This window comes from Bacillus benzoevorans (assembly GCF_014207535.1).
Classification (GTDB): domain Bacteria; phylum Bacillota; class Bacilli; order Bacillales; family Cytobacillaceae; genus Bacillus_BD; species Bacillus_BD benzoevorans.
Genome location: NZ_JACHGK010000011.1, coordinates 112,085 through 162,841 on the forward strand (window position 1 = coordinate 112,085; position 50,757 = coordinate 162,841).

General features: G+C 37.7%; 75 protein-coding genes and 1 pseudogene (1 of these 76 running past the window's edge). 19 read left to right on the plus strand and 57 right to left on the minus strand.

Annotated features, from left to right (window positions below; all coding sequences use genetic code 11):
• The 20 genes from HNR53_RS15245 to HNR53_RS15340 all read right to left on the minus strand — a co-directional run.
• Window positions 1-140: the 5' portion of a hypothetical protein gene (locus HNR53_RS15245; RefSeq protein ID WP_184527513.1), read on the minus strand. The gene continues 52 nt to the left of window position 1, outside the view; only the first 140 of its 192 coding nucleotides appear in the window; it begins with the start codon at window positions 138-140; its stop codon lies beyond the left edge, outside the window.
• 114 nt (window positions 141-254) lie between these two features.
• Window positions 255-461, minus strand: coding sequence for a hypothetical protein (locus HNR53_RS15250; RefSeq protein ID WP_184527515.1), 207 nt, complete (start codon window positions 459-461; stop codon window positions 255-257).
• Between the two features lie 39 nt (window positions 462-500).
• Window positions 501-824 (minus strand): sporulation initiation factor Spo0A C-terminal domain-containing protein, encoded by a 324-nt coding sequence (locus tag HNR53_RS15255; RefSeq protein ID WP_184527517.1) that lies wholly within the window; start codon window positions 822-824, stop codon window positions 501-503.
• 3 nt (window positions 825-827) lie between these two features.
• On the minus strand, window positions 828-1,106 hold the full coding sequence (locus HNR53_RS15260) for a hypothetical protein (RefSeq protein ID WP_184527519.1): 279 nt from the start codon (window positions 1,104-1,106) through the stop codon (window positions 828-830).
• A 3-nt stretch (window positions 1,107-1,109) separates the two neighbouring features.
• Window positions 1,110-1,289 (minus strand): XtrA/YqaO family protein, encoded by a 180-nt coding sequence (locus HNR53_RS15265; protein ID WP_184527521.1) that lies wholly within the window; start codon window positions 1,287-1,289, stop codon window positions 1,110-1,112.
• Window positions 1,290-1,548: 259 nt separating this feature from the next.
• Window positions 1,549-1,815 (minus strand): hypothetical protein, encoded by a 267-nt coding sequence (locus HNR53_RS15270; RefSeq protein WP_184527523.1) that lies wholly within the window; start codon window positions 1,813-1,815, stop codon window positions 1,549-1,551.
• A gap of 80 nt (window positions 1,816-1,895) precedes the next feature.
• A complete protein-coding gene (locus HNR53_RS15275) occupies window positions 1,896-2,132 on the minus strand; it encodes a hypothetical protein (protein WP_184527525.1) in 237 nt (78 codons plus the stop codon).
• Between the two features lie 15 nt (window positions 2,133-2,147).
• The gene (locus HNR53_RS15280; RefSeq protein WP_184527527.1) at window positions 2,148-3,509 is read right to left on the minus strand and encodes a DNA cytosine methyltransferase; all 1,362 of its coding nucleotides are present in this window, start codon (window positions 3,507-3,509) and stop codon (window positions 2,148-2,150) included.
• Between the two features lie 165 nt (window positions 3,510-3,674).
• A complete protein-coding gene (locus HNR53_RS15285) occupies window positions 3,675-3,845 on the minus strand; it encodes a hypothetical protein (protein WP_184527529.1) in 171 nt (56 codons plus the stop codon).
• A 20-nt stretch (window positions 3,846-3,865) separates the two neighbouring features.
• A complete protein-coding gene (locus tag HNR53_RS15290) occupies window positions 3,866-4,579 on the minus strand; it encodes a hypothetical protein (protein ID WP_184527532.1) in 714 nt (237 codons plus the stop codon).
• Window positions 4,580-4,617: 38 nt separating this feature from the next.
• Entirely contained in the window at window positions 4,618-4,989 is a 372-nt protein-coding gene (locus tag HNR53_RS15295; protein WP_184527534.1) for a replication terminator protein, read from the minus strand.
• 3 nt (window positions 4,990-4,992) lie between these two features.
• Window positions 4,993-5,412, minus strand: coding sequence for a RusA family crossover junction endodeoxyribonuclease (locus HNR53_RS15300; RefSeq protein ID WP_184527536.1), 420 nt, complete (start codon window positions 5,410-5,412; stop codon window positions 4,993-4,995).
• A complete protein-coding gene (locus HNR53_RS15305; RefSeq protein WP_184527538.1) occupies window positions 5,405-5,668 on the minus strand; it encodes a nucleoside triphosphate pyrophosphohydrolase family protein in 264 nt (87 codons plus the stop codon). The genes HNR53_RS15300 and HNR53_RS15305 overlap by 8 nt, the downstream gene beginning before the upstream one ends.
• A 99-nt stretch (window positions 5,669-5,767) precedes the next feature.
• A complete protein-coding gene (locus tag HNR53_RS15310; protein WP_184527540.1) occupies window positions 5,768-6,124 on the minus strand; it encodes a hypothetical protein in 357 nt (118 codons plus the stop codon).
• Window positions 6,117-6,326, minus strand: coding sequence for a hypothetical protein (locus HNR53_RS15315; protein WP_184527542.1), 210 nt, complete (start codon window positions 6,324-6,326; stop codon window positions 6,117-6,119). Before HNR53_RS15315 ends, HNR53_RS15310 begins: the two co-directional genes overlap by 8 nt.
• 1 nt (window position 6,327) lies before the next feature.
• Window positions 6,328-6,984: an AP2/ERF family transcription factor gene (locus tag HNR53_RS15320; RefSeq protein ID WP_184527544.1), complete on the minus strand. Its 657-nt coding sequence runs from the start codon at window positions 6,982-6,984 to the stop codon at window positions 6,328-6,330.
• 250 nt (window positions 6,985-7,234) lie between these two features.
• Window positions 7,235-7,420: a hypothetical protein gene (locus tag HNR53_RS15325; protein ID WP_184527546.1), complete on the minus strand. Its 186-nt coding sequence runs from the start codon at window positions 7,418-7,420 to the stop codon at window positions 7,235-7,237.
• A gap of 165 nt (window positions 7,421-7,585) precedes the next feature.
• Complete coding sequence (locus tag HNR53_RS15330) at window positions 7,586-8,437, minus strand: ATP-binding protein (protein WP_184527657.1); 852 nt, start codon at window positions 8,435-8,437, stop codon at window positions 7,586-7,588.
• Window positions 8,325-9,176, minus strand: a complete 852-nt coding sequence (locus HNR53_RS15335; protein ID WP_184527548.1) for a Lin1244/Lin1753 domain-containing protein — start codon at window positions 9,174-9,176, stop codon at window positions 8,325-8,327. Before HNR53_RS15335 ends, HNR53_RS15330 begins: the two co-directional genes overlap by 113 nt.
• Before the next feature lie 36 nt (window positions 9,177-9,212).
• On the minus strand, window positions 9,213-9,356 hold the full coding sequence (locus HNR53_RS15340) for a toxin-antitoxin system HicB family antitoxin (RefSeq protein ID WP_184527550.1): 144 nt from the start codon (window positions 9,354-9,356) through the stop codon (window positions 9,213-9,215).
• Window positions 9,357-9,477: 121 nt separating this feature from the next.
• Between HNR53_RS15340 and HNR53_RS15345 the strand changes: the two genes are divergently transcribed.
• On the plus strand, window positions 9,478-9,618 hold the full coding sequence (locus tag HNR53_RS15345) for an Arc family DNA-binding protein (protein WP_184527551.1): 141 nt from the start codon (window positions 9,478-9,480) through the stop codon (window positions 9,616-9,618).
• A gap of 165 nt (window positions 9,619-9,783) precedes the next feature.
• Here HNR53_RS15345 and HNR53_RS15350 read toward each other — a convergent pair whose 3' ends face one another.
• The 13 genes from HNR53_RS15350 to HNR53_RS15410 form a co-directional block, all read right to left on the minus strand.
• The gene (locus HNR53_RS15350; protein WP_184527553.1) at window positions 9,784-10,341 is read right to left on the minus strand and encodes a hypothetical protein; all 558 of its coding nucleotides are present in this window, start codon (window positions 10,339-10,341) and stop codon (window positions 9,784-9,786) included.
• Window positions 10,332-11,159, minus strand: a complete 828-nt coding sequence (locus HNR53_RS15355; protein WP_246439595.1) for a PD-(D/E)XK nuclease-like domain-containing protein — start codon at window positions 11,157-11,159, stop codon at window positions 10,332-10,334. The genes HNR53_RS15350 and HNR53_RS15355 overlap by 10 nt, the downstream gene beginning before the upstream one ends.
• Entirely contained in the window at window positions 11,104-11,985 is an 882-nt protein-coding gene (locus HNR53_RS15360; RefSeq protein ID WP_184527555.1) for a hypothetical protein, read from the minus strand. Before HNR53_RS15360 ends, HNR53_RS15355 begins: the two co-directional genes overlap by 56 nt.
• 98 nt (window positions 11,986-12,083) lie before the next feature.
• Entirely contained in the window at window positions 12,084-12,617 is a 534-nt protein-coding gene (locus HNR53_RS15365) for a hypothetical protein (RefSeq protein ID WP_184527557.1), read from the minus strand.
• A gap of 22 nt (window positions 12,618-12,639) precedes the next feature.
• Window positions 12,640-12,855 (minus strand): YqaI family protein, encoded by a 216-nt coding sequence (locus tag HNR53_RS15370; RefSeq protein WP_184527559.1) that lies wholly within the window; start codon window positions 12,853-12,855, stop codon window positions 12,640-12,642.
• Window positions 12,856-12,905: 50 nt separating this feature from the next.
• Window positions 12,906-13,058 carry a hypothetical protein gene (locus HNR53_RS15375; RefSeq protein ID WP_184527561.1) on the minus strand — a complete coding sequence of 51 codons (153 nt, stop codon included), beginning with the start codon at window positions 13,056-13,058 and terminating at the stop codon, window positions 12,906-12,908.
• 214 nt (window positions 13,059-13,272) lie between these two features.
• Window positions 13,273-13,500: a hypothetical protein gene (locus HNR53_RS15380; protein WP_184527563.1), complete on the minus strand. Its 228-nt coding sequence runs from the start codon at window positions 13,498-13,500 to the stop codon at window positions 13,273-13,275.
• Between the two features lie 77 nt (window positions 13,501-13,577).
• Complete coding sequence (locus tag HNR53_RS15385; protein ID WP_184527565.1) at window positions 13,578-13,883, minus strand: hypothetical protein; 306 nt, start codon at window positions 13,881-13,883, stop codon at window positions 13,578-13,580.
• Window positions 13,884-13,947: 64 nt separating this feature from the next.
• Window positions 13,948-14,496, minus strand: a complete 549-nt coding sequence (locus HNR53_RS15390) for a helix-turn-helix transcriptional regulator (RefSeq protein WP_184527567.1) — start codon at window positions 14,494-14,496, stop codon at window positions 13,948-13,950.
• Between the two features lie 109 nt (window positions 14,497-14,605).
• On the minus strand, window positions 14,606-14,794 hold the full coding sequence (locus HNR53_RS15395) for a helix-turn-helix domain-containing protein (RefSeq protein ID WP_184527569.1): 189 nt from the start codon (window positions 14,792-14,794) through the stop codon (window positions 14,606-14,608).
• 4 nt (window positions 14,795-14,798) lie between these two features.
• Complete coding sequence (locus tag HNR53_RS15400) at window positions 14,799-14,954, minus strand: hypothetical protein (protein ID WP_184527571.1); 156 nt, start codon at window positions 14,952-14,954, stop codon at window positions 14,799-14,801.
• 12 nt (window positions 14,955-14,966) lie between these two features.
• A complete protein-coding gene (locus tag HNR53_RS15405; RefSeq protein WP_184527573.1) occupies window positions 14,967-15,764 on the minus strand; it encodes a phage antirepressor in 798 nt (265 codons plus the stop codon).
• An 11-nt stretch (window positions 15,765-15,775) separates the two neighbouring features.
• Window positions 15,776-16,006: a helix-turn-helix domain-containing protein gene (locus tag HNR53_RS15410; protein ID WP_184527575.1), complete on the minus strand. Its 231-nt coding sequence runs from the start codon at window positions 16,004-16,006 to the stop codon at window positions 15,776-15,778.
• 164 nt (window positions 16,007-16,170) lie between these two features.
• On the opposite strand from HNR53_RS15410, the gene HNR53_RS15415 reads away from it, so the two are divergent.
• Genes HNR53_RS15415 through HNR53_RS15445 form a run of 7 tightly spaced genes read left to right on the plus strand, consistent with a single transcriptional unit; the run spans window position 16,171 to window position 20,093 of the window.
• A complete protein-coding gene (locus HNR53_RS15415; protein WP_184527577.1) occupies window positions 16,171-16,593 on the plus strand; it encodes a helix-turn-helix domain-containing protein in 423 nt (140 codons plus the stop codon).
• Window positions 16,586-16,858, plus strand: a complete 273-nt coding sequence (locus tag HNR53_RS15420; protein ID WP_221452348.1) for a hypothetical protein — start codon at window positions 16,586-16,588, stop codon at window positions 16,856-16,858. The genes HNR53_RS15415 and HNR53_RS15420 overlap by 8 nt, the downstream gene beginning before the upstream one ends.
• A gap of 19 nt (window positions 16,859-16,877) precedes the next feature.
• On the plus strand, window positions 16,878-17,294 hold the full coding sequence (locus HNR53_RS15425; protein WP_184527580.1) for an ImmA/IrrE family metallo-endopeptidase: 417 nt from the start codon (window positions 16,878-16,880) through the stop codon (window positions 17,292-17,294).
• A 22-nt stretch (window positions 17,295-17,316) separates the two neighbouring features.
• A complete protein-coding gene (locus HNR53_RS15430; protein ID WP_184527583.1) occupies window positions 17,317-17,766 on the plus strand; it encodes a DUF4429 domain-containing protein in 450 nt (149 codons plus the stop codon).
• Window positions 17,767-17,814: 48 nt separating this feature from the next.
• A complete protein-coding gene (locus HNR53_RS15435; protein ID WP_184527585.1) occupies window positions 17,815-17,970 on the plus strand; it encodes a hypothetical protein in 156 nt (51 codons plus the stop codon).
• A gap of 25 nt (window positions 17,971-17,995) precedes the next feature.
• Window positions 17,996-18,790 carry an excalibur calcium-binding domain-containing protein gene (locus HNR53_RS15440; protein ID WP_246439596.1) on the plus strand — a complete coding sequence of 265 codons (795 nt, stop codon included), beginning with the start codon at window positions 17,996-17,998 and terminating at the stop codon, window positions 18,788-18,790.
• A complete protein-coding gene (locus HNR53_RS15445) occupies window positions 18,780-20,093 on the plus strand; it encodes a tyrosine-type recombinase/integrase (RefSeq protein WP_184527587.1) in 1,314 nt (437 codons plus the stop codon). Before HNR53_RS15440 ends, HNR53_RS15445 begins: the two co-directional genes overlap by 11 nt.
• Window positions 20,094-20,283: 190 nt before the next feature.
• On the opposite strand, the gene HNR53_RS15450 is transcribed toward HNR53_RS15445, so the two are convergent.
• Window positions 20,284-21,066: a hypothetical protein gene (locus tag HNR53_RS15450; RefSeq protein ID WP_184527589.1), complete on the minus strand. Its 783-nt coding sequence runs from the start codon at window positions 21,064-21,066 to the stop codon at window positions 20,284-20,286.
• 246 nt (window positions 21,067-21,312) lie between these two features.
• On the opposite strand from HNR53_RS15450, the gene HNR53_RS15455 reads away from it, so the two are divergent.
• The 3 genes from HNR53_RS15455 to HNR53_RS15465 all read left to right on the plus strand — a co-directional run bounded on the left by HNR53_RS15455 (window position 21,313) and on the right by HNR53_RS15465 (window position 24,072).
• Window positions 21,313-22,428: an amidohydrolase gene (locus HNR53_RS15455; protein ID WP_184527591.1), complete on the plus strand. Its 1,116-nt coding sequence runs from the start codon at window positions 21,313-21,315 to the stop codon at window positions 22,426-22,428.
• Between the two features lie 366 nt (window positions 22,429-22,794).
• Window positions 22,795-23,349: a GNAT family N-acetyltransferase gene (locus tag HNR53_RS15460; protein ID WP_184527593.1), complete on the plus strand. Its 555-nt coding sequence runs from the start codon at window positions 22,795-22,797 to the stop codon at window positions 23,347-23,349.
• 234 nt (window positions 23,350-23,583) lie between these two features.
• The gene (locus tag HNR53_RS15465; protein WP_184527595.1) at window positions 23,584-24,072 is read left to right on the plus strand and encodes an Hsp20/alpha crystallin family protein; all 489 of its coding nucleotides are present in this window, start codon (window positions 23,584-23,586) and stop codon (window positions 24,070-24,072) included.
• 67 nt (window positions 24,073-24,139) lie between these two features.
• On the opposite strand, the gene HNR53_RS15470 is transcribed toward HNR53_RS15465, so the two are convergent.
• The 4 genes from HNR53_RS15470 to HNR53_RS15485 are packed head-to-tail and all read right to left on the minus strand — an operon-like array spanning window position 24,140 to window position 27,723.
• Window positions 24,140-24,607 carry a FixH family protein gene (locus HNR53_RS15470; protein ID WP_184527597.1) on the minus strand — a complete coding sequence of 156 codons (468 nt, stop codon included), beginning with the start codon at window positions 24,605-24,607 and terminating at the stop codon, window positions 24,140-24,142.
• A gap of 56 nt (window positions 24,608-24,663) precedes the next feature.
• Entirely contained in the window at window positions 24,664-26,070 is a 1,407-nt protein-coding gene (locus tag HNR53_RS15475; protein WP_184527600.1) for a sensor histidine kinase, read from the minus strand.
• On the minus strand, window positions 26,067-26,750 hold the full coding sequence (locus tag HNR53_RS15480; protein WP_184527602.1) for a response regulator transcription factor: 684 nt from the start codon (window positions 26,748-26,750) through the stop codon (window positions 26,067-26,069). Before HNR53_RS15480 ends, HNR53_RS15475 begins: the two co-directional genes overlap by 4 nt.
• A gap of 1 nt (window position 26,751) precedes the next feature.
• Entirely contained in the window at window positions 26,752-27,723 is a 972-nt protein-coding gene (locus HNR53_RS15485; RefSeq protein WP_184527604.1) for a YncE family protein, read from the minus strand.
• A 191-nt stretch (window positions 27,724-27,914) separates the two neighbouring features.
• Here HNR53_RS15485 and HNR53_RS15490 point away from each other — a divergent pair, with 191 nt between their 5' ends.
• Window positions 27,915-28,157, plus strand: a complete 243-nt coding sequence (locus HNR53_RS15490) for a DNA alkylation repair protein (RefSeq protein ID WP_184527606.1) — start codon at window positions 27,915-27,917, stop codon at window positions 28,155-28,157.
• A gap of 96 nt (window positions 28,158-28,253) precedes the next feature.
• Here the strand turns inward: HNR53_RS15490 and HNR53_RS15495 are convergent, their stop codons facing one another.
• The 3 genes from HNR53_RS15495 to deoD form a co-directional block, all read right to left on the minus strand.
• Window positions 28,254-29,717 carry a lmo1851 family serine protease gene (locus tag HNR53_RS15495; protein WP_446681622.1) on the minus strand — a complete coding sequence of 488 codons (1,464 nt, stop codon included), beginning with the start codon at window positions 29,715-29,717 and terminating at the stop codon, window positions 28,254-28,256.
• A gap of 127 nt (window positions 29,718-29,844) precedes the next feature.
• A complete protein-coding gene (locus tag HNR53_RS15500; protein WP_184527608.1) occupies window positions 29,845-30,687 on the minus strand; it encodes a M15 family metallopeptidase in 843 nt (280 codons plus the stop codon).
• 143 nt (window positions 30,688-30,830) lie between these two features.
• On the minus strand, window positions 30,831-31,535 hold the full coding sequence (gene deoD / locus HNR53_RS15505) for a purine-nucleoside phosphorylase (protein ID WP_184527610.1): 705 nt from the start codon (window positions 31,533-31,535) through the stop codon (window positions 30,831-30,833).
• A gap of 141 nt (window positions 31,536-31,676) precedes the next feature.
• Here deoD and HNR53_RS15510 point away from each other — a divergent pair, with 141 nt between their 5' ends.
• A complete protein-coding gene (locus HNR53_RS15510; RefSeq protein ID WP_184527612.1) occupies window positions 31,677-31,823 on the plus strand; it encodes a hypothetical protein in 147 nt (48 codons plus the stop codon).
• A gap of 57 nt (window positions 31,824-31,880) precedes the next feature.
• On the opposite strand, the gene HNR53_RS15515 is transcribed toward HNR53_RS15510, so the two are convergent.
• From HNR53_RS15515 to HNR53_RS15535, 5 genes are all read right to left on the minus strand, one after another.
• A complete protein-coding gene (locus HNR53_RS15515) occupies window positions 31,881-32,189 on the minus strand; it encodes a YodL domain-containing protein (RefSeq protein ID WP_184527614.1) in 309 nt (102 codons plus the stop codon).
• Between the two features lie 221 nt (window positions 32,190-32,410).
• Entirely contained in the window at window positions 32,411-33,181 is a 771-nt protein-coding gene (locus tag HNR53_RS15520; protein ID WP_184527616.1) for a sporulation protein, read from the minus strand.
• A 13-nt stretch (window positions 33,182-33,194) separates the two neighbouring features.
• The gene (locus tag HNR53_RS15525) at window positions 33,195-33,989 is read right to left on the minus strand and encodes a serine/threonine protein kinase (protein WP_184527618.1); all 795 of its coding nucleotides are present in this window, start codon (window positions 33,987-33,989) and stop codon (window positions 33,195-33,197) included.
• Between the two features lie 41 nt (window positions 33,990-34,030).
• A complete protein-coding gene (locus HNR53_RS15530; protein ID WP_184527620.1) occupies window positions 34,031-34,216 on the minus strand; it encodes a hypothetical protein in 186 nt (61 codons plus the stop codon).
• 317 nt (window positions 34,217-34,533) lie between these two features.
• Window positions 34,534-34,707, minus strand: a complete 174-nt coding sequence (locus HNR53_RS15535; protein ID WP_184527622.1) for a YozD family protein — start codon at window positions 34,705-34,707, stop codon at window positions 34,534-34,536.
• A 156-nt stretch (window positions 34,708-34,863) separates the two neighbouring features.
• On the opposite strand from HNR53_RS15535, the gene HNR53_RS15540 reads away from it, so the two are divergent.
• On the plus strand, window positions 34,864-35,034 hold the full coding sequence (locus HNR53_RS15540; RefSeq protein WP_184527624.1) for a hypothetical protein: 171 nt from the start codon (window positions 34,864-34,866) through the stop codon (window positions 35,032-35,034).
• A gap of 6 nt (window positions 35,035-35,040) precedes the next feature.
• On the opposite strand, the gene HNR53_RS15545 is transcribed toward HNR53_RS15540, so the two are convergent.
• The 6 genes from HNR53_RS15545 to HNR53_RS15565 all read right to left on the minus strand — a co-directional run bounded on the left by HNR53_RS15545 (window position 35,041) and on the right by HNR53_RS15565 (window position 40,599).
• The gene (locus HNR53_RS15545; protein ID WP_184527626.1) at window positions 35,041-35,640 is read right to left on the minus strand and encodes a hypothetical protein; all 600 of its coding nucleotides are present in this window, start codon (window positions 35,638-35,640) and stop codon (window positions 35,041-35,043) included.
• A 125-nt stretch (window positions 35,641-35,765) separates the two neighbouring features.
• Window positions 35,766-35,894: a hypothetical protein gene (locus tag HNR53_RS23475; protein WP_281391843.1), complete on the minus strand. Its 129-nt coding sequence runs from the start codon at window positions 35,892-35,894 to the stop codon at window positions 35,766-35,768.
• Window positions 35,895-36,151: 257 nt separating this feature from the next.
• Window positions 36,152-36,694 (minus strand): ERCC4 domain-containing protein, encoded by a 543-nt coding sequence (locus HNR53_RS15550; RefSeq protein WP_184527628.1) that lies wholly within the window; start codon window positions 36,692-36,694, stop codon window positions 36,152-36,154.
• Window positions 36,695-36,711: 17 nt separating this feature from the next.
• On the minus strand, window positions 36,712-37,098 hold the full coding sequence (locus HNR53_RS15555) for a terminase small subunit (RefSeq protein ID WP_184527630.1): 387 nt from the start codon (window positions 37,096-37,098) through the stop codon (window positions 36,712-36,714).
• 539 nt (window positions 37,099-37,637) lie between these two features.
• Window positions 37,638-40,295, minus strand: a complete 2,658-nt coding sequence (locus HNR53_RS15560) for a DUF927 domain-containing protein (protein WP_184527632.1) — start codon at window positions 40,293-40,295, stop codon at window positions 37,638-37,640.
• A 46-nt stretch (window positions 40,296-40,341) separates the two neighbouring features.
• Window positions 40,342-40,599 (minus strand): helix-turn-helix domain-containing protein, encoded by a 258-nt coding sequence (locus HNR53_RS15565; protein ID WP_184527634.1) that lies wholly within the window; start codon window positions 40,597-40,599, stop codon window positions 40,342-40,344.
• 809 nt (window positions 40,600-41,408) lie between these two features.
• Between HNR53_RS15565 and HNR53_RS15570 the strand changes: the two genes are divergently transcribed.
• Together HNR53_RS15570 and HNR53_RS15575 are read left to right on the plus strand one after the other, a co-directional pair.
• Window positions 41,409-41,663, plus strand: coding sequence for a hypothetical protein (locus HNR53_RS15570; protein ID WP_184527636.1), 255 nt, complete (start codon window positions 41,409-41,411; stop codon window positions 41,661-41,663).
• Window positions 41,664-41,735: 72 nt separating this feature from the next.
• Window positions 41,736-41,939, plus strand: coding sequence for a hypothetical protein (locus HNR53_RS15575; protein WP_184527638.1), 204 nt, complete (start codon window positions 41,736-41,738; stop codon window positions 41,937-41,939).
• A gap of 118 nt (window positions 41,940-42,057) precedes the next feature.
• On the opposite strand, the gene HNR53_RS15580 is transcribed toward HNR53_RS15575, so the two are convergent.
• Both HNR53_RS15580 and HNR53_RS15585 read right to left on the minus strand, forming a co-directional pair.
• A complete protein-coding gene (locus HNR53_RS15580) occupies window positions 42,058-42,762 on the minus strand; it encodes a hypothetical protein (RefSeq protein ID WP_184527640.1) in 705 nt (234 codons plus the stop codon).
• An 800-nt stretch (window positions 42,763-43,562) separates the two neighbouring features.
• Window positions 43,563-43,667, minus strand: a pseudogene (locus tag HNR53_RS15585) (DnaA ATPase domain-containing protein); the annotation flags it as partial.
• 403 nt (window positions 43,668-44,070) lie between these two features.
• Between HNR53_RS15585 and HNR53_RS15590 the strand changes: the two are divergent.
• The 3 genes from HNR53_RS15590 (at window position 44,071) to HNR53_RS15600 (ending at window position 46,012) form a co-directional block, all read left to right on the plus strand.
• Window positions 44,071-44,643: a tyrosine-type recombinase/integrase gene (locus tag HNR53_RS15590; protein ID WP_184527642.1), complete on the plus strand. Its 573-nt coding sequence runs from the start codon at window positions 44,071-44,073 to the stop codon at window positions 44,641-44,643.
• 15 nt (window positions 44,644-44,658) lie between these two features.
• Window positions 44,659-45,036, plus strand: a complete 378-nt coding sequence (locus tag HNR53_RS15595) for a GIY-YIG nuclease family protein (RefSeq protein WP_184527644.1) — start codon at window positions 44,659-44,661, stop codon at window positions 45,034-45,036.
• Window positions 45,037-45,184: 148 nt separating this feature from the next.
• Window positions 45,185-46,012, plus strand: a complete 828-nt coding sequence (locus HNR53_RS15600; RefSeq protein WP_184527646.1) for a hypothetical protein — start codon at window positions 45,185-45,187, stop codon at window positions 46,010-46,012.
• A gap of 116 nt (window positions 46,013-46,128) precedes the next feature.
• Here HNR53_RS15600 and HNR53_RS15605 read toward each other — a convergent pair whose 3' ends face one another.
• Genes HNR53_RS15605 through HNR53_RS15615 form a run of 3 tightly spaced genes read right to left on the minus strand, consistent with a single transcriptional unit; the run spans window position 46,129 to window position 50,663 of the window.
• A complete protein-coding gene (locus tag HNR53_RS15605) occupies window positions 46,129-49,212 on the minus strand; it encodes a type I restriction endonuclease subunit R (protein WP_184527647.1) in 3,084 nt (1,027 codons plus the stop codon).
• A gap of 33 nt (window positions 49,213-49,245) precedes the next feature.
• The gene (locus tag HNR53_RS15610) at window positions 49,246-50,391 is read right to left on the minus strand and encodes a restriction endonuclease subunit S (protein WP_184527648.1); all 1,146 of its coding nucleotides are present in this window, start codon (window positions 50,389-50,391) and stop codon (window positions 49,246-49,248) included.
• Entirely contained in the window at window positions 50,388-50,663 is a 276-nt protein-coding gene (locus HNR53_RS15615) for an N-6 DNA methylase (protein WP_343065344.1), read from the minus strand. Before HNR53_RS15615 ends, HNR53_RS15610 begins: the two co-directional genes overlap by 4 nt.
• Between the last annotated feature and the right edge of the window lie 94 nt (window positions 50,664-50,757).

A 50,757-nucleotide genomic window follows, 5' to 3' on the forward strand; every position in this document is an offset into this window, starting at 1 on the left:
ATGAGACTCCTTATATCAGATTCCGTTAAAACCTCTGATTTGCGCTTTGTATGCTTCTGACGCGATTTACTTTTCTTAGGTGCTAACTCTGGATGCTGTTTGGTTAAATCCTTTAATTGGTCTCTCATTGTTGGATTCATCTCCTCAGCTCCTTATGCATATAAAAAGACGCCGAATAAGGACATATTGCTGTCCAAATTCAGCGCCAATCTGTTTACAGGTATGGCTTATTCAATTGTTATCCGAACTGTGTATTACCATTTCTTGAAAAAATCATCATCAAATTCTTTCTCGATTTTTCTTTTTGTTCGACCAAAAATCATACCGACAACACCAAACCAAATGATGTAAATTGCCACTGCAATGATCTCTGGTAAAAGTACAAGCCACCAACTCCAACTTATTACTCCAAACAATTTACAAATAACGAAAATTATCGTTAAAACTTCTAAAATACCCATTAATATCTCTCCTTTTGTTTAATTCGCATTTTCATTCACTTAAGCAATCCCCTGGCTCTTCCACCGCAAATCCTCAGCTGCCATCGCAATAAATTCACTGTTTGTCGGCCTACTTGGCGAAAATGGATTATGAAACCAAGCTGATTGAATTGCATACCGGATAGCTCGTTCCACCCTGCTCCATTCAGTTTCATATTTTTCTGCAATGGTTGGATAAAGCTCTTTTGTGATAGCATTCAAATAACCTTCATTTTCATACACCAACTTAATCGCTTCCCTTAGATACCGATATCCTCGTATGCTCGGCTTCATTTCATATTCGTGCAGCATTTGACTGATTCTTTTATCCAGTGTCATTTCCATTACTCACACCGCCCCTTCTCTAAATGCGTTATTAACCAAATTAGAAAGATGATTTATCGCAGACTCTGATTCTGCTGATTTTTGATTCAACACCTCAAAATAAGTAATAGACTCTGTTTTTATCTCTACAACATGCCCTTGGTCCCTGACAATGCCAATCCAACCCAAATTCCTAATAGCTGTTCCAACTAGAGCGACAGCTTCACCAAAGTTTTCAAACTCCTTTGTTTCGCTTACTACTCTATTTCCGACTATGTGATAACGTATAAAGAACTTTTCCACTTGTCACACCGCCCTATTTGTTTTCGTCTCAATCCGTTTCGCTTTGCCATCATGCATCACAATCACTACTTCGCCGTATGCCGGCAATTCATGTTCTATTAATCTGCCATCCTTCACGACATAAACGATATTATTTTGCATAAGATTTATTTCAGCCGTCATTTTTTCTGTATCTATAGTCATGTAGAATCACCCCGTGTATAATGGTTGTATCGAATATTTACCAATGGTCGGGATGATTCCGGCTTTTTTTCGTTACATAACAGCGCTTGTGTAACGAATTTTTATTTTCCTTTAATAAATAAGGGTTTTATTTTTTATAACTTTCATTTTCAGTAATTATGTCTTAATTAAAACCGTTTAATTTCAATACATTTAGCTATTCCTACAGTTAGTCTGTTTTGTTACGAATATCAATCGCGCTTTTTCATCGAAGAGTGTATTAGTTATTGCACTCGCAACTATCCGCAATGTCCCTCCAAAACTCAACTTCTTTTTCTAACTTTTCAATGAGTTTTTTATCTCCATTAGCTTGTGATTCTAATGCCAATATTTCAAAATGCTGTTTCTCTGCCTTTTCAGCACGTTCAATAAGCCAATCAACATCTTTATGACTTATATGCCAAGATGGGAGCATTCCTTGTACAGTTACTTTCCCAACGGAATGTAATGCTTTTATTTCTTCTAATCGTGTTAATTTTTCTGTCATAATACTTCCTCCTTTACTGCACTCTTTCAGTCCAAAGTGTGTTTACTTATCAGTCCAATATCGGACCATTATCGGTCCAATCAACCAAATCTACCGTGACTACCTCTTTTACGTCCGTTCCGGTAGTGCTGAGGATCACTTTTCCGTTTATGCTGAAGCTGCTTATTCAATCCCTTGATCTCCTTATCCCGGTTCCTTAGCGCATTCCTTAACTGTCCATTTTCCCGTGCCAGCTGTTCTTTCTCCTGGTATAATCCCGCCATCTTTTGCTCATAATGTTTTGCTGTTTCTTCCATTAGCTGTTCGATGTCGTTCATTTCAGCAGCTCCTTTTTAATTTCCAACAGCCGTTTTGTATCGGCTTTCGTTTGAACAAAATTCAGGTAAATTCGCCCTAACTAACGCATCGGCAAATGGTGGCGGCACTGCGTTCCCGCATCTGGCGACTTGCTCTGTTTTTGGATAAACCTTACCTGTGTAATCCTTGTCGATGATGTATTCCAGCGGGAACCCTTGGGCGTTGAATAATTCCCTCGGCTGCAGCATCCTCATGCCGATGTCTGTTATTCGGTAATTCTCACCTTTCACAGTCACTAGACCGAATCTGTCTTTTGTCGTGATGGTATGCAAAGGACTATGCAATGACTGTCCAACATCGGATCCGTAATATTTTGTAAGAAAGGCAGCTACTAATGAATGATGGTCCTTAACTGTAATGGTGTGCAAAGGTTCTCTTAGACTTATCCCGGCGCCTGTATAATTACCGCCATAATTCTTAGCCAGGAAGGCTGTTACAAGTCCAAATCTATTCGCTGTAGGTATTGTTGCTAATGGTTCATAAAGTCCGCTTGCTCTTGTCTCACTGCCTTGGTGAGTATAATAATGTTGAATGAAACATGCCTTGTCATTAACTATAAAAGGCTCGTTTGATTCTAAAATAAACTTTTGGATGCCCCTACCTATCCGGAGCATAGTGTTTTTAGCTAACGGCTTTTTTCTTTCGAAAATAGAAGGTGTTCCAATTGACCAATCAATAACCTCACTTGCCGTTCTCCAAGGCTTTAACTTTCCTGTTTTGACAGCTAAACTTTCCGGATCCCCATGAGTAGGCTTTGGCCAAACAATCGGCTTCCCATCACATCTAGCAATCATAAAGAATCGTTTTCTAGTTGTTGGGGCACCATAATCACATGCTCTTAATTCCCGGAAATCAACTTCATAGCCTAATGATTTCAAAGCCTTCACAAATGAATTGAATGTTTTTCCCTTTTTATCAGGATCCGGATATCCACCCTTTAAAGGTCCCCAGGTTTTAAACTCTTCCACATTCTCCAACATAATGACACGCGGCTTTACCGCGATCGCCCATTTAACAGCTATCCATGCCAGACCCCGAATCTTCTTGCTGACAGGCTTTCCGCCCTTTGCCTTGCTGAAATGTTTGCAATCGGGGCTAAACCAAGCCAGACCTACTTTTCTTCCCTTCACAGCCTTTGCTGGATCCACGTCCCATACGTTTTCGCAATAATGTTCCGTATCCGGATGATTAGCTTTATGCAAAGCAATAGCAGCTGGGTCATGGTTAATGGCGATGTCAACACTCAATCCCGTTGCCATTTCTATACCCGTACTGGCGCCACCGCCGCCGGCAAAATTATCAACAATAATTTCCCTAAATAAGTCTAACTGCCGCAATTTATCACCTCATTTTCGCTATTTTCATTCCTCCCAGTGTCTTACAATCCCATCCATACCGATTGGAACATCTTTTATGATTCCGGCAATGGAGAAGGCAGGTCATGAGCCTGTCCTCCTTCACCATCCATGCCGCCCGGTCGTCAGCGATAATCACCTGAGCATTCATGATAATGTACTCAATTTCGCTTTGATTTCTGCCAGCCATTCATGCTGCCGCAAATCGATTAGTAAGCCGGCCAACGATAGTAATTGCTCCTTATCCAGTTCGATATCTAAGGTGTCTTGTTTATTTCCTAATAACCTTGCATAATAGCGTTCTGCATAGTCGTCCATCGTTGCCGCCCTCCTTTTTATTAAGCGATAATAACCACTTTTCCGTTTTCAATTTCAGTTTTCAAAGCTTGCTCTAAATATTCTTTAATATTTTTCATGGCAGCTAGTTTCCAAGCGCCTCCATCAGCTTCAAATAATGTGCATCTTGGACCGTTTTGCATTCTGAATATAAAATCACTCTCAGGTTGTTCCACTTCAACAAATGTACGATATGGAGCTAATACAACGGGATTTGGTACTTGAACTGTCGCAACGGTTGCGACTCCGACTTTTGCTTGTACAGCCTGGGAAACACCGTCATCACCAATTTGTCTTACATTTTCCTCTTTTATGTTCCCGACTACTTTCAGCATGATATCCCGATCTTCGTTTTTAACGAATGCGGACTGGAGCTTGATATTAAACTCTTCCGCATCGTACCAGCGGTCAAAATGGAATGATGGGACCATGGCTTTCGCTTGAATGTACTCATTGCGGTTATAGTTCCCGTTAAAAGGACTGAATGCGACGACCTCTGTCGGACTGACTACATGAACCATTCTCTTCTCAAATCCATCATCATCGAAATTTGAAATAAGATACTCAGCTAATCCAGATAGGCTTCTTACTTCCAGTTGGTCTGGTGTTGCTTCTTTGATTAGGTGCAGTGGTTGAGTTGAATAATCTTGATTTCCTACAGTTTGTACTTCTGCTGTTCCTAAATTGACAATGTATTGAAGAGCTTCTTTAATCATTTTCATTCCTCCATATTTTCATTTAATATTTTGATAGATTAGTTTTTAAAGCTAATAACCTTAGAGCCAACATCGTCATGAACTTCGCCTGTTTCTACATCAAGATAAGTTTGACCTTTGATTCCTGACTTTAATTCTGCACCTGATGCTTTACCGTTGTTATCAAGATCCATTAAAATTTTTGCCTCGATTGGTTCCGCCGGCGCAAGTGTGCTTTTTGCCATGACATTGGTTAAAATGACATCCCTCTTGTTATCAGCAGATAGCGTAATGGTTAAAGTGAGCTTTCTTTTTTTCTTTGCATCCGTGTTAGGAACGGCAATGTTTTCTAAAACTTTTTGAAGTTCTTCATTTGCTCTCTCAGCAAGAGCGCCGTTTGCAAATGTGTTTAAATCGATTTTGATTGGCATTGATTAACCCTCCTGAATTTCTTTTATGGATACTTCAATCCGTGGAGTCTCGCTGTACCACTTGCTTATATGTAAATCCACGACTTGACTATCATCTTTCCAAATGACGGATTTTAGTGCATCCTTTATACCCTTAACGTAATTATCAACATCGGGCTTTGTGACCGGACGCAACTCTCCTTTTTCGGCTGCCATGGTCTTTTTCTTGCTGAAACTTTTTAAACTAGGTTTATAGATATTTACTTTCATAGCCAACGGTCCGTCTAATAGAGAAGGCGGCCGATGCTCTGAAGCTACTAATCTGACATATTTTTTGAAGTCCCTCGACTTGGCCGGGTCATACATTCTAACGTTTCCGTTTACCGTGGTTGCCCGCGGCCGCCCCTGCGCTACTGGTGTCCCGTACACTGTGAATTTAATCATTCATAACGCCACGTTCCTCAGCCACCTGCTCCGCCATCCTGACCGCCTCAGCTGCCACTTGTACAAGTTCCTCGTACAGATTTGCTTTATTTTTAGTCTGCAATGCCGTTCCCACTTCTCCGACTTCCTCCACTAGTACCGGAAAGCGTTCAAGCAAACTCAATGTATCTGGATGGATTCTGTCCTGCCGCGCCCGTTCCATTCCGACATCCACAAGAACATCATTTGTCAGATGGTTAAATTTAATCACGCCCATATCCGTACACTCTCCTGTCCAATTCGAATAAAGAATCATAGCGATATTCTGTAAATCTTGCTAAATAATAAAGTTGCTGAAGTGTTGCCTTTTTGAAATTCATCCAGACACCACCCGATGCTTAGACAATCCAAGATACTGCAACATTTTTCTAAAAGATGTGTCACTCATTCCCAGCGCTTCTCGAATATCAGATTTTCTAACATTCTGTTTCACAAGATAAGCGATTTCGGATGTTGTCATATCCTCTCCTTTTGCTAAAATGCGTTTTAATAACTCTGGTTTATTATCATCAATTAACGGTCTCAACTGCGCAAATCGTTCATATACCTGGCATCCAGTACATAATCTTGCATGCACTTCTTTTTTTAGAACTTGTCTATTTGGTATTTTTCTTTCGCATCCATCGCATTGGTTAAGCAAATGACAGATGCGTAACATGGTTTGATTAGCCACCAAAAAATCCTCCTTTTCTCGCTTCAATCCTTTTATTTCGTGATAGATGCAGAAGCGCTAAGAATATTTCATCTGGTTCTCTTTCTAAATACTCGGACATATAATAAACGCTGAAGCCTTTTTTCCACATTTCAACGATTTCTCGCAATTCATACCTATCGAAAATGAAATCTAAGCCCTCTAAAACTATGACTTTATTCACATTAATCCATACCCCAATATTTTATTTCAGCTTCTTTTCTAGCCTTCGCGGCTTCTTCAAGAGTATCGAATGTTCCAAGATGTGAGAATTTTCCTCTGTATTTAATTTGCGCTTTAAATTTCCGTTCTCTTTTTGACCAATGCACACCTCTGACTCCGGTGTTATTGTTTTTCTGGAGACGTTTATTAATCGCTTGTTGCGTAAGGTCAGCCCATCGGCAATTAGACGGCTCGTAATTACCATTTACATCAATACGATCTAGCGTATAGGATAAAGTTGGCCTTTTACCCATATCACTCAGAAAGGACTCAAAGCTATTTCTCCATCTCTTGCAAACTTTTATGCCTCTACCTCCATACCTTTCGTAGTTGTTCACACTTTCATCCTCACAACGCGTAATCATGCTTCGCCACGAACGATATTCGGGTGAATTTTTTGCTGTGTGGCCATGTTTAAAGTTAGCGTTAGATGTTTTTTCTTTTTGGAGGCATCCGCAACTTTTACTAACTCCCCTTTTCAATGAATTTCCAGCAACTACAGTTACGTTTCCACATTCACATTTGCATCGCCAATATGAATTTGTGTCTTTCATAGAATCAAACTCTAAAACTGTCAATCGGCCAAAAATTTCTCCAGCCAAATTCATTCGTTTAGCCATTTATCAATACCACCTATCACACGATTCATTCTAGGGCTTCGCAATTCTATTGTTTTAGATAGTTTGCTAACTGCCATTAGAACCACCTTTCATAAGCGTAATTTTTGTGATTTTTTGCGTTAATTCATCGGAATGTGGTTAGTTTTTGCATCCACACAAAGGACATTTCCCCTCGTAATCCTTGTTGTATTCATATCTGCACTCATTACACTTGTTGTCCATAATCGTTTTCACTCCCTCACTCTTTACGTCAAAACCATTTTTCAGAATCAGACTCCACATCACGCCGCCGGAAACTGGCAACCGCCAGCTCCTGCTTTAAATCCTCGTTTGTTAGCAAATCCAATGAAACACCAGACCGAGATTGGTTAATATTCAGGTTGTTTAATTCCTCGATGTAGATTTTTCTTATAGCTGTTTCGTATAAGATCCCCATCGTTACGCTCCTTTCAAATCATCTTCAATAAAGAATTTTTGATATAAAGCTAAAAATCTAGCATCTGCATCCTGATGCGGCCTACATATCGGACAAGGAGCGAATTTAATCGAATAACTCGTATAAATATGGATAACGTGAGTACCTTTACAAAGTTCACACATATTAAGCACCTGCCAATCTATAATTTAATAATTTCCGATCCCCTTTGATAACCACTGTATAATCACGGCTCATTTCAAAAATGCGTGTTCCTAATGCCTCATCAATGTCGCACAGTTGATCCACTGTTTTCTCGCTGCTTACCATGATGGGTTTATGATTCAAGTATCGATAATTGATTACCGCAAACATTTGCTCAATTTGGAATTGTGTTGGATTGGTTCTCCCTTTGAATAAGTCATCAATGTATAAAACGCCGATCCGTTTCATTTTTGTGAGCTTCTCTTCCAGTAAGTCGAAGTTATCTTTCAAATCATTGAAACCCTCGACAAATGGGAAATATAGGACACTAACCTGTTTTTTCATAATTAAATTGTTTGCCAATGCCGTCAGCAGATGTGTTTTGCCAGCTCCAGGCTGTCCTAATAGGCTGATGCTGTTGCACCGTTGGTCTTTTATCCGTTCGAAGTCTTTAAAGTAATCCACGGCACACTGGTAAGCGTTTCTTATCACTTCTGGCTTTCCGTCGATATTAAAGCTCGAGAATGTCACTTTTTTAAATTCATCCGTGATTTCGCTAAATTTCATTAAGTGATTAGACTGCCGTTTCTTCGCACATTCACAATCAAACATTGTTTCGTAAAATTTAGGTTGTCCGTTCGGCCAGGCGCGTTGGTTCCCTGCCTCGTCCAGGTCAGGAATGTTCTTAAGGATGAATCCTTTGTCCTTGCATAATGAGCAGTCAAACTGGTTTTCTCCTTGGAACTCTGCCGACGAAGTCACCGAGGATTGGTTCTTTATTTTCTTTTGTAGGTCCGCTAGCACCTCTGTCATACTTGTAAACCTTTGCGCCATTGTCATTCTCCTTTCTGAATTTTTCTTGCTCATAAACTCTTACTCTATCCAATGAATCTAGTTTGTTATTAGCCCATTCTTTCAGTAGGTACTCAACAAATCCGAAATACCGTTTGTTCTTATTGTCAGCTATCTTAATAGCTTCGTTTATGATTTCGCGTTGACCATTAAAGTCGTTTTCCCATGAATAGAGATTTTCTCTTTGTATCTCAGATAATCTACAAAGAGATTTTTCAAACAATATAGATGGATCTTCTTCAGTAGTAGTGGCAGTAGTTTTTTTGTCAGGATCTTCTTTTGCTTCTTCTACTTCACTTTCCTTTACTTTAATTTCTTTTCCTTTACTTTCCTTGCTTTCAATTTGCTTAGCATTTGCTTGTTTTTTGCTTGAACCACCTTTTTTCCCTGCAGCTCTACGCTTTTCTGATATTTCATCCTTCATTTTCATCCGCCTTGAAAGTGATTGAGAAAAAATATAATCTCCATCATCAATAAGCAATCCAACATCTAAACACGTTTCGATTACTTGATTAACCAATTCATCTCCGTTAGCAAAGCAAAAGCTAAGCAATTGCTTATCATCTGCTAACCATTTGTAATCATCCTGCTCTCTAAGTGTTTCGATAATTGCCCAATAAATTCCGTACCCTTCCCATCCATGTTTTGCTCTTAGTTTTAATATCTTTGGATCTTTATGCGCATTACTGTCATGGGAAAAGTAGTAAGCGTCTTTTGCCATACCACCTCCACCTCCTATATAGTTAAAAATCTATGTCTACTTACCGGCCAGTTCCTTCCGCAACATCATCACAATAAAAGCATTTTTAGAAATTCCCAATTCAGCAGCCTTCACCCCGATTTGTTCTATCACCTTTTTATCCGTACGCAAGGTAAAATTAATTTTGGTGTCGTTTGTCATAATTATGACGTCACCTCCATATCTTTATTATATAACGACGTCACATTGACGTCAAACGTATTTTCCGATTGCTTTAAATCGTCATTTGTCATTATAATGATGTCAAAAAGGAATGTTTCACATGACTGAAAAACGATATACCCTTAGAATCAATGAAGAGACTTTTGATAAAATAAAGCAGCTGGCCGAAAGTAATAAACGCTCTATTGCTAAAGAGATTGAATACATCTTGGAAAGGTATTTAGAGAAGGAAGAGAAATAATTCACTTCCTCTCACAAACCGCCATACCGTCTTTTATTTGCTTAACTTTGTATTCTGGATAGCATTTCTGCATATAATCCAATACCAGCCGTTTTAATTGCTCTGTGTTTTGTGCCTGAGAGAAGCACCACTCAGGCAGAAGGACATTTGTTTTGAATTCAAAACTCATTTATCAAACCTATTTTCTATAGGGCAAACTAGTGTAAAATGTTCGTTTAAATGTTCAATAGTCATTTGAACCGAATCGACAAACGGGAATTTATTACCAGATGTATTTATAGCCATTCTTGTTATTTCCATTAGTTCTCCATCGAGTCTTTCGACTATGTCTCCTTCTCTCCATTCGTTCACTTTTCTTCCAATCTCCGCCCATTTCACACGTTCTTTTTCATGTTCGATTTCTTCGTCTGTTGCGTGGCGAACAGGATGATGTTTGACTGAAAATCCTTTAGGTGCTGGAATGTATCGGCCAATGCTACCGTCATCAAATAAAACATAGTCATTAGCTTTAAACTCTGGCTCAATCTCATAACCGATGTATAAAGCTTTTACAAAATCATCAAATGTCAATTCGTTAATCGGTTCATATGCTGAATTGAATCCACCAACTTTACATAGTACGCAACGTTCTAGATCTCCATCCCAAACCTTTAATAAAGTTTCTATACTACGAGCTTGCCTTTCAGTAATTTTTACTTTTTCCATAACGTTCACTACTCCCATATCAACGCCCCCACTTCGATAGTATCCGTCAACCTCTTGGTTCCCCGGCAATAATCGCATTTCCCGCACCGAACAGGTTCAGCATCCCCTGACTTCACTTGGAGAATGCGCTCCATTTTCATTTTTACATACTCATATTCAAAATCGAATCGGCTTTCATCAAAGTGAATTACAGCTTTATTAGGCGGATTTTCTTTTGTGACGGCCACGATATAAGGTGTATAAGTAAATCCTAAGTTCTCCTGCAATACGCGCCTGTATACCGCCATTTGAAGCACGTAATCCCATGATTCAACGAATGACACCCATCCATCGTATTTTTCACTCCAATAGCGTTTGTGAAGGTCCTGAGTGGTTTTTAAATCGCTGAATGTTTTCCGTTCATGATTAATGCTATCGACTTTGATTTTCCAATCAGATCCCCATAGATTGGCTGTGAAAATCTGTTCTTTTTCCCCTTCCATAGCGAACATAGCGAAAGGATCTGCTTTTAAGGTTTCGATCATCCGGTCTGCTGTTTCAAAATCGGTGTATTTACTTCCGTTTTTCTTGAATATTGAACTGTTATTTTCTTCAATGAATTTATGAAACTCTTCATCATTTTCGAATGCTGCGTGAGTATATGAACCTACTAACATAGCGTTTGATGTTGGCTCGATATATTCACCTTTTAACTTTGCTGCTGTTTTAGCTTCACATTGAATCCAATTTTTGAACTGGGAGACGGACATATAAAGCATGTCCATCTCATTTGTATAATAGTTATTCGAAGTCAATAACGGATTGTTCTGCTGAAGGTTTTTCGCTTGGTTCCGCATCAGCTGTCACCTCATCTTTCTTTTCCTCCTTGAAAGACTCGGCTAGTCCACTTTGCGCCTTTTTCTTAGCTGATTTATCAAACCAATCCTCTACCTTGCTCATTCCATCCTTGAGAGAATTGAAAATTTTGATTAAGTCTAAGTAGTCATATTCGGAAAAAGCATCAGCATTGTATCCAAATCGAGTCTCAACCATTTCCTGAGTAACACGGTACTTGTTTTTAAAAGCATCTAAAGCGTGAGCAATCCGGTCTTTTAACGGCTGTTTATTATTACCGGTGATGGTCTTGTTGCATTCCTCAACAGCAGCTTCTACAATATCACCAGGGATGATACCCAATATGCAGGAACGTAGCCGGCGCGCTCCCTGATTAGCAACTAATTCATAAATGTCGCGCGGGTCATCTAATTTCTTTAACTTACCTTGTGCTTTCCTTGAATGAGGAACCGTAAACACTTTTTCTTGCCGTACATTTGTTTCGAGGTCCCAGGCATAAGCCATGGCAACCGATTCACCGTTTTTCTGTTCCAATTCTTTAACACCAAACGCAATATTTCCCCAGTTTTGCGCTAATACTTCAGCTAGTCTGATAGAAGGTCCCTCTACCTTTGTTCCACCTCTTGGATAGCTATAAATGGCTGTTTGGGCAAGTGATGGGCGTTTGCAAGCATCTAAAATACGCTGTTCAGATTGGAATACATTTCGCGGGAATTGACGGGCCATAAATATCTGCCCTTTGACTTCTTCCATTTCTCTGCTGCTGGAAGCTTGGGCAACAACACCACCTTGATGCTGATTATTAAATTGTGATGATAATTGATTCATGAATTGTTTCCTCCTTTACCGCCAGTTCAAAATATGTTAGACTGACGGTAATCAAATATTTTTCAAACCTACTGACTTCTGTTTCCGGCAGAAGTTTTTCATTTCATCTTTTTCAATAAGTCCTCAAGTCCGATTTCCTTCACGAGCTTGTCTCCGATAGAATCTTTCAAACTATCAGTAATAAACTTTTTCATTTCCTGATTCACCTTAGTTACAATCTGATTAGACATTTCTTTTGTTTGTTTAGAAATCTGTTTGTCAATAAAATATTGCATCCTTGTCTGACTGTTGCCCCAAGAGTCTCTATTTGGCTCACCTCTGTCATTCACTTTTTCTGTAAGCCATTTATCACATTTGTCTTTGATTAGGTTTTTAATGCTTACATCTTTTTTGGTTACATCTCCCCACCTATCAGTTAAAGTGACTTTTCCATTTAAAAATTCATTGTAAGTAGCATCAACTAATTCATTTACCCGTTCCTGGACTTTCTTCTCTGCTTCGTATTTAACAGAAGTGATGACATCATCAGATATTTTTTTAACAACGCTATTAATGATTTGCTTTTTAATTGCTTCATCCAATGATTCATCTTCATTTAGCCAATCAATATCAACAGTTACATTCAATTTCATGAAATATACTCTCCTTTTTTTATTACGCTGTTTTAAATTCAAACTCATAAACTTGACTAAGATAACTCTGCCAATGCTCCTGTAAAACCATTTCTCCGTTGTTTGGATCTTCGAAATAAGCATCTCCCGGCCAAATCTCATTCCCGAAAAAGTCAACGCCGATAGCTTCTTCATCATTAACTGCGTATGGATAGCCTGTCTGCTCCATTTGCGTAATTATAGGATGCTGTAAATCCATTCTGATTCCTCCTTTCAATTAATACTTTGTTTGTTCGGATAGCGTGAGAATTAGTTTTTTAATAAAACATGTTCTTTGTGGTAACGCTCGTCTATTACCACCTCGTTGACTCTTACAGCACCCCACGATTCGTCCTCAAAATAGACTTCCTTGCTTTGGTCATCTATTCTTTGAAGCCATTCAATTAGCTCTTTTACCGTCATCTTATTCACCTCTTTTCTAGTGGCTTGTTTCCACTGTGATAAGCCAAGGATAGGAGAGAGTGACCTTTGGCATTCGGGAGGAATTGGTCTCCTTGACTCATCACAGCAGGAACAAAACAATTGTTCTTCTGCTGTTTTACTGATATAATAGATATATATCCTGATTGTTTTGAGGATTAGCTGAAACTGTTGATTCCTCAAAATTCGTTAAGTATTAAGCCGTTGCTTTGTCCGGAGCTTCGGCTTTTTTGCTTTTTTCAAACATTTCTTGAGCCAGTTTAACGATTTCTTTCAATTCCATTGAATTTTCCTTTTCTAATTCTGATAGAGTCATTTCTCCTATTAACGCCCCGAAAAAACGTGAAGCAAAGTTTGTATAAAACGCATTTCCGTTTTTAATTGCCTCTTCAACAATTTTGTTCAATTCCCGATTATTCTTCATAACCCAACCACCTTCCAAGTATCATTCCGACTAACAACATGGAGATATATATGGCGCCAAACATTATAAAGCCCATATCAAAAGTACCTGTATGTGATAGCTTCCATTACGAGTTTTCTGTTTTGGTCGTCCAGGTAATCCATATTGCTTAAATCGATTTTTTCATCGTTTGTATAAAGATGAATAGCTAGGTATAACATGAATTTTTCTGACTGAGACCATTTACTAGCTGCCCTTTTTAAAGCTGCTGTTTCGATAATTCCGTTTTCTAAATCAAAATATTTTGTAGTGAATAACGTTTTAAGTTTCCAGTTGTTTGAAAACAAGTGGATAACGCCCTTCCAGTACCTGTCCTTTGCTATATTGCTTGGGATTGTCGTCACTTTAATACCCTCCTACACCAATCTATTTTGATTCCCTGCTGCTGAAGCTTCTTGATGAGTGCTTCTAATGCTGCTTTACCGGCCATGATTTTTTAAACCCCTTCTGAACCAACTTGGTAAAGTGTTGTTCCCACATATCAACCCAGCTGATTTCTAACTCTTTGCATAAAATAGCTACATAATGATTTGCCCCGGTGATAACATCGATGGTTTCTTGTATGGATTCCTCGAAATCCTTTCTTTCCCAATCCGAAATGAACCTAGGATGTTTGGTGATTTTATCCTCCACTTTTTGCAAAGACTTTTTCATTTCGTCTAGTTCTTCATTTATCTTGATGAAAACGTTAGACCGATGAAGGTCAGCTGCTTCACCATCGAGTTTTGTCGGCCCCCATCCGATATATTCAACAGCTGCCTCCATAGCGACAAAAGGATTATTATGCTGTTCCAGATAATACTTACAAATTGAAGGTTGCACCTTATAACGCCCGTTTTCCTGATGGGAAATGGATTCAGCAGAAATGTTGGTATCCAATGACATCTTTAATTGAGTTTTATTCACTTCTTTCCTTGCTTCCTTTGCGGCTAGAGCCGCTATACTAACAGCCAACATTACCAGCTCCTTTTATACAATTTTCAAAGTCACAAATACTTAAATACACAGGCACAATTGCGATAATTCTGTAAAATTAAATTAAATGAAGCGTAAATCACTTTCTTTGCTATATAGCTTCATAACTGTTTTCTTCTTGGTCTTTCATCCATTTGTCGATGGTTTCTTTCGAAAAGAAGATTCTGCGACGAATGCGAACATGTGGAATTTGTTTTTGTTTGACCATTGTATAGATCGTGTCAGTGCTAACGCCGATATAGTTAGCGATTTCCTGAGCTGTCATGGTTTTTCTTTGCATGCCTTTAGTCTCCTTTCGGTTCAGTGTTGTTTAGAATCTCAACGACTTCCATCAGCTTTCCGATGACTTCATTGTCTGAATAGCCATCTTGAAGCATCAAAGCTGATTCCAGGACTTTGAATTTGAGTTCAGCCCATAATGCTTGGTTGGTGAGGTTCATCGATTTACCTCCTTAATCTTCGTTCCGAAGCGATGTAACAATGAGTTCGTATGTTTTTGGTTCCTTTTTTCTAAGGAATTTATTAATAAAGTAAATTTGGCCCTTACCGGTTATTTTGGTTGTTCTGGTGATTCGTACTGTTCCATCTGGATTATTTACAGTTCGCTCTTTCACTTCGAAAAAGCCGCGTTCCATATATTGTTGTGTCGGTTCATTGTAACGAGCGCCTTTCTTACCGAGATAACCGTTTTCTCGCAACCATTCAAAAAGTCGATTTTGACCGATTTTTACACCGTTTTGCGTAATGAGTTTTGCTAGTTGTCCTATAAGGATACTGTCGACACTTGCTTCAACTGCGTCAGCGAATAAAACTTTTGGTTTTTGTTCAATAACTTTTTGTTCAGCTTCCACTCGCTTTTGTCGTTCTTCTTTTAGGTCGGTAGCGAGTTTGATGATGGTGTCCGGATTAAGAAGAACCTCTTCTATCTTTTCGGGCGTCATGTATGCACCGTGTTTTCGGATGGATGGGATGACTTCGTGTGTTATCCAGCGTTTGAATTCTTTTGCTTCGGGTTTGCGGCTAGATAAAACTAATGAATATAGACCATATTCATTGATAATATTCGCTTCACCTTGACGCCCTAACTTGAAGTTAGACCGTTCATCATCGTCTAAACGGCTAACCGCTTTAGATGGATTGGAAATTTCTAATACATCACATACATCTTTCACGACAAACCAAGGTTGACCATCTTTTAAAATGGTACGCACTTCATTTTGTTTGAAATTGAAAACTTGCAATTGATTCATTCACTTACCTCCTATGCAATTATAGTTTCATTCCACTCTACGTGGAATTTTTCATCAAAAAAAATCGAAGCAGATACGCCTAGAATCTTTGCTATTTCTTGCAGTTCATCTGTATTAATTGGCCGTTTCCCAAGTTCTTTCATATTATAACCAGAAATACTCATCTTTAGCTTTTTTGCCATGTAAGTTTGGGAAAGCCCTTTAGACTTCCTACAGCTCCTAATTTTTTCATGCAGTTGCAAGTTTTCACCCCCTTTTGTTTCACGTAACGTGGAACTTTATGTCTTTATTATATATCCACTAAAAGTGGAAGTCAACAACAAATTTAACTTTTCGTGGATTTTATTTAACGTAGCGTGAAATGTTGTTATTATTAAGTTAATTAACTAGTGAGGAAGAGATATTTATGAGCCTCGGAAAGAGATTGAAATTTGAAAGAGAAAAAAGAAATTGGTCTCAAAAGTTTGTTGCGGGAAAAGTCGGTATAACTAATACTGTGCTATCAAATTACGAACGTGATTACAGAGACCCCGATACTGATACTTTAAAAAAATTAGCTGATTTGTATGAAGTGGGAGCAGATTATTTATTAGGTAGCAATAAACCTTCCAACCAAACATCCAAAGACGAACGAGACATCGCCAAACGCCTCGACCAAATCCGAAACGACCTTGAGCATGCGGATGGTCTAGCGTTTGATGGGGAACCGCTATCAGATGAAGCCAAAGAATCTTTCATGGAAGCAATGGAGTTTGTTGTAAGGCAAACGAAGAAGATTAATAAGAAGTACATCCCTAAAAAATATCGAAAGGGTGAATCAGATGAGTGAACAAGATGAATTATTAAAACAAATATTATTAGAAGTTCAATCAATGAAAGTAAATATGGCAACTAAAGGTGATATCGAGGTAATTAATTATAAACTTGATAAATTAACTGAAAATGTTGAAAAGCAACATATTGCCAACATCAACTCCGATAATATCCTGCTAAATGAAATACGCTCCATCCGCGAAGGTGTCGTGTATGTTAACCGCAAGATTGCCGATACCGAATTAGAACTTAACATGATGAAGCAAAACGTAAAACAATAAATCAATTCGAGTTGATCTTATGTCTTTCATTTCAGATAAAGTAAAGCAGCTGGCACATAAATATAAAACAAATGACCCGTTTGAAATTGCGGATAGGTTAAACATCCTTGTCCACTTCCTGCCTCTACATAGCGAAATAAACGGATTTTATAAATTAGAAAAGCGTAATAAATTTATTATCATCAATCAAAATCTACCTCATGAAATAAAACGTTTCGTATGCGCGCATGAGCTTGGTCATGCCGTCCTGCATCCTAGAGCAAATACACCTTTTTTAAGAAAAAATACACTTTATTCAATCAATAGGCTGGAAGTAGAAGCCAATCGTTTTGCCGTTGAACTTCTCTTGGATGATAAAATTTTTGAAGATTATGAAACTAAGTTTGATATTTTACGAGAAAACGGGATTCCGTATGAGATGGAAAGATTTTTATAATTTTTATAGAGGAGGAATGATTATGGAAGCGTCAGGAGTAAATGGTCAATTGGAATTTACGGGGACAAAAATTATCATTAAACGAAAAGGTATGCTTGCTAAAATGACACAAGGTTTAAAAGGTGATAAAGAAATTCTAGTTAAACAAATTTCATCAATTCAATTTAAAAAAGCAAATTCATTTACAAATGGATACATACAATTTGCTTTTTCTGGCGGAAAAGAAAACCAAGGCGGCCTTTTTGATGCGACTAAAGATGAAAACACAATAATGTTTAATAAAAAGCAAATGAAAGATTTTGAGAAAATTAAATTAGCAGTTGAAGAAAAGATAATCGAATCTAATCAATCAACACCGTCACAAGTGGTAGATGTGGCGGATCAGATAAAAAAACTCTCCGAACTACGTGACAATGGCATCATCACAGATGATGAGTTCAATGCAAAGAAAAAGCAATTGTTAAATATCTAATATGAAACGGAAAGGCTTTTATAAATGCAAAAGGGGAAAGTGTAACTAATGAAAAAGTTGCTTGGAATTTTGGCCATTTTATTATTGATTGGTTTGTCATTTGCTATTATAACGACTCCTATCGCTTGGATCGGACTTGTTATCGCAGGTTTTGGCTTTTATCAATTGAATAAGCAAAAAAAAAGGAAAGGCTTCTTTTCATAGGCCTAAATGGATAATCGCCACTGGATTGATTTTAAGTGTTATTTTAGCTTTAGCTTTTATGAAACCCGACGAGGAAAAGATAAATACAAAAGTTGTCAAAAAGGAAGCTGTTGAAACAGCGGCTAACGTCAATGAAGAAAAAGAAAAGGCTGCTGACGATTCCTATGATTCTGAAGAGTATAAAAAAATAGCAGAACTAATGGATAGCAAAGCTGATTTTTTACCGCTTGTAAATGGTTATTATGGTTTACCAAAAGAAATCAGAAGTGAAATATACGACAATTATATCGTTAAAAAAGAAGTTTCTTGGTCTGGGGTAGTTGCTGACGTTGATGCTATTTCGGATAGTCTAGTTATTTATGGGAATACGGATAGTTACAATGGTGAAAATTGGGCTGTTATAAGTGATGAAAAGAAAGATATGTTACCTTATGTTTTTATTGCGGAATTGAAAAATGAAGCAGAGAAACAGGGATTAAAAAATGGAGATACAGTTACGATAACTGGCGTTGTGGGCTCACGCGGCGATAAAGACTTACAATATAATTGGAAATTATACGAATCTACTGTCGCAAGCGCAACCCCAACTGCTAATGTTGTTGATTCGGAACCTGATGTAGTTCAAGAACAAACTCCAGTTCCTAATCCTGAACCAACACCGGTTCCAGAACCTGAACCACAACAAGATACAGCCCCTACTGTTTATTTTAAGAACTGCACCGAAGCAAGAGCCGCTGGAGCTGCGCCTGTATATTCCGGACAGCCTGGTTACGGCAAACACCTTGACCGTGATGGCGACGGCATTGGTTGTGATAAATAATTTAATAAAGCCCTCTCTAGGGCTTTTCTTTTCACCTTACAGAAGAACATATATTCCTAAAGGGGCTGATAATATGGCGAGTATTCAAAAAAGAGGTAAAAACTCTTGGCTTTTAGTTGTTGAGACAGGATATGTAAAAGGTAAACGCAAGAAAAGAACAAGGACCGTGCACATCGAAGATCCCGCATTATTAAAAACTAAAAAGAGATTGCAAGAACATCTTGAATTAGAATTAGCTAAATTCAAAATTGAAGTGGAGTCCGGTGAATATATTGCGCCGGAAAAAATGCGGCTGCAGGATTTTGTTGAGGAATGGAATCAAAAATTTGCTCAAAAGAAACTTGGAATTAAAACACGAAAAGAGCAACTAGGATTGATGAAAAATCATATCTCTCCTAATATTGGGCATATGAGACTAGACAGTATTAAGCCTATTCATATTGTGAACTTCCTTCATCAGTTAGAGCAAGGCGGTTCCCGACTAGATGGGAAAACAGGCGGATTAGCTGATTCAACGATTTATCAAGTAGATAAGGCACTTAGAAGTTTGTTTTCCCGCGCTAAAGAATGGAAATTAATCAAAGATAATCCCATGAAGGAATTAAGCCGACCTAAGATCATGAGAAAGGAAATGAACTACTTAGATGAAAATGGAACTTATCTGTTATTGACTGCATTAAATGAAATCGAAATGCACTGGCGTTTGTTTTTTATAACTTCTCTCATTGGCGGGCTGCGAAGAGGTGAAATTGTTGCGCTGGAATGGAAGCATATAAATTTTGAAGAAAACTATATAGATGTTGAGCAAAGTATTCCATTATTTGAAGATGGTCAACCGGTAATCAAAGAAACAAAAACAGGCGTGACCCGTAAGGTCTCTATGCCAGAATGGTACATGAATGAATTGAGGGATTTTAAAGAGGAATGGGAAAGGGAAAAAGATGGATGCGGCGACTGTTGGGAAGGCGGGGTTCGTGAATTTGTATTTCAGAACGGGTTGGGCCTCCCCTTCTATCCAACTACAGCAACTAAAAGGTGGATTGAGTTTCGGAATGAATTTAAATTTGAAGGATTAAGATTGCACGATATGCGGCATACGATGGTTGCGTTGTTGATAGAAGAAGGTGTACACTTAAAAGCAATCCAGAAAAGAGCCGGCCACGCCAATTATAAAACCACTTCTGACACATATGGTCACGTATCAAAAAAAGTGGCAGATTCCACCGCCAAACGCTTCGAAAAATTCAATCCATCGCATTTCGTCAACAACTCGTCAACAGATAGAAAAAATCACGATTCATAACAAGTTGAGAAGCCTGTCCTATCAATACTTTGGGGCATATACAAAAACGGGGCGAAAGGTTTGTAACCTTCCAGCCCCGAAGGATTATTTAATTACTATAATAGTATCATTATCCAGATAGAGTCACAATGGTTAATTTTAAATTTTTCAAGAAAAAAATGTATCTGAAAAAAATCCAGCCTTATTCCTATTAATGATCTCGATAAATATAGATACAAATTAGCAATGCCAATAATTGAATTCGATCCTTTTCACCAGCGCATGGAGCGAATGTCAGAATCGGTGTATTCGGATTAACAAACCTCTTTCCCCACTCCAGCGGCATCAAACCGCTTTGAATCTGCCCAAAAACTGTCTTTTCAGAAGTCATAAATGTATAATCAGCCGGAATTCCTTTTTTTAGCAACTGAATCGATTGATGATCAAATAAATATTCTTTCCCTTTTCCCTTAATGAACTTGTACACAGTCGATACATGTTCTCCTTCTGGAGTGATGATTTCAATTTGATCATTCCTTTGCTGGAAAAAGACGATTGGCTTGTCCTGCTGATCATAAAGGACAAATTTTCTGCTAAATACGCGATCAAGAAAATAGGGTAAAAACCAGCGGGCAAGAAAAAAAGAACGGTCTCTTATTTCACCTGCTTTTATACCTGACGGGTCAAAAAATAACATTCTTAATGATGGGGCAGGCAAAAACGTTAATAAAAAGGTTGATTCCTCAAAAAAGTTATAAGTGAAAGGTTCTTCTGCTGTTTCTAATTGAATCGATCCAGCCCGGTTTTTATTTAATAAGAAGACCTGGTAACAGTAAAAGCTGTAAATAAGGAATGGGATAGCCAATATAAGGAGTTGAAAATATTTAGTTATGACCACTGAATAGAAGAGTAATAGAATCGGTGGAATAAGAGCAGCCAAGGCTGCATTTAAAGAAGCCGCTGCGGACTGTTCATAAAATTGCCGGATATTCATTTTCCGCTCTCCTTATAAATAATCAGCATACTTATTCTGTAAAAATTCGATACTAATATTCTATTAAGGAGAATGGGAAAATATGTTCAAAAAAGGAAAAAAGAGCGGCAGCATACACTCCAAATTTCAGAAAAACTGACAGGAATCTTTTCTTAGAATAATTTTCTTAACAAACGCTGTCTTTTGTCATACAATATTACAACAATATGGTTATTTCAGCTATCTAAATAGGCAGGTTAATCTATTATGAATAAAGTGTTATTAAAAAATGCTTTTATCCACCCGATTACACAAAGCCCATTTTTCGGGGATTTATTGGTAGGAAATGGGATTATTTTGGATATTGGGTTAAATTTAGCAGCGATGTCCGATACAAGGGTCTATGATTGCGCGGGACTCTATCTGTTTCCAGGTTTTATTGATGTCCATACTCATTTAGGTTTATATGACGAGGGGATCGGTGAGGTTGGTAATGATGCGAATGACAGTATTGAACCGCTCAACCCTCATATTCGGGCATTAGACGGCGTCTATCCTCAGGATCCGGCTTTTGCGGAAGCAGTCCGGGCCGGAATTACAACCGTTCATGTCATGCCGGGAAGTGCGAACATCATTGGCGGGACGACTTCTGTTATTAAAACAAGCGGCAGCAATATCCAGACGATGCTGGTGAAAGAAACTGCCGGTTTAAAAATTGCCCTTGGAGAAAACCCGAAACGGGTTCATAGCTACGGGAAAAAGAATTCTTTAACCCGTATGGGAATCATGGGGAGACTGCGGGAGATTTTTTATGAAGCCAAATATTGTGAAGAACCGGAAAAATTCCGTTTAGCCCCTATTATAAAGGCATTAGAAAAAGAAATACCTGTCCGTATTCATGCACACCGGGCCGATGATATTCTCTCTGCTATCCGATTTGCTGAAGAATTTGCTTTGGATTTAAGAATCGAGCATTGTACCGAGGGGCATCTGATTGCTAATGAGCTTGCTGACAGAGGCTTAAAAGTTTCCGTAGGACCCACCCTCACCCGCCGCTCGAAAGATGAACTTAAACATAAAAGCTGGCAGACTTATCAGGTTTTAAGCGGCAAAGGGATTGAAGTCTCTATCACGACCGATCATCCGTATATTCCGATCCAATATTTAAATATATGTGCGGCTATTGCTGTTCGTGAGGGCTTATCTGAACAGCTGGCGTTAGAAGGAATGACGATTCTGCCCGCACGAAATCTAGGGCTGGAACATCGGATTGGCAGTGTTGCGAAAGGGAAGGACGCCGATCTGGTGCTCTGGTCACATCACCCTTTTTATTTTATGGCAAAGCCGAAATGGACCATGATAAATGGCATATTCATTGAATAAAAACACTGATATTGACTCATAGAAAATTGTCAAAAATTAGCCGAATTTTAACGAAAAATTTACCTAAACACCTATTTTCAATTTAAAATTTTTTTAGTACTATTCAATTGTAAGGTGATTTTTTTGCTTCATATTTTATAAGGTAAAGGGGATTCGATAACTGATTTGTAAGACGCCTTTATTATGATTTCTATATTATATCTTTATGGTATAGGGAAGGCAAATGGTGCGCCACCAGTCAAACTGGTTCTAGTGGGTTCGATTCCCACCCCGAAATTTTTTAGTATTTTGATAAAAAATTTCGAGGGTGGGTCTTTTCATCTTTTGCATGGGAAAGGACTGCCCTCGGGTCGGAGGGGATTAACCGTGCTGAAAAAACGCGAACTGCATGAATGCCATGAATTATTTGACTTGATGACCCATCCTGATGTCTTCCCATTTGTGCGTCATAAAGCTGCATCCTATGAAGAATTTTTATTTATCACGAAACAAATGCTGGAAGCCGAAGAACGCGGCGAGCTGATCTCAAGGACAATCCTTGATGAATGGGGTGCTCCGATTGGCACGATAAGCTTATATGATATCCAGGAAAATGCAGGTTTTTTAGGTACATGGCTCGGAAAGCCATACCATGGAAAAGGATATAACCAAAGTGCAAAAGATGCTTTTTTTAAAGAACTATTTTACGAGTTAGGAATTGAGACCATCCTGATGCGCATCCGGCATGTGAATATCCGTTCCCAAAAAGCTGCTCAAAAGCTCCCCTACATCGTAGATGCCAGCCAATCACGGCAATCCCTTTATGAGCAATTAAACCTAGTGGAAGACCTCTTTCAATTGTTTGAAATTCCAAAAGATTTATATACGATGCATATGTTAAGAAATACTAGCGATGAAACTTCGCAAAAATTAGAAGCCTAAATTTGGTTGGGTTTCAGATTTGGCTTGCAGGTGTCTGGCTCCGATAACATGATTTTATCCAGTAGTTGTTTCATCTGAAATAATCTGGTTATTTCATGATATTGTGGTGCCCGGCACCTTTTTTTCGCACTGTTTATCTTTTGTTGAATAAATTATTATAGATAAATGACATCAAGCATCATGATCTTAACAGCCCATTCCATGGAATGGATTTTATGAAAGGATGTATATCCAATGTTTCCTTGGAATTTATTTCCCTTTAACAAAGATATGCAAAATAAAGTGCGGCAAATGAACCCGGAAGAAATTAATCAGTATGTGCAAAATATTATGGAGCAGATGGGCAGCTTGTTTCAACCCTCGGCGACTAACTATATGAATCCTCAGGATTTTATTAAATCCTTCCATGCAGGAGAACGTGGTCATTCTACTGCAGCAAAAGGATCTGACATTCAATACTCTGTCTATGAAACACATGACTTTATTTTTGTGCGAGTTCATATTGAGCAGGAAGAATGGCTGCAGCAGCTTAAGCTATATCTTACCTCCCATCTGCTTATCATTGAGAATGTTCCCGAGACTGGCGAAAAACAATCCATTCCCCTCCCTGCCCTTGTAAAGAAAAAAGGTACGTCAGCCCAATATAAGGAGCAAACACTTGAAGTCAAAATCCCGAAAAATATTGATATGCAATTTTCTGAGATTGATATTATCGAAATTTAACCGAAATAATTTATTAAGTAAGCCTTTTAGAAAAAACGGCCTCATCAAAAGGCCGTTTTGTTTTGCGTTATTGTTGTTTTGTATCATCGTTCATTTCAGTATCTGTCATCTTTGCTGCCCCGCCTTCTGCTTCAGGCTCGCTTGGCTGGCCAATAACAAATTCTTTTTTCGGCATTGCATGATAGCCTTCAGCCGTTACATGGGAGTATATATAGTAAGTCCCTTCCTCTGTAAAGCCTTTTTTCAGTTCATAAATACCATCGCCAGCATGCTTAACCGGAATCTTTTCATGTTTTTCATCATTGGCACGCCAGATCTCAAACACCACTTCATCCGGGTCCGTTACAGCTTCTTCACCATAGGTAACTTTAGCGGTAAATGTAACCGGTTCATTCACACTGCCCTGCACCGGATTTACCGTCAGATCAACATTAAGAAACAAAGGAACTCGATCCTTTTCTTTCTGACCGGAACAAGCTGTTACAACTGAAATAAGCAAAAATAATAACACTAATAAATACAGTCTTTTCTTCATCTTGAATCCCCTTTAAATTCGCAAAAATGGCTAATCCAGTTTTAAGTATATCATCCCTAAATAATATCTTCTATGACAGGCAAACGAATTTCAACGGTAGTTCCTTGTCCAAGTCTGCTTGAAATAGTTAAACTGCCATCATGAAGGATGGCAAGTTTATCAGCAATCGCTAACCCGAGACCTGTCCCTCCATCCATTCTTGTCCTGGCTTTATTGACGCGATAGAACCGTTCCTTAATATTGGCTAAATCCCCTTCTGGGATTCCTTTACCTGTATCACTTATTTTGATCACACACATTTTACCTTCATTTTGTAAAGCAATCGAGATTCCTCCTGTTTTCGTGTATCTGAGCGCATTATCGATGACATTCTGTAATATTTGTTCAATACGTCCTTCATCCCCATTGATAATGATGTCAGGATCTAAATCAAGACGGAAGGATAATCCTTTTTCGTTCAGTACAGGTTTATATTTAACGGTGGAATCCTCTATCAATTGGGCCAACGGCAGCGGCATTTTAACCAATGTATACTCTTCACGGTCTAGTCTCGATAAATCGAGTAAATCTCCAACTAGGCGTTCCATCCTGCCAGCCTCTCTGTGAATCAAGTGTAAATATTGTTTTTTATCCTGCTCTTCCTGAATCATGTTGCAAAGAAGGGCATCGCTATAACCCTTTACATAGCTGATTGGTGTTCGCAGCTCGTGAGAGACATTGGCGAGAAATTCTTTTTTTCTCTCATCTTCCTTTTGAATCGATTCCGCCATGTGGTTAAACGCAGAGGATAGTTGACCTATTTCATCTTTTGTATCGATTTGAAGCCTCACTGCATAATTTCCTTTAGCCACCTCTTCAGCAGCATCCTTCATTTTCACGATTGGACCTGTCAGTCTCTGCACGATTTTACTCCCAGCAAAGAGGGCAATAATCAGAAAAAGAAGAGCAGCCGTTAGCCAAAGATAGGCAAACTCCTTAGTAAGCTCAGTGATTTTGGCCAGCGGCATATACATATAGATAATACCTTCCAAGCGGTTCTCATCCAATAATGGAATAATAACAGAAATAAGCTTTCGATCAAATCTTTCTTCATAACCTACTTTTTGGATCGTTTTGCCAGCAAGCAGCCGCTCTCTTTCCCCAGCACCAATCAGTGCTTCTACATTCATGTCAAAAGGAAAACAGGCACTAAGTTCTTTCGGATTACTCACGACAAATATCTCTGCCTCAGACTTTGAATTAAACCATTCAATTTTATCCTTTAATTCGTCTGTCAGCGGTCCTGATTCATAGTCAAGAGATAGAAGTTTTCCCTGCTCCAGCATGACGTTTTCGACGTTTTCAACATATAACTTTTCATAGAAAAAATAGGACAATAAATACGAATACAAAATCGTAATGATGATTGCTGCCGTAATGGAAAGCCACATTTTTCGTGCAAGACTTCCTGCTCTTTTGTTCATAGGTTTGGTGCCTCAAATTTATACCCTATGCCCCAAACTGTTTGGATATAATCCGAAGCTGGACCTAATTTCATCCGCATAGTTTTAATATGAGTGTCTACCGTGCGCAAGCTCCCGATATAATCAATCCCCCAGATTCGTTCAAGCAGCTGTTCTCTGCTTAATGCCTGATTTTTGTGTGCCATCAAATAAATAAGCAATTCATACTCCTTTAAGGTTAAAGTAATTAACCCGCCATCAATGATGACTTTTCGGGCTTTTTGGTCGATCTCAATCATTCCAATTTTATACGCTTCATCTTCTGCTTGTTCCTGAGAAGTCCTGCGAAGTACGGCATGAATCCGTGCTACCATTTCGCCTGGGCTAAAGGGTTTCACAATATAATCATCCCCGCCCAATTGAAGTGCACGAACCTTATCCCATTCTTCACCCTTAGCAGAAAGGAAAATAATAGGTGTATCGGAGAATTCTCTTATTTTTGCACAAACTTGAAAGCCATCTTCATCCGGCATCATAATATCAAGCAAGATTAAATCCATTTTATCGTCCTTTAACCGTTCGTAAGCTTCCTTGCCCCCATTTGCCTGAAAACACTCATAACCGGAATTTTCTAAGTACATTTGTGTCAAAGTACGCATATCTTCTTCATCATCAATAATCATAATCTTTCTTCTCGTCATATTATCTGCTCTCCCTTACAATTAATTGAAAAGGGCCTTTTCCCACATTTACTTGATGTTTAATCTCTAAACTAGCTGGATCAACAAAATAGATATCATCACTATCATATCCTGCTACGATTAATTCATCATGAAATAATGATAATTCAAAAGGATTGGCACCAATTTGAACAGATTGTATCTGCTCTCCGCTTTCCGGTATTTTGTATAAAGTATTTGATCCATGGCTGATCGCATAAATATTTCTATCTTTTTCAATAAAATTAACAGGCATTAACGGAGCATGAATAGTACGGATCAATTCCCCGTTAAGTAGATTGTAAACATGAATATCCGGTTCTGCTTCAGTACCCATTCCATGACCGCCAATCCAAAGTTCATTCTCACTTTCCCTCAATAAAGCACCAGTCGCAAATGGATGAATCTTAATACTGTCTAAAGCAATTTTACTCTGTTTATCGATAATCGTTAATTCTTCATCATTTAAACTAATCACATAAAGCTTTTCTTTTCCTTCTAAAATGGTGAAGGGATTTTGTTTCGTGGCGATTGACTTTGTTTCCTTCCCGTCAATCGTAAAAAAACGCGCCTGATTTCGTTCTTGATCAGTAAAGACAATTTCCTTCTTATTTTTTAACACGATACCGTTGACAATTCCTTTTCCAGTATTCCAGCTATTCACCCATTCACCTCGTGAAAGCGAATACAAGTCAACCGATTCTACTCCTTTACCATAAAGAAGCAGGGTATCCCGATCCGGTAAAATTAAACCGCCTGAATAAGGCTTCTCCATTTCCCATTGCATGACATTCTTATGACGCTCTGCATCCACAAATGAAACCGTCATATCTTTAATATTAATCGATACGATGACGCTTAGTTCTTTTGATACAGGTGAATAATTCTTTTCCGAACAGGCCGTTAGAATAAAACACATTAATAGGATAGACAGGAATAATTTAATAGATTTCATACGGTGCTCCTGATAAAAGTTTTTATACTAATATTATACTAAGACATTGTGAAAAAATGGTGAAATCGTCCACATTTTATTTCTATTTAAAATGTTCACATAAATAATTTTATACATAAAGAGTGGGATAGAATGTTAATATGCTGTAAAAGATAGAGAAAACAAGGCAATGAAAGGAGTTTACTCTCTTTATGACTACACCATATCGCTGCCCAAATTGTAAAACAAATAGATCCCGCTTTAATTTAATTAAGCAAATACCGCTGGCGGTCAAAATGGATCCACAAACAGGAAATATTATGGAGGAATATGCACAAGATGAACTTAGTCCGTTTCATACACCCTATAATGGACCGGATGTAAAGGTACAATGTGCCGCCTGCGGGTTAATTGAAGATGAAAAAACATTTGTCAAATTTGGTGAAATGAAATAGACGGATTGTAATCTATTACAAAGAACAAAAGGGTGAGACCTTCCATTACGAAGTGCTCACCCTTTTGTCCATTCGCATCATGATGCGATATCGTTGTTACATTTTTCCTTTTAATATTTCAACCGCTTTTTGAATTTGGGTATCATTTTGTGTGATCAAATCACCTATACGCTGCATTAACGTAATAGTCGTTTGACCTGACACAATTCCATTTACCTCAAGATTCTCCTTCGCTTGAAATTCCTTTACCGCTTGTTCTGTTTTTTCATCAAATAAACCGTCTTCTCGTCCTGGATCATATCCTAATGCCTTCAGCATCTGCTGCGCTGTTTTGACTTGGGTAGAGGTTGTTGAAAGCTTTAGTTCTGTTTCGGTATCAATCATGCTTAAGAAAGCATACGGTGGCAGAGTAACTTCAACATCAGGAGTAATCCCTTTCTTATGAATCCAATTCCCATCAGGTGTCAGCCATTTTTCAGTTGTTAATTTAAGATTGGAACCATCTGTAAATTTCTTTGCCTGCTGCACGGTTCCTTTCCCGAATGATTTTTCTCCAACCAATGTCACATGTGCTGATTCATGTACTGCTGCTGCCAAAATTTCGGAAGCACTGGCACTGCCTTTATCGATGACTACTACTAATGGTACGTTTGGATTCTCCTTCGTGCTCGTTGAAGTGATTGATTGCCTTTTGCCATTACGGTCTTCTACTTGCAGAATAACTTCTTTATCGGGAAGGAACAAGCTTGAAATTTTAATCGCTTCATCCAACAATCCTCCTGGATTTTGCCGTAAATCCAGAATAAGACCTTTCATGCCTTGATCTTGAAGCTCATTTAATTTCGCCACAAGTTCTTTTGTTGTATTAGTTGAAAAAGAGGTAATCTGTACTTTGGCGATTCCATCCTCGAGCATTTCTCCATATACCGTTTCGATCGGAATTGTATCTCTGACAATCGATACATCCATGTTTTCTTCAACACCCGGGCGTTGAATCGATAATTTAACCGTTGTTCCTTTATCACCGCGGATCAGCAGAACAGCTTTATTAGCACTCATTCCTTGAATACTTTTCCCGTCTACTGTGAGAATTTTATCATTTGGCTTTAACCCGGCTTTTTCAGCCGGTGAATCTTTAATAGGAGAAATGACCATGATATAGCCATCCTGTTCCTGAATCTCCGCGCCAATTCCATTAAAGGAAGAAGAAATCGTATCATCAAAGCTCTTGGCTTCTTTCATATCCATATAATCCGAGTATGGATCATCTAGCGCATCTACCATGCCGTTTATCGCACCATCAATCAATTTTCCCTCGTCCACCTTTTGGAAATAAGTGCCTTTCAACGTATCATATGCGGAATAGAGCTTATCAAATTCCGTTCTTTCATTTGCCACTGTTACTGCCTTTTCATCCCCAAAAGCGAGAGCAAAGGTGGTAATACCCGCTGATAAAAATACAACAAAAAATAGAAGCATCACAAAATGAAATCTTTTCATCCGAATGAAACCGGTTTGCGTTTCCGGTATCTCTTTATTTACATTTTTGTCATTTTCCAACAAAAGTCACCACTTTCCTGTCAAAACTATAGCCATAAAAAATTGCCGTTTATTAATGTTTAAATAGCAAAATAAAAGCAAAAAAAAACATATTCACTTTAAAAGAGATGCAGCTTTATTACATTCCTTAGATTTTCTCCACAACATGAAAGTATTCTTCCAGTGTTAATCCATTTTCATAAATGCCACTAGCAGACTCCACACCTACATAGCGGAAATGCCAAGACTCGTATTGATAACCTGTAATGGCCTCTTTACCTTTAGGGTATCGCAGGATAAAGCCAAACTTATGGGCATTTTCTACTAACCATTTCCCTTCAGGTGTCTCGCCAAACTGCTCGGAAAGAGCTGAATTTGCACTTGCACTGGAAATATCCATTGACAGCCCAGTTTGGTGTTCGCTATTTCCAGGTACCGCAACCACTTGAACAGCTTGTTCTCTGCCAACATTTTGTACTTCGTTATTAAAAACCTCCACTTGTCTTTCATATGAACGATATCCAGAAACGGCATAAAGCTGTAGATTGTGATTAGCTGCTTCTGTAAACATCTTTTCCAATGCCATTGCCGCTTCTTTTCTCATATAGCTTTTTTCAATATCCTGGTCGCCAAATGAAAAAGCTACATTTGGGCGCACTAAATCCGCCGGGGCATATCCGTCAGGAAGCCCATATTCTTTATTTACAAGGACCAAGATATTTTCCGGATTTTGAATCACCTTTTTCCCATCAACCTCGGCAATTTTGTTAAAATATGCCGCTTCTAATGTTAGTTTATCCTCATTTGCCTCTCCCTTTTTTTCTTCTTGGGGTTTATGATTTTGTTCTGTTTGATTTTGTTGTTTTTCAGTTGAATTCTGATTTTCTTCCTGAACAGTTTCATTCTTTTTCTCTGATTGATCTGAATTTTCCCCAATGCCGCATCCTGATAACAGCACGATACTTCCCACAGTTAACAAAATTCTTTTCATTCTATTCACCTGACTTTTTAAAACTGTACTTTCTATTCTATCATTTTTCCAATGAAATACGATAGTGATACTTAGAAAAAGAGGGAAAGTTTAATGGCAAAAAAAGAGAGTGCTCTATTTTTACTAGAGCCCCTCTTGTCTATTTATTCTTTTATCGCAGCTTCAAGCGCGACTTCAATCATGTCGTTGAAGGTTGTTTGCCTCTCTTCTGCTGTTGTGATTTCACCTGTAATGATATGATCACTGACCGTTAATACGGATAAAGCTTGACGATTAAACTTCGCAGCTAATGTATATAGCGCAGCGGTTTCCATTTCAATCGCAAGAATTTGATAGTTTGCCCATTTTTCTAATTCAGCGTTATCATTATAAAAAAGATCGGCAGTCAGGACATTTCCCACTTTTAAATGAAGACCTTTTTCTAAACCGGAATCATATGCCTGTTTCAGGAGCCCGAAATGGGCTGTTGGGGCGTAATCGACACCGCCAAAGGTAATGCGGTTCATTTGTGAATCAGTGGAAGCACTCATGGCCAAAATAACGTCACGAACTTTTACATCTTTTTGAATCGCACCGCATGTCCCGACACGAATTAATTTCTCGACATGATAGCTTTGCATTAATTCCGTAATATAGATGGAAATAGATGGAACACCCATACCTGTTCCTTGTACAGATACTTTCTTTCCTTTGTAAGTCCCTGTAAACCCGTACATATTACGGACTTCATTATACATTTTAGCCCCTTCAAGGAATGTTTCAGCAATATATTTGGCCCGCAGCGGATCCCCTGGCAGCAATACGGTGTCAGCAATCTGTTCTTCCTTTGCTCCGATATGTATACTCATTTTATGGCCTCCCATCATCTTTTTCTCACTATACCATATTTCCCCAACCACTTTCATCTCATGAAAATAAAGAGGAAGGAGAGACTAAGTTTTACAGCGTTGCACTGTAGGACGCGAAAAAAAACATTTCAGGAGGCAAACATGGGAAAAAAACATCGAAACCGGATTAATTCTCCGAAAAAAAATAATCATCTTCCTTCGGAAGCCATCATTGCTGAACAAGAAGCACATGGAAAGGAATATACAGCTGCGGGCGGAAGGAAAAACGGTCCGGGTCATAATCAATAAAAGAATAGGCTGACCCAGCGAGATTCTTACTCATTGGGTCAGCCTATTCCTCCTCTCTTAACAAACTTTTAAACGGTTGACTTGTTCCCATCCGCCTGAGCGTAATTGATAGTAAAACTGTCCCTTGCGCCCGTCATCAATAAAGAGGATATCCCCTGTAGTAATAAAACGGCCCTTGAAATCCTTAGGCATCCGATCCAGGACATTAAAGATTGCAAACACTTCATTAAGACAGTCATCATGAGAGGTTCCTTCTACTTGGAGGCGGTACACCTCCTGATAGCCCTTCCTTTGTCTGTATGACGGAGTTTGAAAAATGGTTACATCATAATCTCTTTTTTTCGTCCGGATCAGTTCCTTTAACATAATCATCCTCCTCTGTTTTTCTGAATTTTATAATAATACTGATATAAAAAAGATTAGACAAAACGGCTGTCGAAACCTTCAAAGAATTTCATCTAGTTTTGTCGATTTCGGATAGATGTAAAATATTTTGCGTGAAAGAATGCTTTTTATGGCAAAAAAAGATGGCAGGAAACACCATCTTTTTGCACCTAAATATTTATTTAGTCAATATCAACCATTTTCTATGAATATTGTTGAATAATTGATTGTAATTTTTGTGTCAGGACTGGAATATCATCCATGGAAACAGAAATCCGAATATTTGATTCATCCATTTCTAAAGCTTCTGCTAAAAACCCGCCTAATCCCCTTGCTTTTCGATCAATTTGGAAGTGCAGGTCAGCAGTTGCTGCCGAAATAGGAAGGTATACAAGCTCCAATTCATCCAGTCTGCCCCTAAAGGCACCTGATGTCGGAACAAATTCAAATTCCTGAATAAAAGGCAGACGCTGACGCAGACGATAGGATGCTTGTTCACATTCCACCTCACGAATCCGAAAACCAAGTGCTGAAACAGCCTCTAAAACGGCTTCCATTAATTTGCTTGGTCTTACTTGCAGAAAATCCTTATCGGCAGGATCAACGGCATTTTTGATATCGAGACCTGTCGCTACCCAAACTCTTGTCTTCCCCATCGATACAGGTGTATCAATTGGAAGAATAAAGGAAAATGGAATTTCTCGTCTTTCATTTGCCGACACGGTAAAAGCTGTTGCCAGTCGAATTCTATCAATCGTGGCTGTCACATTCATTTTATGATCATCAGATTCTTTTACATACTGTGTATTTACGGTTAAATAAATATCATCAATTTTTTGTTCGGTATTTCCGCCGCGAATTTCCACAACCCCTTTTATTTCTTCTCCAGGCATTACTTGGTCCCGTTCCAGCTTTGTATCTACGGTTGCTGCTCCAATACCAACACTTGCCAGTACTTTATTAAAAAAAGACATGCTATTCTCCTCCTTATTGAGATAAAAGATTAACAATATCGTGTTCAATATCACTGCATGATCGATAGGGTTCATCAATAGCTAATAGTTTTCTAATCATGAGACGTGCATGACCAGATAACGCCAGCTCTTCTTCCCAGCTTTTTTTCGGACTATTTTCATTATCTTCATAAGTTGAGTATAATAAAAACAATAAAAAATGACCAAGCGCATAGAAATCACTTATAGGAGATGCCATCCTTTTAATGTGATCACGATCCAACTGCTGTGTGACTCCATCGTTATAAGTGCAAGCAAGTCCAAAATCTATTAATCTCAGTTTCTCGTTTTCAATCATAACATTGGGAATTCGTATATCACGGTGGATGATCCCATGCTGATGGAGCCATTTCATAATCTGGAGCAGTTCAAGACCGATTTGAAAGGTTTCTTTCTCAGAATATTTTCTTCCCTCTTGGAAAATCAACTGTTCAAATGTTTTCCCGGAGACATACTCCATCGTATAAAATGGAATTCTGCCCATATTCCCCTTCTCATAGTAGATAGGAAAATACGGATGGTTAATGGATTGCAATAGTTTCTGTTCTTCTTCAAAGGCTTTTTTTCCCGATTTTAATATTCTTTTATGAACTCTTAATGATTTTAACACGACAGGAGTTTGTTTTATCCGATCAAACACATGGTAGCTGATTCCGTAGCTTCCCCGTCCTAAACAAGTGATGATTTCATATCGTTCTTCAATCACCTTCCCAATTTTTAACGGCCTTTCCAGAAGGTTTGCAGCGATCGCTGTTGCACTTTTCAACATAATAGAACTTCCTTTACTCTCCTTTGTCCTTAGAAATCTTATTAACTGCTGAAGAAACTGCTTCCGCTAAAGAATCCGCTGCTTTTTTTCTTTTTCTTGTAATATCCGTGACCCATATGTGATTGATGATAATGTTTTTGATGCTTATAGGCATCACTTGAACTCCCGTATTTATATTTATGATTTGAGGATTGATTTAATAATGATTTAATAATTTTTTTGAACATGCTATTTCCTCCTTTTCATTATCTTCTCTATAATACGAAAATTTCCCCCTTCGGTTTCATTAATTTCATAAAAAGTTCATAAAGAAAACTCGCTGATTGGCGAGCCTGTAAGGCGAAGACAGAAGCGTAGCCGCGCAGAGCCCGATTGGCTTTTCTAAGAGCTGAAGCTCTAAGAAAAGCCTTACTGCACTTATACTTTTTTCCTAAAAATTGCAGCTACGCCGAGGTTCTTCTTCGCTGCAATTTTATAACATTCTAAAAGTTCATGAAAAAATGACGAGCCGGCTCGTCATTTTTTCAATCAGTCTAATCTATTTTTATTCCTCATTTATTTCCTCATCAATAATACTTTTTTCTAATAAATAATCAAAAGTGATATCGGCAAGGTCATCTAGTTCTCCTTCCACCGGAACATAGCCCCTTTTTAACAGTTCTCGAAAGAAAAACTCTGCAATTTCATCGGTATCAATAATGACCTCGATTTCTTTCAATTTGCCGCCCCCTTCCCCATATATAGAGAATGTATGCACAAAGGTTTTTTTATAGACCATAAATGACTTTTGATAATTTGTATAGCAAAAATAAAAGCATTTTTCAATTTGACAAGCATACATATGGGTAACAGAACAAAATCACGGGAGGGGAAAATGATGAAATTAAAGCAAATGATTGAATGGTTCATAGAAGATGTAAATGATGAAAAAGGATTTACGCTGACTTTTGTTTCTCAATTGCTGCAAAATCATTTTAGAATGATTATAATCGCGGGTATTCCCTTCCTATTCTATATATTATTTCTTGCCGGAGGACTGCAATAGAAGGGTTCAATCATATTTTTTTGTCAGCCTTTTTAGCTCACGGATGGCAGCTTTCATAACCTGTAAATATTCTTCATCACCAAACCATTTAAATAAGAAAAAATAGTCATTATAGATATCTAATAAGCGATTAATTTGTTTTTCATGCCGCAAAGGATCTTGGTTAGAAGCAGGGTCTTTTTTTCCCAGTCCCACACTCTCCTCGGCCTGCTTTTTCATCTGCTGCTGTTTATTAATGGAATAAAGGAGTCCAAGCTTTTGCATAAAGGCCTCTGCATTATCTGAATCAGCAAGTAAAATAAGGTCTTCCTCACCTGCCTCCAGCCATTCCTCATCGTCAATCCGCGATAGTTCATATAATACGTCTTCCCAGGCATCATCCTTATAGCGCCAAATTTCTGTGCGAAATCCAACAATTTTATATAAGTCCGCCCCTTTTCCTTTAACCTGTACTAGATCGCCGATAAAAAATTTATACTCAATATCAATATGTTCCTGCTCGACAATTTCGCCATCATATTCAGATAATAAGCGTAAAGTGGATTCTTTATATAATCCATCACCTTTATTTACTTCATAAACATATATCCCGTCCAGCCATTTCACGTCTGTAATCCTTCTAAATTTACTGGATATTTAAAACCCTTGCAACTAAAGTGTTTCAACCCTCATTATAAATAAAAAAACTCATATACCATGATGGCATACGAGCTTATTTTTATTGATTTGGCTTATTCAGATTTATCATTTTTATTTTTATTTTGTTCATTTTTTCTCTTAATTTTATTTGTCAATTCAATTAGTCCTCTCGCTGCTTTCTCCGCATCAAAAGTTCCTCTTTCTGCATAATTTACTTTCATGTTGAGATCACCTCATAGTAAAATATGCATAATGTATTTCTTTGGAATCTTGTCTCCAAAGAAATGAATATTAAAAAATATTTCTATCAAATTTGCAGATTCAGAATTTCCAACAAACAGCAAATAATTCACCTCATTTAGATTGGATTAACTCAGGGTGAAAATTCTATTCCTTTTTAGACTGATTTTAAGCAGTGCAACTGTTGCAAACTTCATACCTTGGCTCCTTCTGTATCAGCATCATGAACAGCAGAGAGTTAATCCCCTTTTAACACGTTTCTCACTCGATAATACAAATGATGGTAAATCCAGATAGGAACAATCTGCCGATCTATGAAAATTGTATTGAAATCGTAGCGGCTTTCAAATGTCTTTAATGTGCCAATAACAGACTGTGGCTTCATTTCTGATTTATAATTGTTTGCCAATATATCACTGTAGCCGCTGCCTTGTTCAATAATTAATACAAAATCCATTCCTTTCGAACGGATCAGTTCATTCTGAAATGCCGTTCGTTTATCCGCTTTAAAATTGCCAATAAGTTCATCGATATGTGCTTTTCTCTCAATTACTACCGGAATATGGAGATCCCTAAGTATACCCATTCCTTCATTTTTCGGAATCATAACGGCATAATCCCCCACATCCAGTTTCTTATTCATATAAGGAATCTTTCTTGAATTAAAGAACTCTATAATATGAGAGTAGTTTTGCTCCCGGGTGTCGATTAGAATAGTAAGAGTGTTGAGCAATCCCTTTAATTCCTTCTCCGTAAATTGGTAAAGAGCTAAAGCATCCACTCGATATTCACTGCCTCTCACGGTTCTACAAATACTATTTTAATTGCTTCGCTATTTGTTCCACTTAATTCCCGCCTATCAACCGGTTTAAATCCCGCTCTGTCCAGAAAGTCCTTTGCAACTGTTATGCGGTCTTTATTGCTTGCATTCGCATCGTTAAGTATCTCAAACATCACCCTCCTAGCTGTTAGGGCATCTGCAATGAATTGTTGCTGTAAGCCTTTAATCATCTCATATTTAAACTTAATCAGAGATTCTTGAACCCTAACATTTCCTAACAGCCTAGAGCCTTGAACATCGGCACCATTTTTACTATAACCTGCACGAATTGCCGCTTGTGTAGCATTAAAGTCTTTTAGATATTCAATTACAAAGGCAACCTGTTTTTCCGTTAACTCCTCCATGCCTCACCGCCCCTTTTCCTTCAGTTTGTTTAATTTTTTCAACCCCTTCACTTTATAATTTCTAATCCTCATTCAAAACGGCTCTCAATTCTTTGCGAAATGCTTCTAATTCTCCGATACCTTAATCAAGACTGTTTTATTTTCTTCACAGAAAGCTGCAATGGCTTCTTTTCGACCATTAGTTCATAACCATCATTTTTTATATTTATCTCATTCAAATTCAACAAAAAGTTACAAGTTTACAAAGGAAATTACACAAAATGTAAATCGCTGTAACCTGTAGAACATTGTTATATCAATGTTTGTACATGCTTGTGGAGTAGAATTACAAAAATAACATTTTTTATGAGAAAGTATATACATATATAAAATGCGATCTTTATTAGAAAACTTAATTGTTTATACACATAGATACTCTTGTATTCTTGTAATTTCTGTAACTAATACTCTCTACACCTTGATACATGAGGATTTGTCGTGATTACATTTTTTACCTTTTTTTGTAATTTGGTGTAATCCGTGTGATAGTCATGCAGATTTTAAGGAAATATGTCCTCTTTGAAATCAAGTCCCATATTCTTAATGAATTCTTTATTTACTACTACTACACGGAAACTGCTTCCTACATGGTTTATTACCTTGTAATCAACTATATTGCCGTCATTTTCACATTTTTGGGTATACCCTCTCCGTAACCATTCCCCACGGATCACCTTTTCATCGATGCTGAGATACTCTTTCAAAAAGGCTGGAGTTAAACATAAAGTATCGTATTTATAAATCGCTTTCATTTCATTGGGTGGATATCTATAGTAAACATCTCTTCTAGAACTATCCAAATGAATGAGTATTTCTTCAAGCAACTGCTTAGGCTTGTCAATAGTTTTATTTACTTCTGATATTTCACTGAATATTCCGTATATTATCTTCAGATCAACCTCTAAGCCTAAGATTTGATTGACGGCTATACCTGCGAAATGAATGGCAGCATGGTATAAACTTAAACGGAGCAATACTTCATCCCCCATGGCATTTTCTGCATACATTTCTTTTGTCCCATTAAATTCTTGAAGCAACTCTTCTTTGTGCCGGCTCCAACCGTTCAGAAATTCAAGGCCAACTGATCCGTAATTCTGATCAAGGGCATTGTACAGATCTGAAAAAAAGGCTGGTGTTGTTCTTCTGAAAGGCTGATCCTCGATTGAAATGATTCGTGCAGCTGCTCCATGCTTTGCCGCATATTCAGAAAGTGATGCTTCACCCGTACTGAATAGAATATTTTGCCAAGTCGTTTCTGTTTGAGAACCCCTTAGACTACCTCGGCCTTTAGCACGACCACCGCTAAATTGATACACGACCGCCTTCAACACTCGTTCATCTGCCTTCCTGGTATCGTCCATAAACAAGGGGAAGCTGTTCAAAAATCCCGCTTTTCGTTCAATGGACACTTTTGTAGCATTCCATTCATTAACCATAAACTTATTTCCCCACACACTTCTAGCTACCTGTAAAGCCGTTGTTTTCCCCTGTGACGTGCTTCCAGACAAATCAATCAAAAACGGGCTTACCTTCAAATCATGCAGAATAACAGATGCAAATGAAGCAAGAAGTAAAAACAATACTTTGGGGTGTTCCTTTATCCTATCAAAAACTTCTAATTTCCAAGAATCCAAATCTCCTTTAGCCTCAAATGCTTCTAGCAACTGCCGTTCACCAATATCATTCGGGACAACTTTGATCCCTTTTAGATCAAGAGGATGAATGAACTTTCCTTTGATATGTCCTAGCCGTTCAACCATTTTTGCTTGTTCCAACTGATTGTTCGTTAAGTAGCTATCAAAGTATTGAATGAGGTCTTTATAATTCAGATCATTAACATGGAACCCTTTGTCGGCTAGCAACAGTATTTCTCTTTTGGTTGCTACTGTACCAGCCGTTACGACTTCCCTCCTTTCCCTTCCCCGATCCATCCAGGACAATTCGTAGTAGATACTGTTTTTTTCAACATTCGACAACTCTTTTGTAATTGTTGGAACCATCCGGGATACAAGGATTACTTCCTCTACTTCGTTTCCTCGTTTCGTTTTTAATATTTTTTTAAACAAAGCATTCCTCTTTACTAAGAAAGGATGCATTATCATTGATTTCCGCATGCCTAATGCAATTGGGCTGTTGATCTTTCCATAATAAAAACAATTGCTACACCCTCCAAACTCCGAATCGATTGATTCGCAAGTTCTCGGTTTTAAATTTGCCCTGATTTCATGGAGCTTTATTTCTGTTTCACTTACCGAATAATTGGGATGGCCCATACTCCAGGAATGGCACAAATTTTCATGATCCTCACAATATGCTCCTATGGATAATGCCGCCAACCATTCAGAATAAGTTGCATTTTCCTTATTATTTAAGTAATGCTGGATAAATTGGCATCCACTGATGATCGGATAAACCTTTGCATCCGGCAAATTAACTGGGATAGCATCGAATCGATCTTGTTCAGAAAGATTATCTAATCCTCCTTGTGCAGTGTGAAATTTTTCGATTGCCACTCTTATTTCCTCTATTGAATATCTTTTAGTATTCGTCTTAATAATTTCAACCATCTTTGGTTCAGACTTTCTATTAAAGGTTCCTGGAACCCGTAACACCCTTGCTAAATCACTTGTTTTATCAATATGAAGTCCTTGCGAACTAGCTAATTTGATAAATCCATCTTGGAAATTCTGTAATAATTCGGATACCTTACTCATATCTTCTTTTGAAGTGATATTAATAGCTGCATCAAATTGCCAATAACAGTGCCATCCTCCACCGCTATGAATGACGGCACTTGGTTTCAAGGGGAATGTGTTCAGGATTTTTTCCGCCTCTTTTACTGTCGGCAAATTTTTAGCAGCATGTTCCCCGCCTTTTATGTCGATCTCTACCCAAATAAAAGGAATTGAAGCAATATCAACACTTCTTCCCCTTTGCTTACCAGGCAGTTGTTCTTTTCTTGTCCCGAGGCCAAAATAGACATCCCGGCTTTCGCTAAGATACATAGCCGTGTCCACGGCAGATTTAAGATCGGACACATCAAACCAGAATGTTTCTTTTTTCTCAGGTGTCCATAAGGTGAGCCAACCTTTAGGAATGTTATCGTACATACTACTGAGAAAACTATAGGCTAAACCTTGCCTTTTGCTAATGTCCATACTTTAGGCAGCTCCTTTTGCTTTAAAGTAAATCAAGTTGTATTTTTCAAAATCCATCATTCTGAATCACTTTTTCTTCGATGATCTTCTTCATTTTCAAACCTCTCCATGCCTCATAATTAATTCGAAACTTTTCAGGTTCATAACCCAGTTTCTGAATTGCAGCTAACAGGTTATTTGATATCGTTTTCGCACTGCCATTTTCAAGCCTCTGTACTGTAATAACGGACACATTACCAACTAAGGCCAATTCTGCAATCGTCAAGCCTCGTTCTTCACGTAGTTTAATTAATGGATTTTTCATCTTTTTGTCCCCTTTCATCAAAATACACAGCAGCAACAAAATGTTACATATCAACTTATATGAATTTCCGAAAATTTATATACTTAAATTTATATAAAAGTGTAATATTTCTAAAAAACAAGTAAATTTATACACCCACATTATCCGGTAAGGGACGGAAAGATAGGATATATGGAAAAATGGAGCGGATTATCTAAAACTAGAATTTGAGCTGATGAGGGACAATTAGTAGTTGCATTCGAAAAAGCAGGATAGGACGGAGAAAGAACTGGCTACAAGAATGGACTGTTCGCCCGCTTATTCGGTAATTGATATGGCGAGACAAAGCACATGAAATGCTTTTAATTGAAGATGATACATAAAATTGAATTTCATTTGACCAGAGGGTAATTCTCCGATACCAGGAACCGGTCTTTTTGCATTTTGTCAGGCACCAGGACAGCTAATCGTTTTCTTGCTCCTGAGAACTGCCCGCTATCTGCATTTTAAACACCTTACCTCCTTCAAGCTACCCTAACCCTACACCAACCCCTCGGAAAGAGAAAAAGGCTTCTGAATCTGCTATTATGCGGGGCTTCTAGCCGATAAAAAAGAACCGTTGCCAACTATAACATTTTTGGTGCCTGGTTTTTCTTGGCCGGAATAAGCGGTGTATCTAACTATAACAAGATTGGTTCCACCTGGATTCGCACTGGCTTCCTAGGGGTGTGAACCGGTTCGGATGGGTGCGATCCTTTGACACTTATTAAAATACCTTCGTCTTTTACTGCTGTTCGGTTAAAATTAAGAGTAAAAAGGAGACAGCCTGTATGACAAAAAAACAGTCGTTTTATCTATTTATGTTACTCGTGTTGCTGCTAGGTGGTTGTTCCGATCCTGGTGATTATTCGGATCCCGGTTATTATGATGACACCGAGGCAACCATCGAGGAAATGCAGACCGTTATTGATGAATTAGATACAAGAATATCTGATTTAGAAACTCAAAATGAAGAGTTGCAAAGTGAATTAGACGATACTAATTCTAGATTACTTGATATCGAGTGGGAGTTAGATATGCCTTAAAAGCAAATTAGAAAATAAGAATGATAATCTCGGAGATGGTTTAGGATGTATTATGGTTTCGGTGGATTCCTAATGGTAGCTAGTTTGATTATCGCTTTAAAAGGTTTTTGGATATTGTTTAAGTTTAAAAAGTATGGGCTCATTCTTGCTCACTTAGCTTTCATTATTGGATTTCCAGTTTTGTTTTTTGTGTATACTACGGAATTTTTATGGACAATGGATGAAGAGTTGCGAATCTGGTTTTTTATACCGATTGGTTTAGTCATACCTGTTTGATTAATGTGGGGATTCATCGTAAATGGAAGTGCTGAAAAAAATAGAAGAAAATATTAAGCTGTGACCTTTTATCGGACCACAGCTTTTTTGTTGGTTTATAAACGAAAATAAGAAATCACTAATGACCTATCGATTTCATTGTTTGATCAATATAGATTCGATCTGCTTCTTCCGGGGAAATGCCAAATCTAGAAGCTGCTAGTCTGGCAACTTGAGGATCATGAATTTCTGGTACATAATTTTCACCGTAATTAGTGATTTCCTCGAATTTACCTTCCATAAAATAGTAGACGGCTTCTTCATTTACTGTCGAATTGATATTGGATTGACTAGAGTTAATTTCGTTGGTTGTAGTGGTGACAGACTCTTCTTCAAGTGGATATATTTCTTCTCCATTGTGATTCAATGCTAAATCATATTCCATGTTAAGGGATTCAAAGGAATAAATATCTTCATCATTAGTAAATTCGATATTATCGAAGGCACAGATCTTCTTTTCGCCACATTCAAATTCATAGTCTGTTTCTGTATTTTCTTCAATAACATTCGCTATTTTGGATAGAACATCATATTTGTCTTTATCAGATAGATTTACAAAATCAGAATTTGCTTCAGCATTAACATCAAATCTAATAAATGAATAACCTTCACTTGCTGTAGAAGTGTAGTTATTTATGTTAATTAGATCTGTTATGTATTTTGTAATTTCTTCATCTTTGTTTAGCTGATCTCCTATTGAATCAGCTATTTCTGTTTTAACGGGACCACTACATCCAACTAATAAAATCAAAGTGATCATTAAATAAAAAATAATTTTCTGCAATTTATTTTCCTCCTTTAAATAGGGTTCTATTTACTCATATGAGAAAATTTTATCAATATATAGAAAGATTGCAATCTCTTCTTTTATCAGTGAATTTACATCATCGGTTAGTTCTTTGGCTAGAACGATTACTTATAATGTAATAAATTACGAGGTTTAGAAGAGCGAGTAATAAAAGAGATTGTATGTAAAATCAAAGATAATTTGCTTGTAGGGCGATTCTCAAACATCGAGGATCTGCTAATAAGAAATTATTTCGCCAGAAAATGAGTTTTACCGGCACCATAAAACCGGTCATAATGATGATGTGGCGAATAGGATAGGATTAAGGAGGGCCTAACGTGTCCACCAACACATCAAGCCCAGGATGATTACAACACTAGTCCAATGATAGAAATAACAACTGATAATAAGGCACATACCGCCACTACTGTGTCTTTATCCATTCAAATCACCTCCCATAATCGATATACTCTTTCAAAATGCCTGTGACTGTAACATTAGAGGACAATCTTTTTCCTTTCGTCCACAGATTATGCTGTTAACCTCAGATCCCTTGCATGATGTATAAAGATAAAGCGGGAAGAAGGCTGCTAGCAAATCAAAATCGCATGGAATACAGCGATACAACAAAAAAGGGAACAGAAAATGTCTGCTCCCATTCAAAAAGCCCATGCACTAATCATCGGTGCACAGGCTTTTTTATGTTTATAAAAATATTATAAAGGGATTTGTCCGAATAAAAAATGCTTCATAATGTTTCACAGTGTTTCACAGAAAAAAATTTTTCGATATTTACTTAGTGTTGGGATTTCCATTGGTGGTCGGTCACTGGAAATGACAGTTTGTTTGCTTTCTTCATGAAGAGTATTAAATGTATGGAAAAATTCCTCTTGAGTTGATTCACTTACTATCTTCTTTGCTATACCAAAAAGAATGAAAAAAATCTTTGTATATTTGATTCTTTACTATAAAAGTCCGTGAAATCATCCACCTTCTTATATATCCTTATCATTTTCAGAAGAATAAGAAACCCATAAAAATTGTATCCCACTATAAATACATAGCCATTTCTAATTAAAAAGCTACCGTCACTACATATTTATTGCGAAAATCTTCTCCCTTATTGTCACGAATTAAATAGATAAATTCATTTGTGATTTTTTGCGACTTTAACGAATGTAAGAAAAGATAGAAATTCATACATTCATTTCGTTGAAACTATTGTACTTGTCCCAATTTCGGTTTAAAATAGATTTATACAAAAAATCATACATTCAAATCGCTGAAATTAAAGGAGCAAACGACATGACAAATCAAATCAAAGATGTGCGACCGATCAGGGATAAGCAGCAGCTAGAGGATATGAAGTGGGCTTTGAAACGACATTGTGGCGAACGGGATTACATACTTTTCGTCCTGGGGTGCGAAACCGGACTCCGGGTTGGCGATCTTCTTAAACTGAAAACCAAGCAGATTATAGAATTGAAAACAAAAAGGGATAAGATTTTAAAAGCCAAAGAGGGCAAGACCCAAAAGATCCGGGATATTTACATTGGCACCTGTTTCGATGAGATATATCAATATGCAGACGGGTTAAAGAGTGAGTGGCTGTTCCCTTCGAGAAAAGGAGATAAGGCTATCAGCCCCACCCAGGCTTACCGGCAGCTAAATAAGGCAGCAGATATGGGCGGGGTAGAACATGTAGGAAACCATACCTTACGAAAGACATTCGGATATTGGTTCTACAAAGCGACAAAGGATGTCGCCATGTTGCAAGGGATATTAAATCACTCTCACCCGTCAATTACCCTCCGGTACATTGGGATCACGGAGGAAGAGACAAATAACGTGCTCAAGACATTTAGTGTGTTTGATTAATTAGGAGGAGTTTTCTTGATAAAAATAGGACTACCTGATCCTTCTGCAACCATTTCTGTATCAAAAATTCATAAAGTGAAAGCCGTTCCTGGCTTTTATTTTATGAGGGATATAAACGGAACGATCATTTACATTGGAGAATCTCTAAATATAAATCAAAGGCTTAATAAGCACATATTAGGTAAGAGTAGTGTCACCAGGGAATTTCATCATGAATTTCATTCAGTCGATGTTTTTTACTGCGATAAAAAGGAACGAAGAATTTATGAAATCTTTGCTATTAATTTGTATGATCCAATTGGAAATGTTGATGATAATGATTCTGCTGACAAAAAAGAGTTACAAAGTCGGAGAAATAAATGGATCGATGGTTTGAAATCAGCAAAACCATAAATTAATAACAAACGGGGTATCCGAAAAGATACTCCTTTTTGTTTATACAAGCTATCGTGTACATGTTATAATATAGTTAACTTTAGTTAATGAGGTTAACCTACTGATATTGCTGGATATTAAAGTTTACCTAAAAGGAGATATTGAAATGGCTGACAAAACATTCGGAGTAAAGGTTTCTGACGATTTATACGACAAAGTAAAGTTGATGATTGAGAACAGCGGAGATTCCGCAAAGGAATGGTTCGAGAAGGCTGTCGCTTTTTCCGAATTGCAATCCATCAAGCAAGGGGCAACGGATTACAGCCAAGACTTGAACGAACTGGAAGTACATACGGCCCGGATTTATGAGTTAGTTTCTAATATGGTTCAACGATCCATTTATATCAAGGATCATGCGGTGAAGGAAATTGCCGACAAACTGGAACAAAAGGAGTCCATCATCGGGGAATACCAGGAGAAGTCGAAAGCAGCCATCGAGGAATTGAAGCAATCCCAGGAATCCGTAAAGGTTCTGGAAGAAGAGAAAAAGGAAGCCATGAAGCAGTTAGAGGAAGCACGATCCACCTATGAAAACAATCAGCTTCTTATCAATGAGTACAGGTCAAAGAACGATACATTAACCGGTCTGGTGAACGAATACAAGGATTATGCGGATGAAAATAAGAAATTAAAAGAACAGTTTGCTCATGAACGGGAGCAGCTGCAGTCACAAGTCAAAGAGGTCATGCAGCAGAATAATGACCAAGGGGTAGAAATTAAGGCTCTGAAACAGGAAGTGCAATCGCTACTGGAACATCATGCGGTTGAGTTGGAACGGCTGAATGAGAAGAAGGATTATGAGAAGGATAAGGCTCTCCTGGAACTAGAACGGGAATATCAACAGAAATTATTAGCAGCCAACGATGACTATAACAGTCGGATCAGGGAAATGTATGACCAAATTAATGCACTCCGCAAAGAACAAGAAAATTAATGACATTTTAAAATGGCTCTAACATAATTAATGATGTTGGGAGGTAAAAAAACAGTAGCACCCGACTTAAATAGTTGAGTGCTATCATCATTCAAATATGCAGAGAACCATATACTTTATGCCAAATTTCTCGGCCAATCCTTATACTGTTCTTTTGCTTGTTCAACAATCGCATTTGTGAGGAACTTCAACTGTTCACCTGTTATTTTTTCCTTCATTAAGACCATTTTAACGGCCAGGTTCACCTTTGAAAGAACATCGGAACGGTGAGGATTAGTCCAGTCCACCTTGAACTGTTTCTTCATAGCTTCTAGTACCTTATGAACTAAGTTCGCAATAAAATCATTGGTAAATGCTTTATTGCCCATATTTTCGATAATATGATAAAATGCAACCTCTTCCTCTGAAAGACCAAGTTCATCCTGAAATCTCAATTCACCTTGCATCCCTTTTTTAACTTCAATCATCATCCGAATAAGGTCAGCAGCAGAAATCACTCTATCATGATACTCGCTTATCGCCTTTTCCAGTGCTTCTTTTAATGACTTTTGCTTTGGATTGGATTTCTTTAATTTTAATTTAATCTCATCATCAAGTAATTCCTTTAGAAGTTTTAACCGTAGATCTACGTGCTTTTTCTCGACCAAATCAGCCATAAAGGCTTCATCAAGAATTGAAATATCCGGTCTCTCAATGCCGGCAACAGCGAACAAGTCAATTGCTTCTTTAGCCTCTATACTTTCGTTTACAAGGTTTGTAACCCGTTTTTCCAAATCCTTTTCTTTTTTTCGTGCTCCAATATTACCTTCAACAATTTTTCGTACCTGAGTAGCCAAGAGTTGATAAAGAGTAATTTCATAGGAAAAAGAACGTATTTCATCAATATGTCTAACTAATTGATGGGCTTTCTTTAGTTTGAGTTGAGCGGTCAAAAATGCTTCTTGTCGCCAACCTAGAAGCCCATTTACAAGCTCTGCAATATAATCTTCACGGTCAACCTTATCGAGGGTTTTCCAACCAGTTACATCTGCTTCATTCGGAATAAATTCACGAACAGTACCGAGATGTTCATAGAAAACGGCAACGGCAGCTTCAATATCAAATGTTGGTGTTCCTCTGCCCCCGCCACTGGTATATTTCTTAGTTGCTTCTTTAAGGTTTTGAGCAATTCCAATAAAATCAACGATTACTCCACCTTCCTTACCTGGAAAAACTCGGTTTACCCTTGCGATTGCTTGCATGAGGGTATGGCCTTTCATCGGTTTATCAACATATAAGAATTTCATTGTTGGAATATCAGTTCCGGTCAACCACATATCCCGGACAATAACCATTTTGAGCGGATGTTCTGGATCCTTTAAATTTTCCTTTATCGTCTCTTGTTCTTCTTTTGTCTTGATATGGGGGTAATCGCTACCAGGTTGAATGTCCTTTCTCCATCCTTCTGGATCCTTTCTTACATCACCAGTCATGATTACTTCAACTAACGGACAATTCGGCAACTTCCTCAATTCGTCATATAAAGCTACACAAATTTCACGGCTCATACAAACAATCATTGCTTTATCTTGTGAGCTCGCTGCCTGTTCAAAATGATGTAAAATATCTTTCGCTAGTCTTTCAAGTCTTGGTTGAGTTCCAACAACACGTTCTAGAGCAGCCCATTTTATTTGTGCTATTGACCGCTCATCGTTTGAGTGAGCTTCTGAAATAAGTTTATCGAAATCTTCATCCAGTTGTGCATTTGTATTACCGAGAGGAATTAAACGAGACTCATAATAGATAGGAACAGTTGCCTTATCTAGAACCGCTTGTTGCATATCATAAACATGAATATAGTTACCAAACACTTCAACCGTATTCCGGCCAATAAAATCTATTGGTGTCCCCGTAAATGCAATATGTGAAGCATTGGGTAGTGCTTCACGTAAATGGCCGGCATAGCCCCCTTCGTTGTATTGGGTTCGATGTGCTTCATCTGAAATTACAATAATATTTCTTCTTTCAGAAAGAACAGGATGTTTAATTTCTTTCTTTGAAACTTCTCCATCTGTTTCTTCATTTTTCAGCCGGAATTTTTCTATAGTTGAAAACACTATTTGTCCAGACTCGTTTCTCAATATTTCACGAAGTTGGTCTGAACTTTCTGCATGATGAATACTTCCGACTAAATTTTCACCTTTCTCGAAAGTATCAGATAGCTGTTCATCTAAATCAGCTCTATCCACCTGAACCACAACACTTGGGTTTTTCAGGTCTGAATGATGAATAACCATGCCGGCAAAGAACATCATCGAAATACTTTTCCCGGATCCTTGTGTATGCCAAATAACACCAATTTTTCGATCTCCTTCCGGACGTGTGGCTCGCATCGTTTCCTGCACAGCAAATTTCACACCAAAAAATTGATGATATTTCGCCCCTATTTTATATCTCTGTTCACCGTCTTTCATGTAAACCAAGAAATATCGAATATACTCAAGCAGTCGGTCTTTCTGGAATAGACCTTCAATTAACGTTTTCATCGTATTGGCAACATTGTTGTCTACTGTCCGTCCGTCAATGGATTTCCATGCCGCAAAAAATTCTATTGGTGCACCTGGAATGCCGTGAAGGGTCTCTATGTTATCCGAAATAACGGAAAAGGCATTGTAGGTAAAAAGTTGAGGTATGTCATTGGTGTAGTTCGTAATTTGTATGTAGGCATCATCCACAGTTGCCTGTTGGTTATATGGGCTCTTTAATTCAAAAACAACTAATGGAAAACCGTTTATATAAATAATAATATCTGGCCTTCTAGAAAAACGGCCATCTATTGAAAGTTGATTGACCACTAGGAAGTCATTTTTATCAACATTATTCCAATCAACCAGGAAAACATGTTCAAATTGCTGTTCGGCTCCTTCTTCCCATGAAAAAGTGAAGCCTTTTGTCAACATCTCATGGAACCGCTCATTTCTTTGTTGATTCGTTACTCCATCAGGACTCATGAACAAATCAGCCAAAATAGGAATCTGTTCGGAAGGAAGCGAAGAATATTTCCTTCGCAAAAACCCCTCTAAACGGTCACGTAATATTACATCACGAACACTTTCCCGACCACTGAACAATTTTGTTGCATGAAGATAGTTATAACCAATACGTTTAAGTCGTTCTATAGTTGTTTCTTCAAAGTCCGATTCATATAAGCCACTATTCAATTAAAGCACCTCCTATTTATGAATTGCTTCTTCTTATACTTCAATTGATCCTGAAAGTAAAGCGGGTAGCAAGTAATTTAGAGTTTGTTTTAAAATGTAGTTTTCAAAAGTGTATTTACGTAATTGTAAAAACCATTTTTCTGTTATATCCTCGAACCTTTTCATTTGTTCTTTACTAATATTAGGCATTTCATATTGAAGAAGAACACTATTTTGTACCCTTTGTCTGCCTGATGTTCCAACCATGCTCTGTTTAGCAAATTCATGAAAATTTGGGTCCTTAATAAGACAATATAAAAATTGAGGACAACTATTGTCATTAGCTCTTAACACCAGGAATTCTGTAGAACCAAATGCGACTTTACCTTCATTGAGAAAATCAACAAAAGCAGCTTTACCATTTTCAAGACATGGTGTAATTCGTGCTAGTAAAACGTCATTTTTCATGAATTTAGTTCCAGACTTGTATTCCTTCTCCACAATATTTTCATCTGAAATACTCATATGTCTAGTTGGTAAAGCCTTCATATCAACAAACTTTAATAAGGTTCCTTTTTTTACTGTTGTACTTGGATTTAAAATAACGTAGTCTCCAAGTTGTTTTGTTTTTTCGTTATCAATTAGATCAACAAACCAATGTCGAAAAAAAGTTTGTGCCATTTCTTCAAGAGTTTCGATTATTTTAATATTTAATTCGATTTTATTTTCTAGATTTGATAAAATACTTGCAATTTTCTGTTGCCGAGTTAATGAGGGTAGAAATAACGGATAATTCATAATCTCATCCTTATCCCCCCTTGGCATTTTTGCCCCTTTTGCCCCTGTCATTACATAATCAAAAAAATTGTCAGTATATAAACAATAATAAAGGAATTTACTATCAACATGTACAATATCTTTATTACGTATAACTAAGATATCACTTGAACAACCACCTTCTTTATCAGCAAACCAGATTTTTTTATAATACGGCCGTATATTTGATATGAGGATATCATTACTACAATATTTTGAAACTGTTTTTGATGTTGGTAAAGAAGAAGCATAAGATACACCACCCCTATCTGGATTCATGTTTTCAGTAGAGATATAGTTTGAATTATTTATTTCACTTATGCTTATTCTATCACCACTAAAATAGCTAATATCTTTTAACAAAACCTCTTTCCATTCACTCAATATAATCCCTCCAAATCTTCCTTGATTCTTTCTTGGAGACGATTAGATTCTTCGAACTGCTCTAATAGTTTTATTCGTAGTTCTTCAATTTTTTCCTCAAACTGAAATTCACCATATTCTACATCTCTAGCTCCAACATAAATACCAGGTGTTAACTTATAATCATGTTTACTTACTTCTTCAAGAGTAGTAACCTTGCAAAAACCCTTTAGATCTTTGTAATTACCATCTCCTGTCTTATAAGCACGATACACTGCAGCAATCTCGTTTATGGTATGTCAACACTAAACTAGACAATTTTTTTATGGTCTTTGTTCCTATATTCGACTGGGCTTAAATAATCAAGGGTACTGTGAATTCTGATAT

Coding starts and splice junctions, on each gene's coding strand:
- HNR53_RS15435 (WP_184527585.1), top strand. CDS start 17,815: ATGAAAAAGTTGCTTGGAATTTTGGCCATTTTATTATTGATTGGTTTG.
- HNR53_RS15275 (WP_184527525.1), bottom strand. CDS start 2,132: ATGAACGACATCGAACAGCTAATGGAAGAAACAGCAAAACATTATGAG.
- HNR53_RS15590 (WP_184527642.1), top strand. CDS start 44,071: ATGACAAATCAAATCAAAGATGTGCGACCGATCAGGGATAAGCAGCAG.
- HNR53_RS15470 (WP_184527597.1), bottom strand. CDS start 24,607: ATGAAGAAAAGACTGTATTTATTAGTGTTATTATTTTTGCTTATTTCA.
- HNR53_RS15430 (WP_184527583.1), top strand. CDS start 17,317: ATGGAAGCGTCAGGAGTAAATGGTCAATTGGAATTTACGGGGACAAAA.
- HNR53_RS15395 (WP_184527569.1), bottom strand. CDS start 14,794: ATGCAAAGAAAAACCATGACAGCTCAGGAAATCGCTAACTATATCGGC.
- HNR53_RS15600 (WP_184527646.1), top strand. CDS start 45,185: ATGGCTGACAAAACATTCGGAGTAAAGGTTTCTGACGATTTATACGAC.
- HNR53_RS15355 (WP_246439595.1), bottom strand. CDS start 11,159: ATGCGGAACCAAGCGAAAAACCTTCAGCAGAACAATCCGTTATTGACT.
- HNR53_RS15575 (WP_184527638.1), top strand. CDS start 41,736: ATGGTAGCTAGTTTGATTATCGCTTTAAAAGGTTTTTGGATATTGTTT.
- HNR53_RS15305 (WP_184527538.1), bottom strand. CDS start 5,668: ATGGGCGTGATTAAATTTAACCATCTGACAAATGATGTTCTTGTGGAT.
- HNR53_RS15325 (WP_184527546.1), bottom strand. CDS start 7,420: ATGGGGATCTTATACGAAACAGCTATAAGAAAAATCTACATCGAGGAA.
- HNR53_RS15255 (WP_184527517.1), bottom strand. CDS start 824: ATGGAAATGACACTGGATAAAAGAATCAGTCAAATGCTGCACGAATAT.
- HNR53_RS23475 (WP_281391843.1), bottom strand. CDS start 35,894: ATGAAAGTAAATTATGCAGAAAGAGGAACTTTTGATGCGGAGAAAGCA.
- HNR53_RS15250 (WP_184527515.1), bottom strand. CDS start 461: ATGGGTATTTTAGAAGTTTTAACGATAATTTTCGTTATTTGTAAATTG.
- deoD (WP_184527610.1), bottom strand. CDS start 31,535: ATGAGTATACATATCGGAGCAAAGGAAGAACAGATTGCTGACACCGTA.
- HNR53_RS15295 (WP_184527534.1), bottom strand. CDS start 4,989: ATGCCAATCAAAATCGATTTAAACACATTTGCAAACGGCGCTCTTGCT.
- HNR53_RS15300 (WP_184527536.1), bottom strand. CDS start 5,412: ATGATTAAATTCACAGTGTACGGGACACCAGTAGCGCAGGGGCGGCCG.
- HNR53_RS15375 (WP_184527561.1), bottom strand. CDS start 13,058: ATGACGGTAAAAGAGCTAATTGAATGGCTTCAAAGAATAGATGACCAA.
- HNR53_RS15285 (WP_184527529.1), bottom strand. CDS start 3,845: ATGGACGACTATGCAGAACGCTATTATGCAAGGTTATTAGGAAATAAA.
- HNR53_RS15380 (WP_184527563.1), bottom strand. CDS start 13,500: ATGAAGAATAATCGGGAATTGAACAAAATTGTTGAAGAGGCAATTAAA.
- HNR53_RS15480 (WP_184527602.1), bottom strand. CDS start 26,750: ATGACGAGAAGAAAGATTATGATTATTGATGATGAAGAAGATATGCGT.
- HNR53_RS15340 (WP_184527550.1), bottom strand. CDS start 9,356: ATGACAAACGACACCAAAATTAATTTTACCTTGCGTACGGATAAAAAG.
- HNR53_RS15520 (WP_184527616.1), bottom strand. CDS start 33,181: ATGTCTTTTTTTAATAAAGTACTGGCAAGTGTTGGTATTGGAGCAGCA.
- HNR53_RS15465 (WP_184527595.1), top strand. CDS start 23,584: ATGTTTCCTTGGAATTTATTTCCCTTTAACAAAGATATGCAAAATAAA.
- HNR53_RS15565 (WP_184527634.1), bottom strand. CDS start 40,599: ATGAAAAATCCATTAATTAAACTACGTGAAGAACGAGGCTTGACGATT.
- HNR53_RS15370 (WP_184527559.1), bottom strand. CDS start 12,855: ATGGATTTACAGCATCCTATAATTACGCAAATGGAGCAGACAGGCTAT.
- HNR53_RS15490 (WP_184527606.1), top strand. CDS start 27,915: ATGACTACACCATATCGCTGCCCAAATTGTAAAACAAATAGATCCCGC.
- HNR53_RS15420 (WP_221452348.1), top strand. CDS start 16,586: ATGAGTGAACAAGATGAATTATTAAAACAAATATTATTAGAAGTTCAA.
- HNR53_RS15485 (WP_184527604.1), bottom strand. CDS start 27,723: ATGAAATCTATTAAATTATTCCTGTCTATCCTATTAATGTGTTTTATT.
- HNR53_RS15510 (WP_184527612.1), top strand. CDS start 31,677: ATGGGAAAAAAACATCGAAACCGGATTAATTCTCCGAAAAAAAATAAT.
- HNR53_RS15400 (WP_184527571.1), bottom strand. CDS start 14,954: ATGAACCTCACCAACCAAGCATTATGGGCTGAACTCAAATTCAAAGTC.
- HNR53_RS15265 (WP_184527521.1), bottom strand. CDS start 1,289: ATGACTATAGATACAGAAAAAATGACGGCTGAAATAAATCTTATGCAA.
- HNR53_RS15335 (WP_184527548.1), bottom strand. CDS start 9,176: ATGGCAAAAGACGCTTACTACTTTTCCCATGACAGTAATGCGCATAAA.
- HNR53_RS15345 (WP_184527551.1), top strand. CDS start 9,478: ATGACTGAAAAACGATATACCCTTAGAATCAATGAAGAGACTTTTGAT.
- HNR53_RS15360 (WP_184527555.1), bottom strand. CDS start 11,985: ATGAATCAATTATCATCACAATTTAATAATCAGCATCAAGGTGGTGTT.
- HNR53_RS15500 (WP_184527608.1), bottom strand. CDS start 30,687: ATGAAAAGAATTTTGTTAACTGTGGGAAGTATCGTGCTGTTATCAGGA.
- HNR53_RS15515 (WP_184527614.1), bottom strand. CDS start 32,189: ATGTTAAAGGAACTGATCCGGACGAAAAAAAGAGATTATGATGTAACC.
- HNR53_RS15405 (WP_184527573.1), bottom strand. CDS start 15,764: ATGAATCAATTGCAAGTTTTCAATTTCAAACAAAATGAAGTGCGTACC.
- HNR53_RS15365 (WP_184527557.1), bottom strand. CDS start 12,617: ATGAAATTGAATGTAACTGTTGATATTGATTGGCTAAATGAAGATGAA.
- HNR53_RS15525 (WP_184527618.1), bottom strand. CDS start 33,989: ATGTTGAAAAGTGCAACAGCGATCGCTGCAAACCTTCTGGAAAGGCCG.
- HNR53_RS15560 (WP_184527632.1), bottom strand. CDS start 40,295: ATGGACATTAGCAAAAGGCAAGGTTTAGCCTATAGTTTTCTCAGTAGT.
- HNR53_RS15530 (WP_184527620.1), bottom strand. CDS start 34,216: ATGTTCAAAAAAATTATTAAATCATTATTAAATCAATCCTCAAATCAT.
- HNR53_RS15455 (WP_184527591.1), top strand. CDS start 21,313: ATGAATAAAGTGTTATTAAAAAATGCTTTTATCCACCCGATTACACAA.
- HNR53_RS15350 (WP_184527553.1), bottom strand. CDS start 10,341: ATGGGAGTAGTGAACGTTATGGAAAAAGTAAAAATTACTGAAAGGCAA.
- HNR53_RS15540 (WP_184527624.1), top strand. CDS start 34,864: ATGATGAAATTAAAGCAAATGATTGAATGGTTCATAGAAGATGTAAAT.
- HNR53_RS15450 (WP_184527589.1), bottom strand. CDS start 21,066: ATGAATATCCGGCAATTTTATGAACAGTCCGCAGCGGCTTCTTTAAAT.
- HNR53_RS15390 (WP_184527567.1), bottom strand. CDS start 14,496: ATGTTGGCTGTTAGTATAGCGGCTCTAGCCGCAAAGGAAGCAAGGAAA.
- HNR53_RS15270 (WP_184527523.1), bottom strand. CDS start 1,815: ATGACAGAAAAATTAACACGATTAGAAGAAATAAAAGCATTACATTCC.
- HNR53_RS15415 (WP_184527577.1), top strand. CDS start 16,171: ATGAGCCTCGGAAAGAGATTGAAATTTGAAAGAGAAAAAAGAAATTGG.
- HNR53_RS15425 (WP_184527580.1), top strand. CDS start 16,878: ATGTCTTTCATTTCAGATAAAGTAAAGCAGCTGGCACATAAATATAAA.
- HNR53_RS15570 (WP_184527636.1), top strand. CDS start 41,409: ATGACAAAAAAACAGTCGTTTTATCTATTTATGTTACTCGTGTTGCTG.
- HNR53_RS15290 (WP_184527532.1), bottom strand. CDS start 4,579: ATGATTAAAGAAGCTCTTCAATACATTGTCAATTTAGGAACAGCAGAA.
- HNR53_RS15475 (WP_184527600.1), bottom strand. CDS start 26,070: ATGAACAAAAGAGCAGGAAGTCTTGCACGAAAAATGTGGCTTTCCATT.
- HNR53_RS15330 (WP_184527657.1), bottom strand. CDS start 8,437: ATGGCGCAAAGGTTTACAAGTATGACAGAGGTGCTAGCGGACCTACAA.
- HNR53_RS15555 (WP_184527630.1), bottom strand. CDS start 37,098: ATGGAGGAGTTAACGGAAAAACAGGTTGCCTTTGTAATTGAATATCTA.
- HNR53_RS15320 (WP_184527544.1), bottom strand. CDS start 6,984: ATGGCTAAACGAATGAATTTGGCTGGAGAAATTTTTGGCCGATTGACA.